47 protein-coding genes and 1 pseudogene (2 of these 48 cut by a window edge) are annotated in these 56524 nt (G+C 69.5%); 27 read left to right on the top strand and 21 right to left on the bottom strand.

The genetic code is table 11. From position 1 onward, the window contains the following. Window positions 1–429 carry the 5' portion of a fumarylacetoacetate hydrolase family protein gene (locus tag M5C98_RS23275; RefSeq protein WP_272549884.1) on the bottom strand. Its footprint begins 270 nt before the window's first position, so only the first 429 of its 699 coding nucleotides appear in the window; its start codon is at window positions 427–429; the stop codon falls past the left edge of the window. 73 nt (window positions 430–502) lie between these two features. Next, the gene (gene gtdA, locus M5C98_RS23280) at window positions 503–1573 is read right to left on the bottom strand and encodes a gentisate 1,2-dioxygenase (RefSeq protein ID WP_272549885.1); all 1071 of its coding nucleotides are present in this window, start codon (window positions 1571–1573) and stop codon (window positions 503–505) included. Window positions 1574–1736: 163 nt separating this feature from the next. Here gtdA and M5C98_RS23285 point away from each other — a divergent pair, with 163 nt between their 5' ends. The 3 genes from M5C98_RS23285 to M5C98_RS23295 all read left to right on the top strand — a co-directional run bounded on the left by M5C98_RS23285 (window position 1737) and on the right by M5C98_RS23295 (window position 8431). Next, window positions 1737–2657, top strand: coding sequence for a LysR family transcriptional regulator (locus tag M5C98_RS23285; RefSeq protein WP_272549886.1), 921 nt, complete (start codon window positions 1737–1739; stop codon window positions 2655–2657). An 87-nt stretch (window positions 2658–2744) separates the two neighbouring features. Beyond that, window positions 2745–4412 (top strand): acyl-CoA dehydrogenase family protein, encoded by a 1668-nt coding sequence (locus tag M5C98_RS23290; protein ID WP_272549887.1) that lies wholly within the window; start codon window positions 2745–2747, stop codon window positions 4410–4412. Window positions 4413–4717: 305 nt separating this feature from the next. Then, window positions 4718–8431, top strand: a complete 3714-nt coding sequence (locus tag M5C98_RS23295) for a hypothetical protein (RefSeq protein ID WP_272549889.1) — start codon at window positions 4718–4720, stop codon at window positions 8429–8431. Window positions 8432–8600: 169 nt separating this feature from the next. Here M5C98_RS23295 and M5C98_RS23300 read toward each other — a convergent pair whose 3' ends face one another. Beyond that, entirely contained in the window at window positions 8601–10409 is a 1809-nt protein-coding gene (locus tag M5C98_RS23300) for an NEL-type E3 ubiquitin ligase domain-containing protein (protein WP_272549891.1), read from the bottom strand. Between the two features lie 166 nt (window positions 10410–10575). On the opposite strand from M5C98_RS23300, the gene M5C98_RS23305 reads away from it, so the two are divergent. The 8 genes from M5C98_RS23305 (at window position 10576) to M5C98_RS23340 (ending at window position 24587) form a co-directional block, all read left to right on the top strand. Further along, on the top strand, window positions 10576–11775 hold the full coding sequence (locus M5C98_RS23305; RefSeq protein WP_272549892.1) for a threonine ammonia-lyase: 1200 nt from the start codon (window positions 10576–10578) through the stop codon (window positions 11773–11775). Between the two features lie 129 nt (window positions 11776–11904). Then, a complete protein-coding gene (locus M5C98_RS23310; protein WP_272549894.1) occupies window positions 11905–13506 on the top strand; it encodes a glucan biosynthesis protein in 1602 nt (533 codons plus the stop codon). Window positions 13507–13587: 81 nt separating this feature from the next. Beyond that, window positions 13588–13743 (top strand): hypothetical protein, encoded by a 156-nt coding sequence (locus tag M5C98_RS23315; protein ID WP_272549895.1) that lies wholly within the window; start codon window positions 13588–13590, stop codon window positions 13741–13743. Between the two features lie 75 nt (window positions 13744–13818). Continuing rightward, the gene (queC, locus tag M5C98_RS23320) at window positions 13819–14526 is read left to right on the top strand and encodes a 7-cyano-7-deazaguanine synthase QueC (protein ID WP_272549896.1); all 708 of its coding nucleotides are present in this window, start codon (window positions 13819–13821) and stop codon (window positions 14524–14526) included. 246 nt (window positions 14527–14772) lie between these two features. Further along, a complete protein-coding gene (locus tag M5C98_RS23325) occupies window positions 14773–16635 on the top strand; it encodes a phosphoenolpyruvate carboxykinase (GTP) (protein WP_272549898.1) in 1863 nt (620 codons plus the stop codon). A 329-nt stretch (window positions 16636–16964) separates the two neighbouring features. Further along, a complete protein-coding gene (locus tag M5C98_RS23330) occupies window positions 16965–18260 on the top strand; it encodes an efflux RND transporter periplasmic adaptor subunit (RefSeq protein ID WP_272549900.1) in 1296 nt (431 codons plus the stop codon). 52 nt (window positions 18261–18312) lie between these two features. Beyond that, a complete protein-coding gene (locus tag M5C98_RS23335; RefSeq protein WP_272549902.1) occupies window positions 18313–21465 on the top strand; it encodes an efflux RND transporter permease subunit in 3153 nt (1050 codons plus the stop codon). After that, window positions 21462–24587, top strand: a complete 3126-nt coding sequence (locus tag M5C98_RS23340; RefSeq protein ID WP_272549903.1) for an efflux RND transporter permease subunit — start codon at window positions 21462–21464, stop codon at window positions 24585–24587. The genes M5C98_RS23335 and M5C98_RS23340 overlap by 4 nt, the downstream gene beginning before the upstream one ends. Window positions 24588–24650: 63 nt before the next feature. On the opposite strand, the gene M5C98_RS23345 is transcribed toward M5C98_RS23340, so the two are convergent. Next, window positions 24651–25091 (bottom strand): hypothetical protein, encoded by a 441-nt coding sequence (locus tag M5C98_RS23345; protein WP_272549904.1) that lies wholly within the window; start codon window positions 25089–25091, stop codon window positions 24651–24653. Between the two features lie 126 nt (window positions 25092–25217). Between M5C98_RS23345 and M5C98_RS23350 the strand changes: the two genes are divergently transcribed. The 3 genes from M5C98_RS23350 (at window position 25218) to M5C98_RS23360 (ending at window position 27613) form a co-directional block, all read left to right on the top strand. After that, window positions 25218–26186 carry a LysR family transcriptional regulator gene (locus M5C98_RS23350; protein ID WP_272549905.1) on the top strand — a complete coding sequence of 323 codons (969 nt, stop codon included), beginning with the start codon at window positions 25218–25220 and terminating at the stop codon, window positions 26184–26186. A gap of 33 nt (window positions 26187–26219) precedes the next feature. Beyond that, complete coding sequence (locus tag M5C98_RS23355) at window positions 26220–27065, top strand: metallophosphoesterase (RefSeq protein WP_272549906.1); 846 nt, start codon at window positions 26220–26222, stop codon at window positions 27063–27065. Between the two features lie 125 nt (window positions 27066–27190). Next, complete coding sequence (locus M5C98_RS23360) at window positions 27191–27613, top strand: universal stress protein (protein WP_272549907.1); 423 nt, start codon at window positions 27191–27193, stop codon at window positions 27611–27613. On the opposite strand, the gene M5C98_RS23365 is transcribed toward M5C98_RS23360, so the two are convergent. Together M5C98_RS23365 and M5C98_RS23370 are read right to left on the bottom strand one after the other, a co-directional pair. After that, entirely contained in the window at window positions 27561–28229 is a 669-nt protein-coding gene (locus tag M5C98_RS23365) for a TetR/AcrR family transcriptional regulator (RefSeq protein ID WP_272549908.1), read from the bottom strand. The two genes, M5C98_RS23360 and M5C98_RS23365, sit on opposite strands and share 53 nt — an antisense overlap. Window positions 28230–28287: 58 nt before the next feature. Continuing rightward, window positions 28288–29199: a LysR family transcriptional regulator ArgP gene (locus tag M5C98_RS23370; protein ID WP_272549909.1), complete on the bottom strand. Its 912-nt coding sequence runs from the start codon at window positions 29197–29199 to the stop codon at window positions 28288–28290. An 88-nt stretch (window positions 29200–29287) separates the two neighbouring features. On the opposite strand from M5C98_RS23370, the gene M5C98_RS23375 reads away from it, so the two are divergent. Together M5C98_RS23375 and M5C98_RS23380 are read left to right on the top strand one after the other, a co-directional pair. Then, complete coding sequence (locus M5C98_RS23375) at window positions 29288–30631, top strand: D-amino acid dehydrogenase (protein ID WP_272549910.1); 1344 nt, start codon at window positions 29288–29290, stop codon at window positions 30629–30631. Window positions 30632–30667: 36 nt separating this feature from the next. Next, the gene (locus M5C98_RS23380; protein WP_272549911.1) at window positions 30668–31228 is read left to right on the top strand and encodes an NAD(P)H-dependent oxidoreductase; all 561 of its coding nucleotides are present in this window, start codon (window positions 30668–30670) and stop codon (window positions 31226–31228) included. 26 nt (window positions 31229–31254) lie between these two features. Here M5C98_RS23380 and M5C98_RS23385 read toward each other — a convergent pair whose 3' ends face one another. Together M5C98_RS23385 and M5C98_RS23390 are read right to left on the bottom strand one after the other, a co-directional pair. Beyond that, a complete protein-coding gene (locus M5C98_RS23385; protein WP_272549912.1) occupies window positions 31255–32433 on the bottom strand; it encodes a M14 family zinc carboxypeptidase in 1179 nt (392 codons plus the stop codon). After that, window positions 32430–33212, bottom strand: a complete 783-nt coding sequence (locus M5C98_RS23390; RefSeq protein WP_272549913.1) for an alpha/beta fold hydrolase — start codon at window positions 33210–33212, stop codon at window positions 32430–32432. Before M5C98_RS23390 ends, M5C98_RS23385 begins: the two co-directional genes overlap by 4 nt. Before the next feature lie 101 nt (window positions 33213–33313). Between M5C98_RS23390 and M5C98_RS23395 the strand changes: the two genes are divergently transcribed. After that, window positions 33314–33871, top strand: a complete 558-nt coding sequence (locus M5C98_RS23395; RefSeq protein WP_272549914.1) for a flavin reductase family protein — start codon at window positions 33314–33316, stop codon at window positions 33869–33871. 63 nt (window positions 33872–33934) lie between these two features. Here the strand turns inward: M5C98_RS23395 and minE are convergent, their stop codons facing one another. From minE to M5C98_RS23430, 7 genes and pseudogenes are all read right to left on the bottom strand, one after another. Next, entirely contained in the window at window positions 33935–34198 is a 264-nt protein-coding gene (minE, locus tag M5C98_RS23400; protein WP_092744488.1) for a cell division topological specificity factor MinE, read from the bottom strand. A gap of 3 nt (window positions 34199–34201) precedes the next feature. Continuing rightward, window positions 34202–35017, bottom strand: coding sequence for a septum site-determining protein MinD (gene minD, locus M5C98_RS23405; protein WP_272549915.1), 816 nt, complete (start codon window positions 35015–35017; stop codon window positions 34202–34204). A gap of 57 nt (window positions 35018–35074) precedes the next feature. Continuing rightward, the gene (minC, locus tag M5C98_RS23410; protein ID WP_272549917.1) at window positions 35075–35857 is read right to left on the bottom strand and encodes a septum site-determining protein MinC; all 783 of its coding nucleotides are present in this window, start codon (window positions 35855–35857) and stop codon (window positions 35075–35077) included. Between the two features lie 294 nt (window positions 35858–36151). Further along, a pseudogene (locus M5C98_RS23415) lies at window positions 36152–36232 on the bottom strand (CDP-diacylglycerol--serine O-phosphatidyltransferase); the annotation flags it as partial. A gap of 63 nt (window positions 36233–36295) precedes the next feature. Beyond that, complete coding sequence (locus M5C98_RS23420) at window positions 36296–37573, bottom strand: S1 family peptidase (RefSeq protein WP_272549919.1); 1278 nt, start codon at window positions 37571–37573, stop codon at window positions 36296–36298. A 122-nt stretch (window positions 37574–37695) separates the two neighbouring features. After that, window positions 37696–38319 carry a CDP-diacylglycerol--serine O-phosphatidyltransferase gene (gene pssA, locus M5C98_RS23425; RefSeq protein ID WP_272549920.1) on the bottom strand — a complete coding sequence of 208 codons (624 nt, stop codon included), beginning with the start codon at window positions 38317–38319 and terminating at the stop codon, window positions 37696–37698. Window positions 38320–38435: 116 nt separating this feature from the next. Next, window positions 38436–38900: an Lrp/AsnC family transcriptional regulator gene (locus tag M5C98_RS23430; protein ID WP_272549921.1), complete on the bottom strand. Its 465-nt coding sequence runs from the start codon at window positions 38898–38900 to the stop codon at window positions 38436–38438. Between the two features lie 151 nt (window positions 38901–39051). Between M5C98_RS23430 and M5C98_RS23435 the strand changes: the two genes are divergently transcribed. Together M5C98_RS23435 and rocF are read left to right on the top strand one after the other, a co-directional pair. Next, window positions 39052–40197, top strand: a complete 1146-nt coding sequence (locus tag M5C98_RS23435) for an ornithine cyclodeaminase (protein ID WP_272549922.1) — start codon at window positions 39052–39054, stop codon at window positions 40195–40197. 160 nt (window positions 40198–40357) lie between these two features. Continuing rightward, a complete protein-coding gene (gene rocF / locus M5C98_RS23440; RefSeq protein ID WP_272549923.1) occupies window positions 40358–41329 on the top strand; it encodes an arginase in 972 nt (323 codons plus the stop codon). A 4-nt stretch (window positions 41330–41333) separates the two neighbouring features. On the opposite strand, the gene M5C98_RS23445 is transcribed toward rocF, so the two are convergent. The 4 genes from M5C98_RS23445 to M5C98_RS23460 form a co-directional block, all read right to left on the bottom strand. Continuing rightward, window positions 41334–43454: an acetoacetate--CoA ligase gene (locus M5C98_RS23445; protein WP_272549924.1), complete on the bottom strand. Its 2121-nt coding sequence runs from the start codon at window positions 43452–43454 to the stop codon at window positions 41334–41336. Window positions 43455–43585: 131 nt separating this feature from the next. Then, entirely contained in the window at window positions 43586–43822 is a 237-nt protein-coding gene (locus M5C98_RS23450; RefSeq protein WP_272549925.1) for a DUF6139 family protein, read from the bottom strand. 186 nt (window positions 43823–44008) lie between these two features. Beyond that, window positions 44009–44839 (bottom strand): M48 family metallopeptidase, encoded by an 831-nt coding sequence (locus tag M5C98_RS23455; RefSeq protein ID WP_272549927.1) that lies wholly within the window; start codon window positions 44837–44839, stop codon window positions 44009–44011. 314 nt (window positions 44840–45153) lie between these two features. Beyond that, window positions 45154–46776 carry an IclR family transcriptional regulator domain-containing protein gene (locus M5C98_RS23460; protein ID WP_272549928.1) on the bottom strand — a complete coding sequence of 541 codons (1623 nt, stop codon included), beginning with the start codon at window positions 46774–46776 and terminating at the stop codon, window positions 45154–45156. 185 nt (window positions 46777–46961) lie between these two features. Here M5C98_RS23460 and M5C98_RS23465 point away from each other — a divergent pair, with 185 nt between their 5' ends. After that, a complete protein-coding gene (locus tag M5C98_RS23465) occupies window positions 46962–48446 on the top strand; it encodes an aldehyde dehydrogenase (NADP(+)) (protein WP_272549929.1) in 1485 nt (494 codons plus the stop codon). 48 nt (window positions 48447–48494) lie between these two features. On the opposite strand, the gene M5C98_RS23470 is transcribed toward M5C98_RS23465, so the two are convergent. Beyond that, window positions 48495–48950 carry a winged helix-turn-helix transcriptional regulator gene (locus tag M5C98_RS23470; protein WP_272549931.1) on the bottom strand — a complete coding sequence of 152 codons (456 nt, stop codon included), beginning with the start codon at window positions 48948–48950 and terminating at the stop codon, window positions 48495–48497. Between the two features lie 108 nt (window positions 48951–49058). Here M5C98_RS23470 and M5C98_RS23475 point away from each other — a divergent pair, with 108 nt between their 5' ends. The 6 genes from M5C98_RS23475 (at window position 49059) to M5C98_RS23500 (ending at window position 54982) form a co-directional block, all read left to right on the top strand. After that, a complete protein-coding gene (locus M5C98_RS23475; protein WP_272549932.1) occupies window positions 49059–50303 on the top strand; it encodes an MFS transporter in 1245 nt (414 codons plus the stop codon). 60 nt (window positions 50304–50363) lie between these two features. Continuing rightward, complete coding sequence (locus tag M5C98_RS23480; protein WP_272549933.1) at window positions 50364–50975, top strand: helix-turn-helix domain-containing protein; 612 nt, start codon at window positions 50364–50366, stop codon at window positions 50973–50975. A gap of 20 nt (window positions 50976–50995) precedes the next feature. Then, on the top strand, window positions 50996–51550 hold the full coding sequence (locus M5C98_RS23485) for a GNAT family N-acetyltransferase (RefSeq protein ID WP_272553380.1): 555 nt from the start codon (window positions 50996–50998) through the stop codon (window positions 51548–51550). A gap of 224 nt (window positions 51551–51774) precedes the next feature. Beyond that, window positions 51775–53082, top strand: coding sequence for a 5-demethoxyubiquinol-8 5-hydroxylase UbiM (ubiM, locus tag M5C98_RS23490; RefSeq protein WP_272549934.1), 1308 nt, complete (start codon window positions 51775–51777; stop codon window positions 53080–53082). Between the two features lie 26 nt (window positions 53083–53108). Beyond that, window positions 53109–54377: a PDDEXK-like family protein gene (locus M5C98_RS23495; protein WP_272549935.1), complete on the top strand. Its 1269-nt coding sequence runs from the start codon at window positions 53109–53111 to the stop codon at window positions 54375–54377. A gap of 41 nt (window positions 54378–54418) precedes the next feature. After that, complete coding sequence (locus tag M5C98_RS23500; RefSeq protein WP_272549936.1) at window positions 54419–54982, top strand: gamma carbonic anhydrase family protein; 564 nt, start codon at window positions 54419–54421, stop codon at window positions 54980–54982. 33 nt (window positions 54983–55015) lie between these two features. On the opposite strand, the gene M5C98_RS23505 is transcribed toward M5C98_RS23500, so the two are convergent. Then, window positions 55016–56053 (bottom strand): MBL fold metallo-hydrolase, encoded by a 1038-nt coding sequence (locus M5C98_RS23505; RefSeq protein ID WP_272549937.1) that lies wholly within the window; start codon window positions 56051–56053, stop codon window positions 55016–55018. 147 nt (window positions 56054–56200) lie between these two features. Between M5C98_RS23505 and M5C98_RS23510 the strand changes: the two genes are divergently transcribed. Further along, window positions 56201–56524, top strand: partial view of a TetR/AcrR family transcriptional regulator gene (locus M5C98_RS23510; RefSeq protein ID WP_272549938.1) — the 5' portion only. The gene runs 330 nt beyond the window's last position; only the first 324 of its 654 coding nucleotides appear in the window; it begins with the start codon at window positions 56201–56203; its stop codon lies beyond the right edge, outside the window.

The raw sequence follows: 56524 nt of genomic DNA on the forward strand, positions 1-56524 counted from the left end.
GATGGGTGCGGAGGCATCGAAGGCCTTGCCGATCTCCCAGGGCCGGCCCATCTGGCGCATTTCCATTTGCCGGTCGCGGCGGGTCATGTCCAGGCCCACGGCGTAACCCCAGGCGTGCTGCAGCGCGTTCTCGCGGGCGATGTCGCTGCCGGCCTGGCCGATGGCCACGACCAGTTCCGCCTCGTAGTGGAAGTTGTCGGTGCGCGAGGGGTACGGCAAGCGCAGGGTCTCGCCATGGGCCACGGGAATGACGGCATCGGCCGGCTTGCAGAAGAAGAAGGGCGGCTCGCGGTCGGGATCGAACCCCATCTCGCGGGCGTGGGCCGCGTAATTGCGGCCCACGCAGTAGACGCGGCGCACGGCGAAGGCATCGCTGCTGCCCGCAACGGGCACGGCGACGGTGGGAGGGGCGGGGAACACGAAGGCCATGGGATCGTCTTTCTTGGAAGCAGGGGAAAAAGAAAAGGGGCGCGCTGTCCGCCCGGGCGGGCGGGCGGCGGGATCAAAGGCGCTCTTCGCGCAGCAGGCTCAGGGCGGACTGCACCGGGCGGTCGGAATAGCTGAACAGCACCGCGTCCTGCGTCGCGGCCAGTTGCACGGGCGCCCACGAGGGGGCGACGAAGGTGTCGCGCGGGCCGAACTGGAAGGTGCGCTCGCCGATGCGCGCCGTGCCCTGGCCCTCGACCACGCTGAACACGGTCGCGTCGGTGGCGCGGTAGGTGCGGCCCTGGAAGCCCGCCGGCAGGAACTGCATGAACGTGGCCATGGTGGGCATGGGCCACCCCCCAGTGGCGGGGTTCACGTAGCGCAGCTTGACGCCGTCCCAGGCGTCCAGCTCGCCCTGGCGGAACAGCCGGTCCAGCGCCTCGCGGCTGCGCTCGTAGGGGTAGCTGAAGAGGGGCGAAGTGGAGCCCTGCGCCGCACGGTGGCGCACCGGCACCATGTTGTGGCCGAAGGCGGCGAAGCTGTGCCCCTCGGCCCGGCTCACGGGCTGCACCGCCTCGGGATAGTTTTCCGCAAAGCCCGCATCCAGGTGGCCGATGAGGGGAATGTCGAGCCCGTCGAGCCAGACCACGGGCTCGCCGCCGTCCTCCACCGCCGGGTTGCCGTGGTCGTGCCAAGTCCACGAGGGGGTGATGATGAAGTCGCCCGGGTGCATGGTGGTCCGCTCGCCGTTGACGGCCGTGTAGGCACCCTGCCCTTCCACGATGAAGCGCAGCGCCGACTGCGTGTGGCGGTGGCTGGGCGCGACCTCGCCGGGCAGGATGAGCTGCAGCCCCGCATACAGCGTGGAGGTGATGCTGGCGCGGCCGGGCAGGCCGGGGTTTTCCAGGATGAGCACGCGGCGCACCGCCTCCTCGGCGCTGATGACGTCGCCGGCCTGCATGACGAGCGGGCGCACGTCCTCGTATTTCCAGAAGGCGGGCACGGCCCGCGGGCGGGGTTCGCGCGGCACCAGGCTGTGCAGCGATTCCCAGAGCGGGGCCATGCCGTGGCGGGCGATGTGGTCGTAGTAGACCTGCCGGTCGGCGGATGCGGCGGCAGGCGGCGATGCCAGGGTGGGCGTATCCATGCGTTGTCTCCTGTGTCTGCGGCCAGCCATGCCAAAGCGCTCGAATGCGCGCTGCCAGCCGGTCCATGGGGCGGATTATTCGAACCCGTCGATAGTCCGTAAAATCATTTATTGGTCTTATCCATAATTTTTTGGATATACCTTCAACCCACCCACCGACCCCATGGACTGGACCCACCGCCTGCGCCTGCGACAGCTTCAAATGCTTTTGAGCCTGGCGCAGACCGGCAACATGAGCCAGTCGGCGCAGTTGCTCCACACCGCGCAGCCCGCGCTCTCCAAGTGGCTCAAGGAGCTGGAGGAGGACCTGGGCATGGTGCTGTTCGAGCGCCATGCGCGCGGGCTCAAGCCCACGCCCCAGGGCGAGGCACTGATCGCCCATGCCCGGCGCATCGAGGCCCACCTGGACAGCGCCCGCGACGACATGCAGGCCCTGCGCGACGGCGGCAGCGGGCTGGTGGCGGTGGGCACCTCGGGCGCGTCGGCGTCCGACGTGGTGCCCATGGCCGTGCTGCGCCTGCTGGAGTGGCTGCCGCGCGCACAGATCCGGCTGGCCGAAAGCACCATGAACGTGCTCATGCAGCAGCTGGCCCATGGCGAGCTGGACGTGGTCGTGGGCCGCTCCGCACCCGAACTGCACGACACGCACATCCACACCGAGATGCTGTACATGGAGCCCATCCACCTGGTGGCACGCCCGCAGCACCCGCTGCTGCGGCAGGAGCGCGCGCTGGAATGGGGCGATCTCATGGCCTACCGCTGGCTCGTCTGGCCGCGCGGCACGCCGATCCGCAACGCGCTGGAGGGCGCGCTGGCGGCCGCCGGGCATGCGCTGCCGCAGGGCAGCGTGGAGTCCAACTCCGTCACGCTCAACCTCACGCTGCTGGGCCACAGCGACATGATCGGCATGGCCTCGCACCGCGCGGCGCTGCGGTTTTCGCACCTGGGCGCGCTGCGCGTGCTGCCGGTGCGGCTGTCGGGCTTCGGCTCGGTGTCGATGTACTGGCGCGAGAACACCACCGACCGTGCGGCAGTGGCCAGCATGCTGCGCGCCCTGCGCGAGGCCGCCGCACCCGCCTCCTGACCGCACGCCAGGGCGTGCAGGCCGGCGCCAATGGGGGCACCATGGCGGCCTGGGCGCACGGTGCGCCCCATGTGCAGGAGACGACCCATGGCCCAGGCCACCCACGCAGTTTTCAACCAGTTTTCCGAACGCACCGACTACGACCTGCTCGCCACCGATGCCGCGCTGCAGGACGGGCTGCATCGCACGGGTGCGCAAGGCGCCCTGCCCACACTGGGCGCCTACGCACGGCAGCTCGGCACGGCCGCGACATGGGCCCTGGCCGAACAGGCCAACCGCCACACGCCGCAACTGCACCGCTTCGACAACCGGGGCCGGCGCATCGACCGGGTCGAGTTCCACCCCGCGTGGGACGCGCTCATGGCGATGTACCGCGCGCAGGGCCTGGTCTCCATGCCCTTCGACAGCGACCGGCCCGGCCGATGGGCCGCCTGGGCCGCGGGCTTTTACCTGCATGGCCAGGTCGAGCAGGGCACCCTGTGCCCCGCCACCATGACGCAGGCCGCGATCCCGCTGCTGCGCAAGGAGCCCGCGCTCTGGGCGCAGCTGGCGGACAAGCTCCACAGCCGCACCCACGACCCGCGCGACCGGCCCGCGCACGAGAAAGCCAGCGTCTGGCTGGGCATGGGCATGACCGAAAAGCAGGGCGGCTCCGACGTGCGCGCCAACACCACCGTGGCCACGCCCGTCGGCGCGGGCGGGCGCGGCGGCGAATACCGGCTGCACGGCCACAAGTGGTTCTTCTCCACCCCGCAGAGCGACGCGCACCTGGTGGTGGCGCGCACCGGCGAGGGTGGCCCCTTCGCCTGCTTCTACGTGCCGCGCTGGCGGCCCGACGGCACGCTCAACGCGGTGCACGTGCATCGCCTGAAGGACAAGGTGGGCAACCGCAGCAACGCCAGCGGCGAGGTGGAATTCGACGGCGCCTGGGGGCTGCTGATGGGCGAGGAAGGCCGCGGCATCCCCACGATCATCGAGATGGCGACCACCACGCGCCTGAGCTGCGTGGCCGGCAGCGCCGCCATCGTGCGCCAGGCCACGGTGCAGGCCATCGCGTATGCCCGCCAGCGCCATGCCTTCGGCCGGGCCCTGGCCGAACAGCCGCTGATGCGCGCCGTGCTGGCCGACCTGGCGCTGGAGAGCGAGGCGGCGCTGGCGCTGCTGATGCGCCTGACCGAGGCTTTCGAGCGCGACGACGACGGCACCGCCAGCGCGGCCGACCGCGCCTGGAAGCGCGTGATGACGCCTGCCGCCAAGTTCTGGGTCTGCAAGCGCGGCGTGGGGCTGGCCGGCGAGGCCATGGAGGTCTTCGGCGGCAACGGCTACGTGCAGGACGGCGTGATGGCGCGCCTCTTTCTCGAATCGCCCGTCAACTCGATCTGGGAAGGCTCGGGCAACGTGATGTGCCTGGACGTGCTGCGCGCCCTGGCGCGCGAGCCCGAGGCCGCGTCGGCGCTGCTGCAGGACTTCGCCGACGCCGCGGCCGGCGAGCCGCGCATCCTCGACGCGCTCCGGCCGCTCGAAGGCCTGCTGGCCCTGCCGCCCGACCAGTTGGAGTCCCTGGGCCGCCAGCTCGTGCAGCGCCTGGTGCTGGTGGCGCAAGCCTGCCTGCTGCGCCGCCATGCGCCGCAGGCGGTGGCGGATGCGTTCATTGCCACCCGGCTGGAGGACAGCGGCGCAGGCCGCGTCGTGGGCGCCATCGACAGCCGCGCGGTGGACACCGGCACGATTCTGGAACGGGCGTTTCCGGCGTAAGTTTCCGGCGTGATCCGCCCCGCGGCGCCCTTCGCGCCATGGCGCGCGGCTTCGCGCGGCCGCCCGGCGCGCGGCCAGCGCTGCCGCACCATGCGGCGGCATCCGCCACGGCCAGCCGTTGGCCCCTGCGCCACCCGTCCGCAAAGCGTCCCATGCATCCCATCCCCACACGCCCGTCTTCCCCGTCAGCGCGACCGAACGTTTCCGGCGAACCTGCAGCACCCGAGGCTCCGGGCCACGCGCCTTCGCGCTCGCCATCGCCCCGCCTGCGACACGGCACCCTGTCCTCCCGTCCAGGCACGCCCGTGTCGCCGGGCACGCCGATGGCGCCGCGGCCCACCGCGCTCGTCGCCTCCAGCTCCAGCGAGCGGCTGCAAGCCTTGATGCGCCACCAGGCCGAAGAAGCGGTCGGCAATGCAGACATCGAGATGGATTCGGATTGGGACTCGGATTCCGACTCCGAGGCGAGCTTCGACATCATCGTGGACGACAGCGCGATCCAGGCCGCGCGCCAGGCCCGAACCGCCGAACTCACGCAGGCCCTGGCACAGGCACGCACGCCCGAGGCTTTGAACGCCATGGTGGCGCAAGCCGTACAGACGGCGTGGCAAGCGGCGCAAAGCAGCCCGCTGCCCACTGGCGAGGACATCTCCAAGGCCCTCCGGCCCACTTACGACCATCGAACCAACGGCTTCATGGAGGCCAAGCAGGCCATCCTGCGCCTGGAGACGGCCGCGAACGCCTGGGATGCCGCAGTGGAGCACCACCAGGCCGCGCTGTCTGCCCGAGACCTGCTGCTGCCGCACGCAGGCCCGGACCTGCTCGACGACCAGCTGTTGCAGCTGCAGGCGGTGGCCTACCGGGTGCGCGCGCAGGAAAAGACCCTGCGCGGTCTCCTGCTGCTGCGGCAATTTCCCTACGCTGGAGCCGCTGGCAAGTCGCGCCACCACAACGAGGCCGCGGACCGCCTTCGCGAGGCTTGCGCCCTGCGCGAGCACGAACCCCTGGGCGCCCTGCACCCCGGTATGGCAGACATCGATGCCGCGCTCCGCCAGGCATTGGCGGGCATCGGTCCGTCGATGAAAGGCCTCCTGAACGAGATCGCCCCCAGCGGCAAGCTGGAGGGCACGCCCTCCCAATTCGCACCGCCGGGCAGCCAGGCCAGCCAGCCCGAAGCCATCGAAGAGGCCTGGCTGACGCAGTACGTGCAGTCCTGCGCCAAGCTGGAAGAAGCCGCGCGGGCCTTGCTGGCGGCCTGGGCCCACCCTGCCGATGGATCGACCGCCGAAGCGGCCGAGATGGCCAAAGCCTTGGCCAGCCCCCAGGCCCAGGAAAGCCGGGCCGTCCTCCGGCGGGAAGCCGCGCTGCACCAAACCCTGAGCCTCTGGCTGGCTGATGTGCAAGGGCTGCAAGACAGCGCCACGGCACGGCAGGACACCGCGCCACAGGCGCCTTGGCAACACCCGTTGGAGGTGTTCAGCGACCTGAACCTCGCCCTGCAACGCGCGGACGACGCCGGCCGCATGCTCCAGAGCCATGCCGCGCAGTGGAGCCCTGAACAACGCGAAGCATCGCGGGGTGCGCTCGATGCCCTGCAGGCCCGTATCACCACCGCTCAGGGCCAGGCATCGGAACAGGGCCGCGCAGCCCTGCACCAGTCGCTCGACCACCTGGTCCAGGAAGGCATCGGCATGCTGCAAAGGGCGCGCAGCGAGGTCGGTGACGACCAAGCCGCAGCCCGGGCGGCGTTGCCCGGCTTGGCCAGGCAAGCGCAGCGTGCGCTGGCAGGGCTGCAGCAATCGGGGGTCCACCCCGGCCTCGCTCCCTTGTCGCTGGAACAGTGCACCCGCGTATGCACTGCCGTCGCCCAGGCTTGCGACGAGATGGCCGAGGGGCCCGAGACGCTGGCCGAGACGCAGCAACACGCAGCACGCCTGCAGGTGGCCGAGCAACGGGCGCGGCAGGCGGCCCAAGGGGAACTGGCTCCCGCCATGCACCAGTTGGCAGACCTCTGCGGCGCTGCCTGCACGAACGCGCTGAGCGCCGCCACCGCCATGGAGGCGCATGCCGCCGGCCAGCTGCGCACGCAGCGTGAAGGTGCGCTGCAAGCGGCCATGGTGCCGGGGCTCATGGCATTGGACCAACGGCCACCGTCTCCTGCCGATGCGCAGGCCTTGCCAAAACACGCATGGCAGCGCCATGGCGAGGTTTTCGAGCAGTTGAACCGGGGCCTTCGCGCCGCACGGGACGCACAGGCCACGCTCGACAGGCACATCGCCCCATGGAGCGACGTGCAGCGCCAGGAATCGAGCGAGGCCATCGTTGCGCTGCAAGCACGCATCGCCGCTGGCGGCTCGGCCGCGCTCGAGACCGCCTTCTCCGCCGTGTACCAGGCCTTCCAAGAGATCTGGCGGGCCGGGGCGGCGATGCCGTCGGAAGCGCCTGCGGACGGGCCGGAACATTCCGCCGCGCAGGCCCTGGCCCACCAGGCCTTGGCCGCGGCCCGGGACTTCCATGGCGCACTCCAAGCCCCCGTCGCGGGGGCACCCATGCCGGCACACGAGGGCCTCGCACTCTTTGCCAAGGCCTTCGAACCCCTGTCCACGGCCGGGGAAGGGCTGCGCATGCCGCTGGGCACCCCGGACGAGGCCCTGGCACGCGCCGCCGTGCTGGAAACCGCAGCCCATCAGGCGCGGGCCGCCGCGCGCTCCGGCTTGAAGGCCCCCCTGGAGAAATGGGCGCTCTGGTGCGAAGGCCTGCGCACGGATGCCATCGGCGCCGCGGTGCTCCACGACATGAAAGCGATCGACGCCCTGTGCGAAGCCAGCGACGAGGCCCTTTCCGCCGCAGTGTGGCAACTCAGCGATCAACTGCTCGCGACGCATGAACTGGTTTTCGACCTGCCTTTCCAGGTCACTGCCGAGGGCTTGCTGACTGTGGCGGCTCCCGCGGCGCCGCCCGCCCTGCCGACGCCCCAGGAAGACCTGGCCATGGCGAAGAACGCAGCCGCCATCGCGCAGCGTGCCGCCGAACTGCGCGCCAACCTGCTGACGGTGCCGCCCGGTGCGCTGCCGGAGATGGTGCGGGACCATCAGGCCTCCCGCAACCGGCTCAGCGAGATGGCCTATGCGGCCCGGGTGGCCTCCGGTTTGCTGCCGCTCTTTCATGAGGCATCGCAAGCCATCGACCAGGCCTCCGTGGCCGAACGGCCCCGCGTGGCCAGGCAGTTCGCCAAAGCCGCGCTGTCCTACCACCAGGATGCGACCGACGCCCTGAGCGACTACCTGGAGGCCAGCATGCGCCTGCAATCGCGCAGCGACCGCGAGTCGGCCGCCATCGACGGCGCGAATGTGCGCCAGAGCGAACGGCTGGTCACGCTGATGCAGCGCAGCCTGGAGGGTCTGGGCCATCTCCTGGAGTGTCGGAAGATGGCGATCGACATCCATGCCCGGAGGGCCAGCAGGCACCGCGACGTCAGGGATGGCCTGATGACCATCACCGACCGGTATGAACGGGCGACCCAGAAAATCGACGACAGCATGGAGCACATGGCGCAGCGGCTGGACGTGGAAAGCCGACTCCCGGACTATGCCGACATCGCGAACGCCGAAAAGGCCAATGTCATGGGCGCGTTCGGCATGCTGATATGGCGGGGCAAATTCGAAAGCAGCATCGTCCAGGCCCAGCTGGCGTCCGATTGGCTGGCGAGGTTCCTGGGGCCGGACCAGCCGCCGCGCACGGCCTCGGACCTGACCGGCTGCACCGAGTTGATCAACTTGCTCCACCGCAGGCTGTCCGAGCAGAACACCTTCGCCCTCAAGCAGGTGCGAGATGACAGCAACACGCATCTGGTTCGGCAGATGCTCAAGGTCTCGCTGGATTGCATGCAGCGGCTCAAGGCCTTCGAAGCCCGGATCGGCGTTCTAAAACAGGCGCTGGACACGGCCACCGCCAACGCGTCTTCCCGCACCGCGCCAACCACCGCACCGCAGAAGGCACGCCACCGCCACAGACGATGACGGGGACCGGCTGGCGACCCGGCTGGCGTTGCCTTCGCATGCCATGAATTGCTATAAATTCAATAGCAATACAGACATGTAATACCCCGGCATACCGCTGTTTTCGCTTGAAACCGGCTCAGGCGGCCCTTCCACAAGGGACGAGGGCGCGCCGGCAGTCGTTTCGGCACTACCGCCGGGGAGAGGGTTCACCCCCGCGCACCCCCCACTGCTGCAGCAGCAGCGCGTCCTCCGCAGCCCGCTGGCGTTGCATGAACTCGGCGGCGGCCTCGTTGTAGGCCACGCGCTCCTCCACGTGGGCGTCGCCATCGCGCGGAAGGTCGCGGTCATGGAAGGGGTCTTCCTCGAAAGCCGCTTCGAGCCGGGCGAACGGCTCGCGATGCAAGTGCCGCATGCCGACGCGCCAGGTTTCGTTGGACAGCAGGTAGGCCGTGAACTGCCGGTCGTCGCCTTCGGCGTCCATCACCCCCGCCGCCAGGGCCGACAGGTCGCCGGGCGTCAGGACGCTTTGCGCGGCATAGGTCATCTCGGAGGGCACGCTGTCCGGCAGCACCAGCAGGGCCTTCAGGCTGACCTTGGCGTGCAGCATGGTTTCCAGGGGTTCCCTGCGCAGTTGCCGCTCCATCTCCTCGGGAACGCCGGGCGTTTCCAGCGCCTGCCGGATGAAGTGGTGCACGGCCGTCTCCAGCGCTCCCAGCCGGAACTGCTGCCGCGCCCAGCCGTCCAGCCCCGCCGCGTCGATGCGGCCCTCGCGCACCGCCTCGGCCATGTGGTGGTTGCGCACCGTGAGGACGATGGCGGAAAAGCCTTCGGCCACGTTGTCGCCGCACGATCCGAGCGCGTTCTCGGCCATGGCCAGAACCCGCGCCCGCAGCCCGCCGTCGCGGGCGATGGCCCGGATCACCTGCGCGCCTTCCTGCAGGAGGGTGGCGCCCGGCCCGTGGGCTTTCTCCAGCGACGGGGTGGAAGGCAGCCTTCGCTCCAGCAAATGGGCGAACGCGGGCGCGTTTTCCTCCCCATCGAAAGCCTCCTGGGCTTCCAGCCAGAGCGAGAAAGGTTCGCGCACTTGCGATGGAAGGTGGGGTGGCATGGCTTTGTGCAGGGCCCCGGCACCGATCGCCTGGTAGCCCCGCTCCGCGAGGGCCACGATGCCCTCGCGGGACAGCCGTTCGGCATGGTCCGGCGTGAGCGTCGCTCCGTTCTCGCGATGGGCCTGCAAGGCACGTTCGGCCGCATCGCGCAGGGGCTGCGCGAGCGATTCGTCACCGATCACCCGCAGGAGGTGGTTGAACGCCGCGCGGTATTCCGGCCCCCGCATGCGGCCCTCTCCGTCGCGGACCGCCACCCCGCCATCGAGCGGCGCGCAGGCCCGCAGCACGGACAGGACCTGCTGGCCGGCTTGGGCCAGGCGCCCGGCATCGTGGCGGGTCTCGCGGCGGGCCCGCAGTTGCGCCTTCAAAACCGACATCCACAGGTTCATCTCCGGGGAGGTCGCCTGCATTTCGGGATGCTTTCGCCAGCGCGCCTCCAGGGTTTGCGCGAGAAGCGCGCGCTGCGCGGGGGCCAGTGCCTTGGCGTGCAGATACTGGGCGGAGGCAGGCGCTTGCAGCCAGTCCGCCCATGCCGGCAAGGGCACGGCAGGCGCCTCGGCCGCTGGGCCCGGGGCGGACGCTGCGGCCGGCACGGGCGTGGCTGGCGCGCCGTGCGCGGCCCCGCCTGCGGCGGGCGGGGGCGGGATTCCCAGCAACTCCCCCAGCGTGCGGCGCACGGGGGGCGTGGGCATCGGCGCGGCGGCGGTGGCGGTGGCCCCTGGTGCCGAAGGGGGCCGCGCCGCCATGGCCCCCAGGGGCATTCCCAACAGCGATCCGAGCGTGTGCCTCTCCGGCGGGGCGACCGGCGCGGTCGCGTGATCGGCCGGCCTCTGCGGTGGCGGCGCGGCAGGCACGGACAGCGCACGGGAAGGGCCGGACAGGGGCATGGCGCGACGCGGAGTGAAGAACGCCGAGATGCTGCCCCGGGCCCGAACCCAGGGTCGCCCACACTCCGAAGGGGGTGCGCTGGAGGCGAACCGGCGGGCCGGCGCCGCCGGTGGGTTGGCGTTGTCATGGCCGGTGCGCGGTCCGGCACGCGCCACAATGGCGGCCATGCTCACGCTCCAAACCATCCAGGATGCCGCCGCCCGCCTGCGCGGCCATGTGCTCGACACGCCGTGCGTGGAATCCAAGACGCTCTCGCAGATCGTGGGCGCCCAGGTGTTCCTCAAGTTCGAGAACCTGCAGTTCACCGCATCTTTCAAGGAACGGGGGGCCTGCAACAAGCTCAGCCAGCTGTCGCCCGAGGAACAGCAGCGCGGCGTGATCGCGATGAGCGCCGGCAACCACGCCCAGGGCGTGGCCTACCACGCGCAGCGCCTGGGGCTGCGCGCCGTGATCGTGATGCCGCGCTTCACGCCGGGCGTGAAGGTGGAACGCACGCGCGGCTTCGGCGCCGAGGTGGTTCTGCACGGCGACACGCTGGAAGAATCCCGCGCCCATGCCTACGCCATGGCCGAAGAACGGGGCTTGACCTTCGTGCACCCCTACGACGACGAAGCCGTGGCCGCGGGCCAGGGCACGCTGGGCCTGGAGATGCTGCAGGCCGTGCCCGACCTGGACACCCTGGTCATCGCGGTGGGCGGCGGCGGACTGATCTCCGGCGTGGCGACGGCCGCCAAGGCGATCCGCCCCGGCATCGAGGTCGTGGGCGTGCAGACCGCGCGTTTCCCGGCCATGGTCAATGCCATCAAGGGCACGCAGCACCCGCAGGGCACCTCCACCATCGCCGAAGGCATTGCGGTGGGCACCCCGGGCACGCTCACGCGCGAGGTGATCGCGCGGCTGGTGGACGACCTGGTGCTGGTGCAGGAGGGCGACATCGAGCAGGCCGTGCTCATGCTGCTGGAGATCGAAAAGACGCTGGTCGAGGGCGCGGGCGCGGCAGGACTGGCGGCGCTCGTGCGCTACCCGGAGCGCTTCAAGGGCAAGAAGGTGGGCCTGGTGCTGTGCGGGGGCAACATCGACCCGCTGCTGCTGGCGGCCATCATCGAGCGCGGCATGGTGCGCTCCGGGCGGCTGGCCCGCATCAAGGTCAGCGCGCGCGACATCCCGGGCGTGCTGGCGCGCATCACCGCCACCGTGGCCGAAGCCGGCGCCAACATCGAGGAAGTGCACCACCAGCGGGCCTTCACCATGCTGGCGGCCCAGAACGTGGAGATCGAACTGGTGCTGCAGACGCGCGGCAAGGTCCACGTGCAGCAGGTGCTGGAGCAATTGCGCGCAGCCCACATGGAGGCGGACCTCATCTGAGGCGCCGAAAAGGCCTCTGCTCCGGGCCGCCGGTTTTTTGTAGGAGAAACGCGGTTTTTTGCCGAAATTCCCCGCCAAATACACGGCGTTGCATGGGAGGGCGCACGGTTTTCGGCACACTGCTGGCCCATGCAGCAACCAAAACGACGCCACTTCCTGCGCACCCTCGGCCAAGGCGCCGCCCTGGCCTCGGCCGGGACCCTCGGCCTGAACTGGACGCAGGCCTTCGCCACGCTCAAGCCCCTGGGCAAGCCGCAGCCCTTCGATTTCGCCGCGCTCAAGGGCCAGGCCCGCGCCCTCGCCGCCAAGGCCTACGCACCGTACCAGGGCACCCTGCCTCCCTCGGTCACGTCGCTCGACTGGGACCAGTACCAGTCCATGCAGTTCCGGCCAGACCACTCCCTGTGGGCCGACGAGAAGCTGCGCTTCCAGGCCAAATTCTTCCACCTGGGCCTGTTTTTCAAGAAGCCCGTGCACATGTACGAACTGGCCAACGGCCAGGCGCAGGAACTGGCCTATGACCCGGCCATGTTCGACTACGGCAAGAGCGGCCTCAAGGCCGGCGACCTGCCCGCCGACCTGGGCTTTGCGGGCTTTCGCCTGAACTTCCACACCGACCCCGTGCGCGACGTGGCGGCCTTCCTGGGCGCCAGCTACTTCCGCGCCGTGGGCGGCGAGTGGCAGTACGGCCTGTCGGCCCGGGGCCTGGCCATCGACACCGGCATGCAGCGGCCGGAAGAGTTTCCCGACTTCACCGCGTTCTACCTGGAGCGGCCGGCCCCGGGCTCCAACACCGTGGTCGTGCTCGCCCTGCTCGATTCCCCCAGCGTGGCCGGCGCCTACCGCTTCGCGATCACGCCGGGCGACACGCAGGTGATGGAGATCGACGCCGCGCTGTACCCGCGCAAGGAAATCGAGCGCATCGGCATCGCACCCTGCACCAGCATGTTCCAGCACGGCGAGAACGACCGCCGCATGGCCAATGACTGGCGGGCGGAAATCCACGACTCCGACGGCCTGTCCATGTGGCGCGGCAACGGCGAATGGGTGTGGCGCCCGCTCACCAATCCGCCGAACCTGCAGTTCAACGCCTTTGCCGACCAGAACCCGCGCGGGTTCGGCCTGCTGCAGCGCGACCGCAACTTCGACCACTACCAGGACGACGGCGTGTTCTACGAGCGCCGGCCCTCGCTGTGGGTGGAGCCCAAGGCCGACTGGGGCGCGGGTTCGATCCAGCTGGTGGAGATTCCGACCATCGACGAGACCTTCGACAACATCGTGGCCTTCTGGAACCCCGAGCGCAAGCCGAAGGCGGGCGAAGAGCTGCTGGTGGGCTACCGCCTGTACTGGGGCGCGCACCCACCGGCCAAGCCCGCGCTGGCCAGCTGCGTGGCCACGCGCACGGGCCTGGGCGGCGTGGTGGGCCAGCCGCGCAAGTACTTTTCGTGGCGTTTCGCGGTCGATTTCGCGGGCGAGAACCTCGTGGCGCTCGGCCGGGACGCCAAGGTGGAGCCCGTGATCACGGTGAGCCGTGGCAAGGTCGAGATCACGTCCGCCCGCCCGCTGGACGCCGTGAACGGCTGGCGCGCGATGTTCGACATCCGGCCCGAGGACGACAGCACCGAGCCCATCACCATCCGCCTGTTCCTGCGCGTGGGCAAGGAGCCGATCACCGAAACCTGGCTCTACCAGTGGGTGCCGCCGGCCCCTGCGGACCGCAAGCTGGTGTGACACCCGTCGAAACCCTGTGGCGGCCGCCCGGCGGCTGCCGCTAGAATTTCATCACTTTTCAGGCAGCCACCAGGAGACCCCATGGCCCACGACACGACCACCACCCCGCACGTTGGCGAACACCACCATGCCCCCGATGGCGTCGAGGCCGTGGTGCCGCTGATGCCCATCGTGCTGCCCGTGGTGGGCGGTGTGCTGATGTTCCTGCTGGCCTTCATCGCCATCTACATGGCCTGAGCGCCCCGACTCCCCTCACGCAGAGCCCCGCGCCGCGGGGCTTTTTTACGCCCACGTCCTTCAAAGGAACGCACCATGAGAGCCGGCCACGCACTGGTCCTTTTTTCCGGTGGACAAGACTCCACCACCTGCCTGGCCTGGGCACTGACGCACTTCGAGCGGGTGGAAACCATCGGCTTCGACTACGGCCAGCGGCACCATGTGGAGTTGCAGGCGCGCCAGGAGGTACTGACCAGCCTGCGCGCCGAATTTCCGCAATGGGCCGGCCGCATGGGGGAGGACCACATGGTCGATCTCGCGGTGCTGGGCCAGATCAGCGACACCGCGCTGACGCGGGACACCGCCATCCAGATGACCGAAGCGGGGCTGCCCAACACGTTCGTGCCCGGCCGCAATCTGCTGTTCTTCCAGCTCGCTGCCGCGGTGGGCTACCGGCGCGGGTTGCATACCCTGGTGGGCGGCATGTGCGAGACCGACTTTTCCGGCTACCCCGACTGCCGGGACGACACGCTCAAGGCATTGCAGGTGGCGGTATCGCTGGGCATGGGACAGCGCTTCACCTTCGAGACGCCGCTCATGTGGATCGACAAGGCCGACACCTGGGAGATGGCTCGCCAGTTGGGCGGAGATGCGCTGGTGGACCTGATCGTGCAGCGCTCGCACACCTGCTACCACGGGGTGCGCGAGACGCTGCACGCCTGGGGCTACGGTTGCGGCACCTGCCCCGCCTGCGAGTTGCGGCGGACGGGGTTCGAGCGCTGGGCAGCAGCACGCATCGCATAATCCCATGCTTTTTTTGCATGGATTTACCCGTTGTCTGACAGACACGGGCGGGCGGGATTCATAAAATCGTCATCCCAGCCGACCCGCGGACCCTGCAGCTTTCGCCGCACTCCCCGCCCGCCGACTGAGCATCCAGCCGTTTTTTCAAAGGCAGCGCTCAGAAGACCCATGCGCAGGCCCCCGCGTTGCGCCGCTTGTCGGCAGCTTCCTTTGAAAAGACCGTTTTTCAACTTCAGGAAGCTCCCCATGAACGCACCCACCATGCAAGGCCTGGATCTCCAAGCCCCCGCATACGTCAAAAACGCCCGCCTGCTCGCCTGGGTCGCCGACATGGCGGTCCTCTGCAAGCCCGACGCCATCTACTGGTGCGACGGCTCCCAGGAAGAGTACGACCGCCTGTGCCAGCAACTGGTCGATGCCGGCACCTTCCAGAAGCTCAACCCTGCCAAGCGCCCCGGCAGCTACCTCGCCTGGTCCGACCCGAGCGACGTCGCCCGTGTGGAAGACCGCACCTACATCTGCTCCGCCCAGAAGGAAGACGCTGGCCCCACCAACAACTGGATGGCCCCAGCCGAGATGCGCGCCACGCTGCAGCCCCTGTTCGACGGTTGCATGAAGGGCCGCACCATGTACGTGGTGCCGTTCAGCATGGGCCCGCTGGGCTCGCCCATCGCCCACATCGGCATCGAACTGTCCGACAGCCCCTACGTCGCCGTGAACATGAAGATCATGACCCGCATGGGCCGTGCCGTGTACGACGTGCTGGGTGTGGAAGGCGACTTCGTTCCCTGCGTGCACACCGTGGGCGCTCCGCTGGAAGCCGGCCAGAAGGACGTGTCCTGGCCTTGCAACAAGACCAAGTACATCGTGCACTACCCCGAAACGCGCGAGATCTGGTCGTATGGCTCGGGCTACGGCGGCAACGCGCTGCTGGGCAAGAAGTGCTTCGCACTGCGCATCGCCTCCACCATGGGCCGTGACCAGGGCTGGCTGGCCGAGCACATGCTGATCCTGGGCGTGTCCAACCCCGAAGGCAAGAAGTACCACGTGGCCGCTGCCTTCCCGAGCGCCTGCGGCAAGACCAACTTCTCGATGCTGGTGCCGCCCAAGGCCTTCGAGGGCTGGAAGGTCACCACCATCGGCGACGACATCGCCTGGATCAAGCCCCAGGCCGACGGCAGCCTGCGCGCCATCAACCCCGAGGCCGGCTATTTCGGCGTGGCCCCGGGCACGAACTATCACACCAACCCCAACTGCATGGCCAGCCTGGACAAGAACGTGATCTTCACGAACGTCGCGCTGACCGACGACGGCGACGTTTGGTGGGAAGGCATGGAAAAGGACACCGGCAAGCTGCCCGACCACCTGATCGACTGGCAAGGCAAGGACTGGACGCCCCAGATCGCCAAGGAAACCGGCGCCAAGGCCGCCCATCCCAACGCGCGCTTCACCGTGGCCGCCACCAACAACCCCGCGCTGGACGAAGCCTGGGACGACCCCAAGGGCGTGAAGATCGACGCGTTCATCTTCGGCGGCCGCCGCTCCACCACCGTGCCGCTGGTGACCGAAGCCCGCAACTGGACGGAAGGCGTGTACATGGCGGCCACCATGGGCTCCGAGACCACTGCCGCCGCTGCCGGCCAGCAGGGCGTGGTGCGCCGCGACCCGTTCGCCATGCTGCCCTTCATGGGCTACAACATGAGCGACTACTTCCAGCACTGGCTGAACATGGGCGAGAAGATCGCCGCCGCCGGCGCACAACAACCGAAAATCTACACCACCAACTGGTTCCGCAAGGGCGACGATGGCAAGTTCGTCTGGCCCGGCTACGGTGACAACATGCGCGTGCTCAAGTGGATGATCGACCGCATCGAAGGCCAGGCCAGCGGCCAGGACACGCCGATCGGCACCGCGCCCCAGTACGGCGAGATCAACTGGTCGGGCATCGAATTCACGCCGGCCCAGTTCGACACCGTTACCCGCATCGACTCCGCCGCCTGGGCGGACGAGCTGAAGCTGCACACGGCGCACTTCGACCAACTGGCCTATCACCTGCCTGCCGCGTTGCTGGACACCAAGGCCGCGCTGGAAAAGCGCCTGGCTGGCTGATCCCTTCAAGCACGGGCACGCACGGGGTTCGGTGGCGCCATGCCACCGAATGCGCCGTTCGACCCCAAGCGCCCAGTCCGCACGGCGGCCTGGGCGCTTTTTCGTGGTGTCGCAGATCACCTTCCAATTAAAAGTCATTATCATTTAGCCCGTTCTTTCGGCTAAATTCGCAGGCGGCCAACCCTGACCGGGCGCCGCCCAGCACACGGCCCCACCGCCCCGTCTTCGCATGGGGCCGACAATGCCGCTGCACCGTCCGGTTCGCCGGGTGGCGCACCGGCTTCCTGCGCCCGCGGCGCTGGCACTCTTCTCCCCTCGACGGGCCCGACATGGTTGAAATGGTTTCTGAGCGGATGCCGGCGGCATCCACACGCCGTCTCTGGCTGCGGCTGCTGGGCTGCGTGCTGCTGGTATTGCTGGCCTGGGTGGCGTGGTACCTCGTGTGGCGCCAGCCTGCGCTGCAGGAAACGGGGCCCAGTCCCTGGAGCGGCCCCATTCCAGTGCGCCTCGTGGGTGTGCAGCGGCAGGCCATGGACGAGCAGATCAAGGCCATCGGCACCGTGACCGCCCTGCAAAGCGTGACCGTGCGCAGCCGCGTGGACGGCCAGCTGGCGCGCGTGCTGTTCCAGGAAGGCCAGGAGGTGCGGCGGGGCCAGGTGCTGGCCGAGATCGACGCCGCGCCCTTTCGCGTGAAGCTGGCACAGGCCGAAGGCCTGCAGCAGCAGATGCAGGCCCAACTGCAAAGCGCGGAGCGCGACGTGGCGCGCTACCGCACGCTGCTGCAGCAGGACTCCATCGCGCGGCAGCAGCTGGAAACACAGGAAGCCCTGGTGGCCCAACTGCGCGGCAGCCTGGCGAACGTGCGCGCCCAGGTGCAGGAAGCCCAGTTGCAGCTGTCGTACACGCGGATCGAGGCCCCGGTGGCCGGCCGCCTGGGCATGCGGCGGGTCGATGCGGGCAATCTGGTCGCGACGGCCGATGCCCAGGGCCTGGTGTCCATCACCCAGACGCACCCCATCACGGTGCTGTTCGCCATTCCCGAAACCCAGCTGCCGGCCGTGCGCGCCGGCGCACGCGGCGCCCGGCCCCTGGTCGTGCAGGCCTGGGACCGCGCCGAAGCCGCCCTGCTGGCAACCGGCCGGCTGACCACGCTGGACAACCAGATCGACACCGCCACCGGCACCTTGCGACTCAAGGCCCAGTTCGACAATGCCGACGACGCGCTCTTTCCCAACCAGTTCGTCAACGTGCGGCTGAAGGTGCGCACGCTGGAGAACGCCCTCGTCGTGCCGGCCGATGCGGTTCAGCACGGCAGCCAGGGTCCCTACGTGTACACGGTGCGGGACGGCAAGGCCGTGCTGCGCCGCGTGGCCCTGGGTACCAGCGACGGCGAGCGCCTGGTGGTGACGCAAGGCCTGGCCGAAGGCGAATCGGTCGTGCTGGAGGGGCTGGACCGCCTTCGCGATGGCATCGATGTGGCGCAGGTGGTGGATGGCGAGCCTCCGCAAACCGCGCAGCAGTTGCAGCAACGCGCGAAAGCGCAGGCCGGGGCGGCCTCCAGCGCCGGGCGAGCCGCGTCTGCCGCATCCGCCACCGCTTCCACAGCAGCGAGCGCGGCGCGCTGATGGCGATAGCCCGCAACGCCCACCCGACCGCCGCCCTGGTGCCGCCGCTGCCATGAATCTCTCGCGCCCGTTCATCCTGCGGCCGGTGGCGACGCTGCTGCTCATGCTGGCGCTGCTCATCGCGGGGGCGATCGCCTGGCGCCTGCTGCCGGTGGCGGCGCTGCCGCAGGTGGACTACCCCGTCATCCAGGTGTTCACCTTCCAGCCCGGCGCCAGCCCGGATGTCACGGCCCGCGCCATCACCGCACCGCTGGAGCGCCGGCTCGGGCAGATCCCGGGCCTGCGGCAGATGTCGTCCACCAGCTCCAGCGGCGCCTCGGTCATCACGCTGCAGTTCATGCTGGACGCGGACCTGGCCGTGGGCGAGCAGAACGTGCAGTCCGCGCTCAATACCGCGGCCAGCCTGCTGCCCGCCGACCTGCCCGCACCGCCGATCTACCGGAAGGTGAACCCGGCCGACGCGCCCATCCTCACGCTGGCCATCACCTCGACGAGCCTGCCGCTGCACGAAGTGCACGATCTCGTGGAAACGCGCATGGCGCAAAAGCTCGCGCAGCTGTCGGGCGTGGGTCTGGTGAGCCTGGCAGGCGGTCAGCGCCCGGCCCTGCGCGTGCGGGTGAACCCCACGGCGCTGGCGGCGCAGCAACTGGGCATGGAAGACGTGCGCCGGGCGATCGCGGGCGCCAATGCCAACCAGCCCAAGGGCAGCTTCGACGGCCCCTACCGCACCACCTTGCTGGATGCGAACGACCAGATCACCTCGCCGGACGCCTACCGCCGGCTCATCGTCGCCTGGCGCACCCCTACCGGGACGGTGGCGTCCACCCCGACCGTCGCCGGCACAGGCACCGCCCCGCCGGGCGCCCCGATCCGCCTGGGCGACGTGGCCACCGTCGAATCCGGCCCGGAAGATCGCTTTCTGGCCGCATGGGCCGATCGACAGCCGGCCGTGCTGCTCAACGTGCAGCGGCAACCGGGTGCCAACGTGATCGACGTCGCCGACCGGGTGCGCGCCCTGCTGCCCCAACTCACCGCCACCCTGCCCGCCGCCGTGGACGTGGCACTGCTCACCGACCGCACGCAGAGCATCCGCGCCTCGGTGCGCGACGTGCAACTCGAGCTGGTGTTCGCGGTGGGTCTGGTCGTGCTGGTGACCTTCCTGTTCCTGCGCAGCGCCACGGCCACTTTCATTCCGGGCGTGGTGGTGCCGCTGTCGCTGGTGGGCACCTTCGGCGTGATGTATCTGCTGGGCTTTTCGGTCAACAACCTGAGTCTGATGGCGCTCACCATCGCCACGGGCTTCGTGGTGGACGATGCCATCGTCATGCTGGAGAACATCGCGCGCCACCGAGAGCAGGGCCTGCCGCCGCTTCAGGCAGCGCTCAAGGGCGCGTCGGAGATCGGGTTCACCCTGGTCTCGCTCACCGTGTCGCTGGTGGCCGTGCTGATTCCGCTGCTGTTCATGCGCGACGTGGTCGGGCGGCTGTTCCACGAGTTCGCGCTCACGCTGGCCGTGGCCATCGGGATCTCGCTGCTGGTATCGCTCACGCTCACGCCGATGATGAGCGCTCGGCTGCTCAAGGCCCCCCTGCACGCGCCGCCCGGCGAGGGCAAGGGCACGGGCTTCATGGACCGCGTGCTCGAACGCTATGGCCGCGCGATCGATGCGGTGCTCGCGCACCAGGGCCTGACGATGCTGGCCACGTTGGTCCTCACCGTCCTGCTCTACCTGGCCGTGTCCAAGGGATTCTTTCCGGTGCAGGACAGCGGGGTGGTCCAGGTGGTGACCGAGGTGGCGCCCGACAGCTCGTTCACCGTGGTGTCGCAGCGCCAGCAGGCGCTGGCCGACGCACTGCTGCAGGAGCCGGATGTGGCGAGCCTTTCGTCCTTCGTGGGGGTGGACGGCAGCAATGCCTCGCTCTCCAACGGGCGCATGCTCATCAACCTGCGCGCCCATGGAGAACGGCAGGCCAGTGCCCGCGCCATCCTGGACAGCCTGCGCGCCCGCGCGCGCCAGGTGGGCGGCATCACAGCCTGGTTCCAGCCGGTGCAGGAACTCTCCATCGAAGACCGCGTGAGCCGCACGCAGTACCTGTTCACCCTCACCACGCCGGACCCGTCATTGCTCGACACCTGGGTGCCACGTCTGGTGGAGCGGTTGCGCGCCCGCGCCGAACTGGCGGATGTGGCCAGCGATCTGCAACAACAGGGCCGGCAGGCGCATGTGGAGGTGGACCGCGACGCCGCTGCGCGCCTGGGCCTCACCGTGGCCGACATCGCCACCGCCTTGCAGAACGCCTATGCGCAGCGGCAGATCGCCACGCTGTTCACCCAGGCCAGCCAGTACAGAGTGGTGCTGGAGGTCGATCCGCGCCACGCACGCGGGCTGGATGCGTTGCAGACCACGTTCGTGTCCACGCCGTCCGGGCGCAGCGTGCCGCTGGCGGCCGTGGCGCGCATCACCCAGCAGCCCGCGCCGCTGCAGGTCCTGCAGCAGGGCCAGTTTCCGGCGGCCACGGTGTCGTTCAACCTGGGCGCGGGCCACTCGCTCGGGGCGGCCGTGGCGGCCATCGAACGGGAGCTTGCGGCCACCGGCCTGCCGCCCCAGATCGAGACGCGCTTTCAGGGCGCGGCCGAGGCGTTCCGCGCATCGCTGTCCAACACGCTGTGGCTGGTGTTGGCCGCGGTGGTCACCATGTACATCGTGCTCGGGGTGCTCTACGAAAGCACCATCCACCCCATCACCATCCTCTCCACGCTGCCCTCGGCCACCGTCGGCGCGCTGCTGGCGCTGCTCGTCAGCGGCCGCCCGCTGGACCTGATCGCGGTGATCGGCATCGTGCTGCTCATCGGCCTGGTGAAGAAGAACGGGATCATGATGGTGGACTTCGCTCTGGATGCGCAGCGCCGCCTCGGGCTGCCCGCGCACGAGGCCATCCGGCGTGCCGCGCTGCTGCGCCTGCGCCCCATCCTCATGACGACGCTGGCCGCCCTGGTGGGCGCGTTGCCCCTTATGCTCGCACGGGGCTCGGGCGCGGAGTTGCGCCAGCCGCTGGGCATCGTGATGGTGGGCGGGCTGGTGGTCAGCCAGGTGCTCACGCTCTTCACCACCCCCGTGGTGTATCTGTATTTCGACCGGCTGGGCCAGCGGCTTTCGCGCCGCCGTGCGGCCTGGCAGGACGGCACGGCGGGCAGCGGGCCATGAACCTGGCGCGCCTGTGCATCCGCCGCCCGGTGGCCACCTCGCTGCTGTCGCTGGCGCTGGTGCTGATGGGCCTGCTGGCCTGGCGGCTGCTGCCGGTGGCGGCGCTGCCGCAGGTGGACTACCCCGTCATCCGCGTGAGCGCCAGCCTGCCCGGCGGCAGCCCCGAAAGCATGGCCGCCACCGTGGCCGCCCCGCTGGAGCGCGCCCTCGGTGCGATTGCCGGCGTGGCGGCCATCTCGTCCAGCAGCAACCAGGGCACGACGGAAGTGAAGCTCGAGTTCGTGCTGGGCCGCGACCTGGATGCGGCCGCGCGCGACGTACAGGCGGCGATCAACGCAGTGCGCAGCCAGTTGCCTGCGGGCATGAAGGGCAACCCGACCTTCCGCAAGATCCAGTCGTCCCAGCGTCCCATCGTGGTGCTGGCGCTGTCGTCGCCGGACCTGGCGCCCTCGGCGCTGTACGACGCCGCCTCCACGATCCTGGCGCAGAAGATCGCGCAGGTGCCGGGTGTGTCCGATGTCTCGGTCGGGGGCGCCTCGCTGCCGGCGGTGCGGGTGCAACTCGATCCGGGCGCCCTGGCGCACCAGGGGCTGTCGCTGGACGAGGTGCGGTCGGCCATCGTGCGGGCCGGCTCGGTGCAGCCCCTGGGCGCGGTGGAAGAAGGCGCCCGCCACTGGCCCCTGGCGCTGGATGGCGCACCGGCCCGCGCGGCCGACTACGAGTCGCTCGTGGTGCGCTGGGCCGAGAACGCCCCGGTGCGCCTGTCCGACGTGGCGCGGGTGACCGACTCCACCGAGAACCGCTACAGCAGCGGCTTCCACAACGAGCGCGATGCCGTCATCCTGCAGGTGCGGCGCCAGCCCGGCGCCAATACGGTGGCGACCGTAGACGCGATCCGAGCGCAGTTGCCCTACCTGCGCACGCTGGTGCCTGCGAGAGCGCGGCTGGACATCGTCGTCGAGCGTTCGCAGGGCATCCGGGCCACGCTGCGCGAGGCGCATCTCACGCTCGCTCTGTCGGTGGCGCTGGTGGTGGCCGTGGTGGCGGCCTTTCTCGGGCGGCTGCGTACGGCGCTCATTCCCACCGTGGCGATCCCGGTGTCGCTCATCGGCACGTTCACGGTGATGTACCTGGCGGGCTTTTCGCTCAACAACCTGTCGCTCATGGCCCTCATCGTGGCGGCCGGCCTGGTGGTGGACGACGCGATCGTGGTGCTGGAGAACGTGGAGCGCTACATCGAACGCGGCATGACGCCGTTGCGCGCCGCGCTGCGCGGCGCGGGCGAGGTGGGTTTCACGCTGGTGGCGATGACCCTCGCCCTCGTGGTGGTCTTCGTCTCGATCCTGTTCATGGGCGGCGTGGTGCAGCGGCTGTTCCGCGAGTTCTCCATCACGCTGGCGGCGGCGGTGGTGATCTCGCTGGTGGTGTCCCTGACGCTCACGCCCGTGCTGTGCGCCTATGGCCTGCGCGGGCAGCGCAGCGCACGCCAGGCACAGGCGCGGCATGCCTGGACCGCTCGCGTGGGGGCCGCCAGCGCCGCGATGCTGGCCGACCTGCGCCACGGCTACGACCGCAGCCTGGGCTGGGCGCTGCGCCACGGCGGCGTGGTGCTGCTCGCCTTCCTGGCCGTGGTGGGCGTGAACGTGTGGCTCTACCAGTCGCTGCCCAAGATCATGATGCCGCGTCAGGACACCGGCATCGTCCACGCTTTCATCCGCGGCGACGATGGCTTTTCGTTCCAGGTCATGCAGCCCAAGATCGAGGCCTACCGCCGCCTGCTGCTGGCCGACCCGGCCGTGGCCCACGTGGCCGGCACCAGCGGCGGCAGCGGCAGCATCGCCAACAGCTTCTTCATCGTCAGCCTCAAACCCCTGGCGGAGCGTGGCGGCGAGCCGACGCAGGCCGTGGTCAACCGGCTTCGCGAGAAGGCGCCGGCCGTGCCGGGCGGGGTACTGAGCCCCAGCATCGAGCAGGACATCCAGATCGGCGGCGTGTCGTTCGGCGAGGCCGATACGGCGGTCATCCTGCGCTCGGGCGAGGTCCGGGCGCTGCGCACCTGGGCCCGCAAGGTGTCGCTGGCGATGGGCGAGGCACCGGAGTTCACCGACGTGCAGGCCGTGAGCGACGGCGGCGCGCAACAGGTGGTGGTGGACATCGACCGCGAGGCCGCGCAGCGCCTGGGGGTGGATATGCAAGCCGTGGCGTCCGTGCTGAACAACTCCTACGCCCAGCGCCAGGTGACCACGCTGTACGACCGGCTCAACCAGTACCGCGTGGTGATGGAGGTGGACCCGCGCTTCACGTCGCAGCCGCAATCGCTGGCGCAGATGCAGGTGCTCACGCCGAGCGGATCGCGCGTGCCGCTCACCGCCTTTGCCACGTGGCGCTACGGGCTGGCGGAGGACCAGGTGTGGCACGACGCGCTGTTCGCGTCGATGTACATCGGCTACAGCCTGGCCCCCGGCGTGACGCAGGAGCAGGGACAGCGCGCCCTCAACGCCGTGATGGCGCGCGTCATGCTGCCCGCCTCGGTGCACCTGGCGCCGTCCGGTGAAGACGCGGCACGGGCCAGCGCGGTGCGCTCGCAGCCCTGGCTCATCCTGGGCGTGGTGCTGGCCGTGTACCTGGTGCTGGGCGTGCTGTACGAGAGCCTGGTGCACCCGCTCACGATCCTCTCCACCGTCCCGCCCGCAGGCGTGGGCGCGCTCCTGGCGTTGTGGCTGACCAACACCCCGTTCAGCCTCATGGCGCTGCTGGGGCTGTTCCTGCTCATTGGCGTGGTCATGAAGAACGCCATCCTGATGATCGACTTCGCGCTCGACGCCCAGCGCCGCGAAGGGCTCACGCCGCAGCAGGCGATCCGCCGCGCGGCGGCGCTGCGGCTGCGCCCGATCCTGATGACCAACCTCGCCGGCCTGCTCGGCGCGCTGCCCCTGGTGCTCGGCACAGGCGAAGGCTCCGAGCTGCGGCGGCCGCTGGGCCTGGCCATCATGGGGGGGCTGGCGGTCAGCCAGTTGCTCACGCTGTACACCACCCCCGTCATCTACTACGGACTGGAACGCTGGCGCCAGCGGTGGCTGGCAAGGGGCGAGCGCGCGCACCCGCGCTTTGAAGCGCCATGAAAAAAGGGCGCCTGGTGAGGCGCCCTTGATGGGGAGACTTTGCGGCCGGTCCGGCCGCCGATCTCAGTAGTAGCGGCGGATGTTGTCCACTGCGATGCCGTTCATGGCACGGCTCAGGTCGGCCATGATGCGGGCGTCGTACAGTGCAGCGTTCCAGGTCTTTTCGTCTTCGGCTTCGCGGCGGCGGGCTTCGGTCCAGGCCTTGTAGCCGGAGCGCAACACGGCGCTGGTGCGGCGGGCAGGGCCGGCCAGCAGGGCCAGCGCGGCGAAGGCGATCACCCACATGACCATCCAGGCGGCGAGCATGTGGCCTTCAGCGCGGCTGTCGACCACTTGGTTGGCGACCACCAGCACGGCGGCCACGACGGCGGCCAGCAGGAGGGAGGATGCGCCCCGTGCGCCGTCCAGGCTGGCGGCAGCGCCCTTCAGGGAAGCGGCGAAGCGCTCTGCGCGCTGCACGCCGGGATGTTCGGTGCGGTATTCGATGTGTACAAAATTTGCCATGATGAGGACCCTTTTCAGACGCTTTTGGCGAAATTGCCGGGCGAATGAACGAATCTTAGGGTTTACCCCATGGCTGTTCCACTTTATATTTTGAATCTCAGTCATTCATTGAAGTGATGGTTCAACATGCAGCCCCTCAATTTCCGCTCGCTCGACCTGAACCTGCTGCGCGTGTTCGATGAGGTGATGACCGAACGCAATCTCACCCGCGCCGCCTACAAGCTGTCGCTCACCCAGCCCGCCGTGAGCAACGCGCTGCGGCGCCTGCGCGAAGTGCTGGGCGACGATCTGGTGGTGCGCAGCGGGCAGGGCGTGCAACCCACGCCGCGGGCCCTCACGCTGTGGCCGCCGGTGCGGCAGGCCTTGGCGCAATTGCAACAGTCGCTGGCGCCGGGCGATTTCGACCCGGCCACCGCCAGCTCCACGTTCGTGCTGGCCATGGCCGACGCCACGGGCGCCACGCTGATCCCGCCGCTGGTGGAGATCATCGAGCGCGAAGCGCCCGGGGTGTCGGTGCGCGTGGTGCCGCTCACCACGCGCGACCCGCGCAGCATGCTGGACGACGAATCCGCCGACATGGCCGTGGGCTACTTCCCCGCGGTGATGGCCGACCTGACCGCCCGCGCCCAGACCGACAGCGTGGTGGCCTTCGAAAGCGTGCGCCTGTACGACGGCGAGTACGTGTGCGTGATGCGCCACGGCCACCCGCTCGCCCAGGTGCCGATGACGCTCGATCTGTACTGCAACGCGCGCCACCTGCTGGTGAGCTTTTCCGGCAAGCCCTACGGCTTCATCGACGAGGCGCTCACCGCGCTGGGCCGCGAGCGGCGCATCGTGCTCACGGTGAACCAGTTCTTCACCGCCGGCCGCGTGGTGACCACCACCGACCTGCTCACCGTGCTGCCGCGCCATTTCGTGGGGGTGGCCAGCATCGCCGGCGAACTGGTGTGGCGCCCGCTGCCCATGCCGCTGCCCACGGTGCACGTCGATGCGCTGTGGCACCGCCGCCGCCTGCACGACGCGGCCCACCGCTGGCTGCGGGGCGCGATGGTGCGCTCGGCCCTGCCCACGGCCCGGCGCCCGCCCGTGGCCTGACGGCGGCCCGCGCCAGCCTCCACAATCGGCGGCATGAAGATTCAACTGCTGTCCGACCTGCACCTGGAAGCCCACCCCGCCTTCGCCCCCAGCCCCGCCCCGGGCGCCGACGTGCTCGTGCTGGCCGGGGACATCGGCTCCTACCAATCCGGCTCGCAGCTGGCCGATGACGACTTCGGGCTGGCGCGCTTTTCCCCGCTGCCGCAGTTCGCCGGCTGGCCGACGCCGGTGCTGTTCGTGCCCGGCAACCATGAATACGACATGCAGGACTTCGACGCCGCCCAGCAGCGCCTGCGCCAGGTGTGCGACCGCCTGGGCCTGATCTGGCTGGAGCGCGAAAGCGTGGTGCTGGAGGGCGTGCGCTTCGTCGGCACCACGCTCTGGAGCGACTTCGATGCGCTCGCCGAGGACGAGGGCAGCACCGACCTCGCACGCCGCCTGCGCCAGCGCGAGAAGGCCTTTCGCGCCGCCAACTTCTACCTGCGCAAGACCGGCGGCACCCGCAGCGGCGAGCCCTTCCTGGCCGAGCCGATGCGGGAGCAGTCCCTGGCCTGCCAGGCCTGGCTGCGCGATGCGCTCGCGCGCCCGTTCGACGGCCCCACCGTGGCCGTGACGCACTTCGCCCCGAGCCTGAAAAGCGCCGACCCGCGCTACGGGTTGATTCCCGGCACCGCGGGGTTCTGCAATGCGCTGGACGACCTGCTGCCCCATGCCCGACTGTGGATGCACGGCCACCTGCATTCGCCGAGCGACTACACGGTGCAGGGCGCGCGGGCCGATGGCACGCCCTGGCGCTGCCGCGTGGTGGCCAACCCGCTGGGCTATGCCCGCAAGGGCGAGCAGGACACCTTCTCGCCGCATTTCACCGCCACCGTATGATCGTGCGCAGGTGCCGGCCTCCACGCCGGCGCTCTCGCCGCGCAGGGCATACAAAGATGACGCAGGTCAAGACAACAGGCGCACGCGCAGATTAGTCTGGTCCCTCCTCTTTCGGAGACGTCTTCATGAAAATCCTCCTCGCTGTCGACGGCAGCCCGTACACCAAGAAAATGCTCGCCTACCTCGCCACCCACGAGGAACTGCTGGCCGGCACGCACGACTACACCGTGGTCACCGTGCAGCCTTCCCTGCCGCCCCGCGCGCGGGCCGCACTGGGCAAGGAAACGGTCGAAAAGTACCACGCCGAAGAGGCCGAGAAAATCATCGGCCCGGTGGTCAAGTTCCTCGCGCGCCACGGCGTGGCTGCGCAGCGCATCGTGAAGACCGGCCCCATCGGCGAAACCCTCGGCAAGGTGGCGGACACCGGCAAGTTCGATCTGCTCGTGATGGGCTCGCACGGCCACGGGGCGCTCGGCAAGCTGGTGATGGGCTCGGTCAGTACCCAGGTGCTGGCGAACAGCCAGGTGCCCGTGCTGCTGGTGCGCTGATCGCTTGCGCGGCCAAGCCGCCGAAGCAGGTTTCCACCGCCCAGTCGAGGATGCGCGCATCGCTGTACTGGCCGGTGGCCCGCAGCATGGCGGGCAGCGGGTCGGCCGAACGGGCCAGCAGCGCCCACAGCACCACGTCCGGCGGCCATTGGGCGTTCAGCTGGCCGGCCTCCTGGGCTTCCACGATCCAGGTGGTGATCAGCGCGCTGGCGGTCTGCAGCGACGCCTGATAGCGCGCGCAGTCGCGCAGCGGCCCGGCCAGGCCGGAGTTGCGGCTCAGCAGCAGGGGCATCTCGTCGCTCAGTTGCAGCGACAGCATCCAGCGCAGCAGCGCCTGCAGCCGTTCGATGGCGGATTGGCCGGGCGGCACGTTCTGCAAAAACCCTTGCAGCCGGTCCACGGCATACACCATGGCGGCAGCGCACAGGTCGTCCTTGCCGGCGAAGTGCTTGTACAGGCTGGCCTTGGCCACGCCGACTTCAGCGGCCACGTCGTCCAGCGTCATGGCCTCGAAGCCTTTTTCACCGAGCAGGCGGCCCGCAGCCGCCACGATGGCCTCTTCCCGTGCCTGGTGCATTTGCGCCTTGAAGGAGGGGCGGGGCGGGGGCGTATTCATTCGGCGCATCTTAGCGACCGGCCGTGGCGGCCGATACCGGGTCGGGCCCGGGGGATATCTACACCGCCAGCATGCGGGCCGCGGTGCGGGTCAGCGCCTCGGACAGCGCATCCAGCACTTCGGATTCGAGGTTCCAGCAATGCCAGTACAGCTGGATCGGCAGCGAATGGCCGGGCGCCAGGTCCACCAGGCTGCCATCGGCCAGCGCGCTGCGCACCAGCAGCTCGGGCACCACGCCCGCGCCCCAGCCGGCGGTGGCGGCGCGCACCTGGCCTTCGGAGCTGGGCACGAACAGGTGGTGCAGCGCCACGCGCTTGAGGCCGAAGGCGCGCATCACGAACTCGGCCTGCATGTCGTCCTTGCGGTTGAACGACAGGAACGGCACGTCGCGGAAGTTGTGCGGCGTGAGCCCGTGCGGCAGGTAGCGCGCCGCGAGCGCCGGCGAGGCCACCGCCACGTAGTGCATGGCCCCGAGCGGCACGACCTTGCAGCCGCGCAGCGCCTGCTTGAGCGTGGTCACGCAGCCCAGCACCTGGCCCGAGCGCAGCCATTCCTGCGTGAAATCCTGGTCGTCCACGATGATCTCCACCGGCAGGCGCTGGCGCACCAGATCGTGCAGCGCCTCCAGCGCCCAGGTGGCGATGCTGTCGGCGTTGATGGCGATCGAGATGCGCTCGTCCTCGCGCGCGCCGCCGGGGGCGCTCGGGGCCAGCTCCTGCAGGTCGCGTTCCAGGTCGGCGCGCAGCAGGCGCAACTGCTTGGTGTGCTTGAGCAGCAACTGGCCGGCGGTGGTGGGCTTGAGCGGCCGGCTGCGCACGATGAGCACCGAGCCCACCTGCGCCTCCAGGGCGCGCAGCCGCTGCGAGACAGCCGACTGCGTGACGTTCAGGCGCTGGGCGGCGCGCTCGAAACCGCCCTCCTCCACGATGGCGGCCAGGCATTCCAGTGCGGCGGGATCGAAGCTGCTCATGGGCGTGCGTGCATTAGAGGTTCTGATGAATTTGGATGAAGTTTAATTTTGCTTTTAATTCGCCGCAACGCGATCCACACTCCGGCCCATGAAAACCATCGTCTTGGGTGCCGGCATCATCGGCATCAGCACCGCCTGGCATCTGCTCGAGCGCGGCCATGAAGTCACCGTCGTGGACCGCCAGCCCGGCGCGGCGCTGGAGACGAGCTTCGCCAACGCGGGCCAGATCTCGGTGAGCTACTGCGAGCCCTGGGCCAACCGCGATGCGCCGCTCAAGGCGCTCAAGTGGATGTTCGACAAGGAGGCGCCGCTGCTGTTTCGCCCGCAGCTCGACTGGGACCAGTGGCGCTGGGGCCTGAAATTCCTGGCGCAGTGCAACGATGCGGCGTTCGAGCGCAACGTGCAGCAGATCGTGGCCCTGGGCGCCTACAGCCATGCCGCCCTGAAGGACGTGGTGCGTGCCACCGGCATCGAATACCACCGGCTGGAGCGCGGCATCGCCCACTTCTACACCGACCAGAAATCGTTCGACGCCGCCGGCCACGCGGTCGAGGTGATGCGCCGGCACGGCGTGCAGCGCCGCCTGGTCAGCCGCGACGAGCTGCTGCAGATCGAGCCGGCCTTCCGCGCCTATGGCGACCACATCACCGGCGGCACCTACACCAGCACCGACGAAAGCGGCGACGCCCGCCTGTTCACGCAGGAACTCGCGCGCCGCTGCGCCGAGCGCGGCGTGCAGTTCCTCTACGGCCACGACGTGGTGCGCCTGAACCAGGCCGGTGGCGCTATCGAATCCGTAGCCGTCCGCGCAAGAAACACTAGCGCTGGAGGCCAAAAAGACCAAAACCTCACCGCCGATGCGATCGTCGTCGCCTGCGGCACCTACAGCGCCCCGCTGCTGCGCACCGTGGGCGTGGACCTGCCGATCTACCCCGGCAAGGGCTACAGCGCGACCTTCCCGCTGCTGCGGCCCGAGGGCGCGCCGCTGGTCTCGACCATCGACGACGGCAAGAAGATCGCCATGAGCCGCCTGGGCAACGTGCTGCGCGTGGCCGGCACCATCGAGCTGGGCGGCTACGACCTGTCGCTGGACAGCCCCCTGGCCCGCGCGCGCTGCCACATGCTGTCGCGCCGCATCGAGGCCATCCTGCCCGGCGTGTGCGACACCCGCACGCCCGAGGAAGGCGGCAATCCGCAGTATTGGACCGGCCTGCGCCCGGCCACGCCCACCAACATTCCGTTCATCGGCCGCACGCGCGTGGGCAAGCTGTGGGTCAACGCGGGCCACGGCACATTGGGCTGGACGCACGGCGCCGGCTCCGGCAAGGCGGTGGCCGAGCTGATCAGCGGCGAGCGGCCGGCCATGGCCTTCGGTTTCCTGGGCCAGGGCACGGCGGCGGACGCCACCGCAGCCGCTCCAGCCGCCGCCTGACGGGGCGGGCCGGTGCAAGGCGCTGCCGGCGCTACCATGCCGGGCATGCCTTCCCACACCCTGTTCCTCACGACCTCCACCCGCGAGCCCGGCCATGTCGGCAACACCGAATGGCTGGCGCGGCAGGCCGCTGCGGCCCTGCCGGCGGACGCCGTTCAGACCTGGCTGAACCTCGCGTGGATGGAGCTGCCGCCCTTCGTGGACCGGCGCCACACCACCGGCGAGTACCCCGCCCCCACCGGCGACATGAAGACGCTGCTGGAGGCCACGCTCGCCGCGACCGACATCGTGTTCGTCGCGCCGGTGTACTGGTACAGCATTCCCTCGCCGCTCAAGACCTATCTGGACCACTGGAGCGGCTGGATGCGCATTCCGGGCCAGCCGTTCAAGGAGCCCATGGCGGCCAAGACGCTGCGGCTCGTCACCACCAGCGGCGACCGCGCCAAGGCGCAGCCCATGATCGATTCGGTGCGGCTGTGCGCGCAGTTCCTGGCCATGCCCTGGGGCGGCGCCCTGTGGGGCCAGGGCGGGCCGCCCGGCGCCGTGCAGTCCGATGCGCAGGCCCTCGAATCGGCCGCTACATTTTTAATAGCATAACGCCCTAGTCGAATCTGCGCTGGAGGCTATTTTTGCGGTGATGCCTGGCCATCCACCACGGTCAGGTGGTCGTCCATCCAGCGCAGCAGGTCGCGCCACATCACGCGCACCTCGTCGTCCTGCGGCATGCGCAGCTCGTGCTGCAGTTCGATGGTGACCACGGGCAGCCCCAGGTGCACGCTGCCGTAGTTCCCGAGCGACCCCGGGAAGATGCCCAGCTGGTCCAGCCGCAGGCGGCCCAGCCGGCTGGGCGGCGGCTGCGGGCCGTCGAAGTCGAGCACGCCGTAGGGCGCATGGATGCTGACCACCAGATCGGGCTCGAACTGCGCCATCTGCGTGTGCAGGAACTGCGATTCGGGCTCGGACAGCGCGGTCGGACCGGGCCAGCGGCGGGGGTCCCGGCGGGTGCGTTTTTCCCAGTAGATGGGGGCGTCGCGCTCCCAGTTGGGCGTGGGAAAGTTGCGGTTCAGGTCCACGCCGCGCGCGTTCACCCGGGTGGCGGGCTTGGCGAGCATGCCGTCCGGGTTCAGCGCGGGGATGAACCGCCAGTGCACCGGCCGCCGCGTGGGCAGCAGGCGCGATTCGGCGAACCCGATCCAGCGCAGCGCGAGCGACGCGGCCGTGGGCTCGTCGCCGTGCATGGCGCCCACCACCAGCACCCGCAGCGGCACCGTGCCCGGGGCCATGCCGGCCGGCGGCACGTCGCGCCAGTACAGGGGGATGCCATTGCGCGACAGCGCGCCGCTGGGCACCAGCTGCGCGGACTGGCACTGGGCCTTGGAGATGCCGGGCAGGCGCGGCAGGAGCAACGGGCAGGCGGTGTCCGGCTGCGCACTGGCGGTGCCCGGGGCGGCAGTGCCGGGCGTCGATGGCGCCGGGGCCGATGCCTGTGCCGCCTTGGGCGGCGCGCCCGTGCCGGCACTGGCCGGGGCCACGCCCCGCTCCGGCTTGCGGGCCTGCGGCAAGGGCGCCTCGGGAGAACGGGGCTGCACGATCACGGCCGACTGGATGCCGGACATGCGGGCAGGCACCGTCACCTGGGCGGTCGCCGGCCCCTCGCCGAGCGGCACGCGCGCGCCGCCCACCAAGTCCGGGTTCCAGATGCGGGTGCCCATCAGCGCCAGGGCCAGCGCCGCGCCCAGGGGCAGCAGCCAGGGCAGGGCGGCCGCGGAGGCACCGCGCGGCGTGCGGTCGGCGGCGCTCAATGCAGCACCCGCTCGGAAGAGGCCAGGAACGCCAGCAGCGCGCCGTCGAAGCCGTCGGGGTCTTCCAGCTGCGGCCAGTGGCCGACGTGGGGCAGGTCCAGGTGGCGCGCATCGGGCAGCACCTGCGCCAGCGCCTGCAGCGCCTCGGGCGGGGTGCAGCGGTCCTGCTCGCCGCCCAGCAGCAAGGTGGGCATGTGCAGGCGCGACAGCTCGGCCGCGCTGCGCGCGAACGTGGGCAGCGCCTCCAGCGCGCGGCGGTAGGCCGAGCGGTGCACTTGGCCCATGGCATGGCCGGCCAGGCGCACGCCCTCGGGCAATGCGCCGGTGCCGATGTGGCGCGGCACCAGGCGCTGGGCGATCTGCTCCATCGACTGGCCGGCGTCCAGCTCGGCCAGGCGCGGCGCCACCCATTCGTCCAGGCTGTGCCCATCCAGGGCCGGGCCGCCGCTGCACAGCACCAGCCGGCGCACCAGCGCGGGCTCGCGCAGCGCCACCTCGATGGCGATCATGGCGCCCAGGCCGTGGCCCACCAGCACGGCGGGGCCGCACTGCAGCGCCTGCAATAGCTGCACGCAGCTGTTGGCCAGGCCCTTGAAGCTGTAGGGCTCGATGGGCGCGCTGCGGCCGTAGCCGGGCATGTCCCAGGCCACGGCGCGGTAGCCGGCCGTCGCCAGGGTCTCGACCTGGGGAGCGAAAGTGAGGTGGTCGCCGTCCGCGTCGTGCAGCATGAGCACGGTGGGTCCGGAGCCGAGGGTCGTGAAAGTGGGTAGAAGGGCCATGAGAAGAACCGCAGGGTGCGGTGGCCGCCGGCAGCAAATCGCCAGGCGCCGGACCATAATAGCCGACCCCCTTCCCTCCGGCCGCCCGCGCCCGCGCCTTCGTGAACAGCCCCCTGCCCCGCCCCATTGCCGCCCGTCCGCCCGGTTTTTCCACACGCGAGTTCCGCGATGCGCTGGGCATGTTCGCCACGGGCGTGACCATCGTCACCGCGCGCGGCGAGGGTGGCGAGCTGATCGGCCTCACAGCCAGTTCCTTCAATTCGGTGTCGCTGCAGCCCCCGCTGGTGCTGTGGAGCCTGGCGCACAAGGCCTCCACGCTGACGGCCCTGTCGGCCGGCTCCCACTACGCGATCAACGTGCTGGCGGCCGACCAGCGCGCGCTGGCCGAGCGCTTCGCCTCGCGCGGCGTGGACCGCTGGGCGGGCGTGGCGCACCAGCCGGGCATCGCCGGCGCCCCGGTGCTGGACGGCGCCGCGGCGGTGTTCGAGTGCTTCAACCGCAGCCAGTACGTGGAGGGCGACCACACGATCTTCGTGGGCGAGGTGGAGCGCTGCAGCCACCGCACGGGCGCCTCGCCGTTGCTCTACCACGGCGGCATGTTCTACACCGAACACCCGCTGGGCGCCGCGCCCGCGCTGCAGGCCGAGATCCGCAAATGACGACGCCGCGGGCCCCCCAGGGAGCACCGCGGCGCGGCGGGGAACGCACGGCCGGGACGGCGGCTATTTCACGCCGTCGGGCAGCTCGATCTTGACTTCCAGCACTTCCAGGTTGTCCTGGCGCTCCAGGTGCACCTTGATGTCGTCGGCGTGGATCGACACGTACTTGGAGATCACCGCCACCAGCTCGCGCTGCAGCGCGGGCAGGTAGTCGGGCGTGGAGGCGTTGCGGCCGTTGCGCTCGTGCGCGAGGATGATCTGCAGGCGCTCCTTGGCGACCGAGGCGGTCTTCTTTTTCTCGCCCAGCAGGAAAGACAACAAAGACATGCGTTACCTCCCTCCGAAGATGCGCTTGAAGAAGCCGGGCTTCTGCGCGTCGATGAACCGCAGGGGCTTGTCCTCGCCGAGGAAGCGGGCCACCAGGTCCTTGTAGGCCTCGGACACGTCGGTGCCCTGCATGTGGATGGCAGGCGTCCCCTGGTTGGAGGCCTGCAGCACGTTCTCGGACTCGGGCACCACGCCGATCAGCTCGATGCGCAGGATGTCCTGAATATCTTCCAGCGACAGCATCTGCCCGTCCTCCACGCGGTTGGGGTTGTAGCGCGTGATGAGCAGGTGCTCCTTGATCGGCTCGCCGCCGGCGATGGCGCGCTTCGTCTTGCTGCCCAGCATGCCCAGGATGCGGTCGGAGTCGCGCACCGAGGACACCTCGGGGTTGGTCACCAGCAGCGCCTCGTCGGCGAAGTGCATCGCCATGAGCGCGCCGCTCTCGATGCCGGCGGGCGAGTCGCAGACGATGTACTCGAAGCCCATGCCGGACAGATCGTTCAGGATCTTCTCCACGCCGTCCTGCGTGAGCGCATCCTTGTCGCGCGTCTGGCTGGCGGCCAGCACGAACAGGTTGTCGCACTGCTTGTCCTTGATGAGGGCCTGGTTCAGGTTGGCCTCGCCCTGGATCACGTTGATGAGGTCATACACCACGCGGCGCTCGCAGCCCATGATGAGGTCCAGGTTGCGCAGGCCGACGTCGAAGTCGATCACTGCGGTCTTGTGGCCACGCAGTGCGAGGCCGGATGCGAAGCTGGCGCTGGTGGTGGTCTTGCCCACGCCACCCTTGCCGGAGGTCACGACGACGATTTTGGCCATGTTGTGAAAATTCCCTGCGTTGGTCCGAATGAAAAAAGAAGGCGGTCAGAACGTGTTCTAGAGCGGCTCGATGAGCAGCTTCTCGCCGTCCAGGCGCACCTGGGCCGGCTTGCCGCGCACGGCGTCCGGCAGCTCGGTCTCGGTGGTGCGGTAGATGCCTGCGATGGACACGAGCTGCGGCTCCAGGCAGGTGCTGAAAATGCGCGCGCTGGTGTCGCCGCGCGCGCCGGCGATGGCCCGCCCGCGCATGGGCGCATAGACGTGGATGTTGCCGTCCGCGATCACCTCGGCGCCGAAGCTCACCACGGCCATCACGACCAGGTCGGCGCCGCGGGCATACACCTGCTGGCCCGAGCGCAGCGGCTTGTCCACCACCACGGTGGTGGGGCCGCCGGCGGGGACCTCGCGCACCACTTCGACCTCGCGGATGACTTCGCGCACCGCCTCGCGCGGGGGCGGGGCCCCGTCGCGGGCAGGCTCGGCCGCCGGAGCATGCACGCGGGCCGGGGGCGCCTCGGGCGCGGCGATCAGGCCGGCGGCGTGTGCCGCCTCCATCTGCGCGGCGCTGCCGCCGCGCACGGCCACGGGCTGGGTGTGGTGGCCACGCAGCGCGGCGCACAGGGCGTCGAAATCGATGGCGTCGCCGGCCTCGCGCACGCCGGCCAGGTCGATCAGCACGGGGTCGTTGTCGAAGAAATCCGGGTCGCTCTCCAGCCGTGCGGCCAGATCGGCGGCGAGCACGCCGACGTCGGTGGTCTTGAGCACGACCGCCACCACGGGCAGCTGTGCGCTCTTGAGGTCAAAGCTGGTGCGGGCCTGGCCCGCCGTGTCAACGGCCATGGAAGGGGGGATGCGAAGTGCGAGGAAAAAGGGGGAGCGAGAAGCCCTGCCCGAAGGCGCGAAGTGTACCGTGGGGGGCCGCCAGAGCCTGTCGCCGGACGTATCCGCGACAGGCGGGCTGCACGGGTCGGGCCCTGTGGCGCAGGCCGGGCCAGAAAGGTCGCTTCCTGCGGGTCGCATGCGGCAGGCGCTGACACCCTGGATCGAATCGGGCCTCAGCGCAATAAAATCAACGGCGCATAGCTATTATTTTAATAGCAAACGCTTTGCCTCCCGGAACCCGTTTGCCAGCTGTCAGAACTTGGGAATGCGGACGCGGCTGATCATGAGCGAGCCCGACAGCGCGAACAGCAGCACCAGCGGGCGCAGTGTGAACCAGTCGGCGAGGTGGAACTCGCGGATCATCGAAAAAATCAAGTGGCCCCAAGGGGCCAAGAATTACTCAGTACGAATCTGTACATTCGAGTAAACAGCAAGATAGGGAGCCAAAGCCTGATAAACCGCATTAGGTTGAGCATCCCCGCCAAAAATCGGACCGCATGTTCCCGCTGGATTTCCACTGGCCACACCTGCAAAGATGCCCAGCGCGTTATCGGTTCCGCTGACTACCGGTCCTCCAGAATCCCCAGCACTGCCGCAAACTGTCGCCTCTGCGAAATAAAGAGTTTTGCCGTTGTAGGTATGCCTAACATTCACGCCCTTTTGAATGCCACATCGCCAACCGTTTACGCCACCATAGCTACAAACGGTGCCACCGATAACCAATGGCGCCAAGGATTTGACACTCTTGTAAATATTAGTGCCGCCCAGAATTTTTCCAGGCTGCTCATGAACAAAATTCGTATTTCCAAAAATAATTGCATCCAAACCAATTGGCCAACCATCTGCGAAATAGTCACCAATAAGGTCCCCCTTGATGGAGCCACTAATCGTCATATTTCCAAGATTGAAATACACCTGATTCAATAGGGTATTAGGTGCATAACAATGAGCAGACGTAATTGTCCCGGGATAAATAGCATCAATGATTACATTGAATCCAGCCGTACACAATGCCCTTCCATTCGATGCATAATTAGACGACATTATTTTTGTACCACCAACCACCACACCTGTCAGTTGAATCTGTCCCTCCTGCACCTCCAGTTTGATCATATTCAGATCAAAGCCAGCATTGCGCAGACGAAACTCAATATACTTTAAATCGGACTCACGTCCGCGTACCAGCAACTTGTTAATCTGATCGTCGATACCGACCGAATAAACAAGTGGCTCACCGTTGCCAACCAGATTTTGAAAATATTCAAATATCTTTTTTTGATTATCCTCCAGGACGGCATAGCTATACTTCACGCTTGCCACCGAATTAATTCCCCCGTCCGCAAGAGATTTGGCTTTCGTGGCATCAACATCACCTGCCACCCCAATGACATGACGTGCTTTATTTTTTTCATCATATTCAATCCACGTCCCAGCATAAGCATTGCCAAAAATTCTCTTGGCCACCTCAATGCGTTTTTCCATCGCATCAAAAACCAATTGATTTTCTTTGGTATTATATTTATCAAGACCTGCCGCACCAAGCGCCTCATCTTTGCTCTCAAAAATCTGTTGATTGGCCCCTTCATTTTGTCTTTGAAAACCAACAGACTGGGCATGCGCAATGACCGACAGCATTAAACCAACAGCCAATGCAATTCTTTTCCCTGAAATCATTTAGAAACTCTCCCAAATTTTAATAAATACATCTTCATCGAAAAAAGCAGAGAAGGTCAACGCCGCTTTGCATATCACCTGCTTATGAAACAAATGCAGGACCTCAACATATAGCAAGCGCTTCAGAACTTGGGAATCCGGATGCGGCTGATCATGAGCGATCCCGACAGCGCGAACAGCAGCACCAGCGGGTGCAGCGTGAACCCGCCCAGCATCACGCTGCCGAACCACAGGTGTTCGCGCACCGCCCCCAGGGAGGCGGCCAGCGCCATGAGGGCCACGAGCATGATGGAGGTCGGGATCGGCGTGCCCTCGAAATACTTCACCTTGCCCGAGCCTTCCGACAGCGTTTCGGCGGTGACGTTGTAGCGCGCCAGGCGCGAGACGCCGCAGGCCACGAAGTACGCCAGCACGATGCGGTCGTACAGGCCCTGCATGCCGCAGGCGTAGGCGATGATGGCCGGCGCCACGCCGAACGAGATCACGTCGGCCAGCGAATCGAGCTCGCGCCCCATGGCCGAGGACTTTTGCCGCCAGCGCGCGATGCGGCCGTCCAGCACGTCGAAAATCAGCGCCGCCAGCACCAGCGCGCAGGCGAAGTACACGTGGCGCACCTCGCCGATCTCCAGGAACGTCATGGACGAGAACAACGCGCCCACGCCGCACACGGCGTTGCCCAGCGTGAACCAGTCGGCGAGGTGGAACTCGCGGATCATCGAAAAGCGCTTGGGGGTGGACTGGGACATGGACTCTCCTGGGTGGGTGGCGGCCGCCGCGCGCCGTGGAAGGCCGCGAGGGCAATGCCTGCCGATTATGGGCGGCGCCCCGGGGGCCGCACCGTCAGGCATATCCTACGGGCCTCCTACGGCCCGGCCGTGCCGCCGCGCCCGCCGGTGGCGATGGGCGCGCGCACGGTCTCCAGGTGGATGCTGGTCTCGGTGTTGCTGATGCCCTTGATGAGGCGGATGCGCTCCAGCGCGTGCGCCAACTCCGCCAGGCTGCCCACCTGCAGCTCGGCCAGCAGGTCCCACCGGCCGTTGGTGCTGTGCAGCGCCAGCACGCTGGGCTCGCCCAGCAGCGAGGCCGTGACCCGGCGCGCGTCGTTGCCCTCGATGGAGATGCTGGTCCAGGCCTGCAGCCCGCCATCCGTCTCGCGCTCGGGCCGCAGCCGCACCGTGTAGCCGACGATCACGCCCGTGTCCTCCAGCCGGCGGATGCGGTTGGTCACGGTGCCGCGCGATACGCCCAGGCGGGTGGCCAGCGTGGCGACGCTGGCGCGGGCGTTGTGGCGCAACTGGGCGATCAACTGCTGGTCGATATTGTCCATTTCGGCAATTCCTTTGAGCAAAAAGCCAGTTATTTGCGCTTATGCGTGCATTTTTGCCGATTTGAATTGCCACGCCCTTGTGGGACGCTCATCGACATGCCGCCGCGCTGCTCCCGTTGCGTGGCGCACCCAACGACCAGGAGCTTTTCCCATGACCCCCGATCAACGCCCTGTCTCCTTCCCCGGCCCCGGCGCCATGTCCACCGAGTTCCTGAGCGCCACGCGCGCCGCGCAGCTGGTCGGCCGCACCGGCGTGGTGGAATGCCTGCGCGGCATGGCGCAGGCCATCGAAGAGGACTACGCCCGGTGGCAGGACTTCGACAAGTCCGCGCGCACCGCCAGCCATTCGCCCAATGGCGTCATCGAACTCATGCCCGTCGCCGACGCCCGCGACTACGCCTTCAAGTACGTGAACGGCCACCCGGTCAACACCCGCCGCGGCCTGCCCACGGTGATGGCCTTCGGCGCGCTGGCCGACGTGGCCACCGGCCACCCCTCCTTCCTGAGCGAACTCACCCTGACCACGGCGCTGCGCACCGCCGCCACGTCGGCCATGGTCGCGCGCCACCTGGCGCGCCCGGACAGCCGCAGCATGGCGCTGATCGGCAACGGCGCGCAGAGCGAATTCCAGGCCCTGGCCTTCGTGGGCCTGCTGGGCATCGGCGAGCTGCGCCTGTACGACATCGACCCGGCCGCCACGGCCAAGCTGGCGGCCAACCTCGCGCCGCTGGTGGCGCGGGGGGAGCTGGAGATGGTGCGCTGCGCCAGCACCGCCGAGGCCGTGCGCGGCGCGGACATCGTCACCACCGTCACCGCCGACAAGGCCTACGCCACCATCCTGCACGGCGACCTGGTCGAGCCCGGCATGCACATCAACGCGGTGGGCGGCGACTGCCCCGGCAAGACCGAACTGGCGGCCGAGGTGCTGCGGGCGGCCAGCGTGTTCGTGGAGTACGAGCCCCAGACCCGCATCGAAGGCGACCTGCAGCAGATGCCCGCCGACTTCCCCGTGACCGAGTTCTGGCGCGTGGTGCGCGGCGAGGCTCCGGCCCGCACCTCGCCCGCGCAGGTCACCGTGTTCGACTCGGTGGGCTTCGCGCTGGAGGACTATTCCGCGCTGCGCTTCATGCGCGCGCTGGGCCGCAGCGCGGGCCTGCTGCAGCGGCTGGAGCTGATCCCGGAGCAGGCCGACCCCAAGGACCTGTACGCACAGCTCCAGCCATGGCTCGCCTTGGGCACGCCCGCCAGCGCGCCCCCGCTGGTGCAGGCCGCCGCCCACCTGGCGCAAGCGTTGTAAGAACGGGTTTTCCACGCCAGGACACGGCCCCTATCGTCATCGCCCGCGTGCACACTGCACGCGCCCCCCATCCCGTTTTCCGCATGCCATCCGACCGCGTGCGGGTGCAAACTTCGGCGCCACGGCGCCCGCACGCCGTGCCTTCCCAGGAGATGAACCCATGACCGCCACCGCCACGCCCACAGCCCCGCACACCCGCGCCACCCTCATCGGCGCGCCCACCGACGCCGGGGCCGCACGCCTGGGCGCGGCCATGGGGCCCGATGCCCTGCGCGTCGCCCAGCTGGGCCCGGCCCTCGCGCGGTTCGGCGTGGACGTGCAAGATGCCGGCAACCTGTTCGGCCCGCCCAACCCGCAAAGCGCGCGGGGCGAGCACGGGCTGCGCAACCTGGCGGAATGCGTGGCGTGGAACCGCGCGGTGCACGACGCCGTGTCCGCGCAGTTCGCCGCTGGCCGCCTGCCCATCCTGCTGGGGGGCGACCACCACCTGGCGGTGGGCTCGATCAGCGCGGTCGCGCGGCACTGCCGCAACGCGGGCAAGCGCCTGCGCGTGCTATGGCTCGATGCCCACGCGGACTGCAACACGCCCGCCATCTCGCCCAGCGGCAACGTGCACGGCATTCCGGTGGCGAGCCTGTACGGCTACGGCCCCGAATCGCTGTCGGCCTTGAGCGGGGCGGTGCCCGCGCTGCAGGCCGCGCAGTTGTGCCAGATCGGCCTGCGCAGCGTGGACGACGAGGAAAAGCGCCTGATCCGCGAGCTGGGCATCGAGGTGTACGACATGCGTTCCATCGACGAGCTGGGCATGCGCGAGGTCATGCGCCGCGCGCTCGACGGGCTGGAGGGCGAAGCTGGCGAAGACGTGCACCTGCACCTGAGCTTCGACGTGGACTTCCTCGACCCCGAGATCGCCCCCGGCACCGGCACCACGGTGCGCGGCGGCCCCAACTACCGCGAGGCGCAGCTGTGCATGGAGATGATCGCGGACACGGGGCGGCTCGCCTCGCTGGACATCGTGGAGCTGAACCCCGCGCTCGACATCCGCAACCAGACGGCCGAGCTGGTGGTGGACCTGGTGGAGAGCCTGTTCGGCAAGAGCACGCTGGTGCGTGCCCGCCCCGCGGCCGCGTGATGCACTAACGCACAGGAGCGGTGGCCGCGCGCTGCTGCGCGAACGCCACGTACCACGGCAGACAGCCCGGGTTGGCCATGGCGTCCTGGTTGACCACCTTCTCCAGCGGCTGGCCCAGCAGCAGCTTCTTGATGGGCAGCTCCTGCTTCTTGCCGCTCAGCGTGCGCGGCACCTCGGCCACCTGCACGATCTCGTCCGGCACGAAGCGCGGCGACAGCGCGGTGCGGATGGCCGCCGCGATGCGCGCGCGAAGGGCGTCGTCCAGCACCACGCCGCCCCGCAGCGCGACGAAGAGCGGCATGTAGCTGTCGCGGCCCAGCGATTCCAGATCGACCACCAGGCTGTCCAGCACCTCGGGCAGGGCCTCGACGGCGCGGTAGATCTCGCTCGTGCCCATGCGCAGGCCGTGGCGGTTGATGGTGGCGTCGCTGCGGCCGTAGATCACGCAGCCGCCGTGGCGGCCGATCTTGATCCAGTCGCCGTGGCGCCAGACCGGGCCCATGTCCAAGGGGCCATCGCCGCCGCCCGGTAGCCGGCCGTGGCCGGGCGGGTACATGTCGAAGTAGCTTGCCAGATAGCGCTTGCCGTTCGGGTCGCCGCCTTGCCCGGCCGGGCCCGGGCCGCCATCGCCCCACAGGTACAGCGGCATGGACGGAATGGGCTGGGTGCACACCAGTTCGCCCACCTCGTCGATCACCGGCTGGCCCTCGGTATTCCACGCCTCGACCGCCGCGCCCAGCATGCGGCATTGCATCTCGCCGGGCACCTGGGGCAGCTCGCGGTGCCCGCCGATGAAGGCGCCGCAAAAATCGGTGCCGCCGGAGATGTTGTTCCACCAGATGTCGCCGTCCGCATGGCCCGACACGCCCAGGGCGCGGAACTGCGCCGTGCCCCAGGCCTGCACCTCGGGCGCGAGCGGCGAGCCGGTGGTGCCCAGCGCCCGCACCCGCGACAGGTCGCCGCAGTCCGCCAGCGACAGGCCCGACTTCATGCAGTTGGCGTAGAAGGCCGCGCCCGCGCCGAAGAACGTCACGCCCGTCTCGGCGGCGAAGCGCCAGAGCGTGCCCCAGTCGGGCCGCTCGCGGCTGCCGCCCGGGTTGCCGTCGTAGATCACGCACGTTGTGCCCGCCAGCAGGCCGCTCACCTGTGCGTTCCACATCACCCAGCCGGTCGAGCTGTACCAGTGGTAGCGCTCGCCGAACGAATTGGGCTCGTAGCTGCAGCCGATGTCGTTGTGCAGCCCCTTGAGCTGCAGCGCCACCAGCACCATGCCGCCGTGGCCGTGCACGATGGGCTTGGGCAGGCCGGTGGTGCCGCTGGAATAGACGATCCACAGCGGATGGTCGAACGGCAGCCACTCGGGCTCGAAGGCCGCGGTTTCGGCATCGTTTTGGCCGCATGCCCTAGAGTAATCTGCCGTGTCTGCTATGGTTTCAGGAGCATGCAGGTGCTGCACCACGACCACGTGCGTGACCGAGGGCAGCGCCGCGCGCAGCTCGGCCAGCACGCCGGTGCGGTCGTGGTCGCGCCCGCCGTAGGTCACGCCGTCCACCGCGATCAGCACCTTGGGCGCGATCTGACGGAAGCGGTCCAGCACGGCGGCCGTGCCCATGTCGGGCGCGCACACGCTCCACACCGCGCCCAGGCTGGCCGTGGCCAGCAGGGCCACCATGGCCTCGGGGATGTTGGGCAGGTAGGCCGCCACCCGGTCGCCGCGCCGCACGCCCTGGCGGTGCAGGTGCAGCGCGAGCGAGGCGACCTGGCGGCGCAGCTCGGGCCAGGACAGCTCGCGGTGCAGGCCGCGCTCGTTGCGGCTCACCACGGCCGGCAGGCCCGCGGCATGCGCCGGGTCCACATGGCGCAGCACCTGGCGCGCGTAGTTGACCTGCGCCCCGGGGAACCACACGGCCCCCGGCATGGCATTGCGCGCCAGCACGGCCGTGTGCGGGGTGGGCGACTGCAGGTCGAAGTAGTCCCAGATGCTCTGCCAGAACGCATCGAGGTCGGTGACCGACCAGCGCCACAGCGCGTCGTAGTCGGCAAACGCCAGGCCGTGGCGGGCCTGCAGCCAGTCCTGGTACAGGCGGATCTGGGGAACGAACGGGGGGGTGTTTTTTGTCTCCATGGCGCCGCAGCGTAGCGTGCGCCACCGGCGCTGTCACCGGGCGGGCGTCCCCGAATGGACAAAGCCGCCGGCCGGGTGGGGCGGGCGGCTTTTCGGCAGGGCGGGCGGCAGAGCCGTGACCGCCCGAAACATCAGTCGGTCAGTTCGCGCACGCTGGTGATGGCATAGCCCTTTTCATCGATCTGCGCGGACGGCTGCGCGATGCCGTAGTCGTCCCAGTGGTCGGCGTTCTCGTCCATCTCCTGGCCGCGGGCTTCGGTCTCCCAGTCCACATTGATCGCCTCCTGCGGGATGGGGCGCCCCTCGGGTACGGCGAGGTGGGAGAACTTGCCATCGGATTCGGCTCGGCGATAGATGTCTACGCGCATGTGGGAGTCCTTTTCGGAAATGAGAAACGAGGCTGTCCACTCTATCGAGCGGTGCCATGCCGGGGCGTAGGAAAAACACCTCTGGCGGCGCGGTGGGCCGGCCGGTGCGCCACCGCCCGCAGCAACGAAAAAGGCGGCCGGGCCTTCGCCCGCCGCCTTTCTGGCTGGCTGACCCCGGCGGGCCGATTACTTCGCCGATGCCAGGTCGCGCATGCGGTCCGCACGGCCGCCTGCGTCCGGGTGGGTGGACAGCATGGCGTCCATGCCGCCGCTCTTGCCGCTCAGCGAGGCGATCTTGCGGAAGGCCGATTCCATGGACTGCACCTTGTACTTGTGCTTCTTCATGAAGGCCAGGCCGTAGTCGTCGGCCTGGGTTTCCTGGCTTTGCGAGAACTGGCTGTTGACCAGCTTCTCGCCCAGGGCGCCCAGGTCGGAGTCGGCCAGGCGGCCCACGCCGCCCGCGGCGGACGCGGCCTTGCGGCCGGCGGAAGCCATGTAGGCCGTGCGCATGGCCGACAGCGAGTGCTGCAGCTTGACGTGGCCGATTTCGTGGCCGATCACGCCCAGCAGTTCCTGGTCGTTCATCATGTCCATGAGGCCGCTGTACACGCGGATGGAGCCGTCGGCCGTGGCGTTGGCGTTCACGTCCTTGCTCAGGTACACCTTGAAGTTCAGCTTCATGCCGTCTTCGTTCACGTGCTTCTTGGTCAGGCGCGCCAGGCGCTGGGCGTACTTGTTGCTGGCGGGCGCGGCGCCTTCGGTGCGGTCTTCGTAGTTGCGGTACTGCAGCGAGACCGTCTTGAGTTCTTCGTCGGACACGGTCACGGCCTTGAACACGTCCAGTGCGGCGCCGGCCTTGTTCTCGGTGCTGCTGGAGGTGGAGCCGCCGGCGGTGGCGGCGCCCAGCACGCTGGAGATGGCAGAGGTGCCGGAGCCGCTCTTGCTGCCGTCACCCGTGGTGGCGCAGCCGGACAACAGCAGGGCGAGCGCGACGGCGCTCAGTGAGAACTTCTTCATGGAAACACTTTCATTGAGGTCTGGAAAAAAGCGCCAATGGGGGGCGACGGATGCAGTGCGCGCAAGGCGTCACTGGCCCCTTCACGACCACTTCGCGGCCGCTGATGGACCGGGCAGGCGGAAATTGTTTCACGGGGCCCTTGAACGTCACCCTGTGTGCCGCCGCGAATGCATCGAGTTGTATCCGCATCTCCACCGCCATTCCGGATGCTTTACAAAGTAACAAAACCCGCTGAGGCGATAGGAACGGCACGCATTCCACAACCTTTTGTTTCAATAAAGACAGTCAAAGTGGGGAACGAAACGACGATTCGCTAAATAGCGACCTCGAACAGCCGGCCCGACAAGGGTGCCTTGGCCAAAACATCCAGCGGCACCGGCTGCCGCGCCGTGGTGATGAACAGCCGCCGCCCATCCGCCCCGCCCAGTTCCACATCGGTGGGGCTTGGCACCGGCAGCGCGACGACGCGGTCCAGGCTGCCGTCAGGCAGAAAGCGCACCACGCTCCAGCCGTCGCGCAGGGCCGTCCACACGCCGCCCTCGGCATCCAGCGCCAGGCCGCTCACCCGGCCCGAGCCCTTGGGCACGGTGACGAGGCGGCGCATGGCGCCGGTTTCGGGCTGCAGCGACAGGATGGCGCCGGTGTCCGGCACGGCGGCCCAGAGCGTGCCGTCCACCGCGCGCCAGCGCAGGCACTGCACTGGCTCAGGCAGACGCCAGCGCACCTCCAGCGCGCCGCCGGGCCGCAGGCAGCCCACGGCGCTGCCGCCCTCGGGCGTTTCGCAGGCCAGCCACAGCTCGCCGTCCGCGCCCCGGCAGACGGCCTGGGCCGGTTGTGCAGGCCAGGCGGCCAGGCGCTGCGCCGGCCCGCCCCGGGGCAGGGCGAAGGCCCCGTGGGCGCACCAGGCGATGGGCGGGGGCGCGATGCGGCCGGGCCCAGCCTCCCCGGCCGCGTTGCCCTCCTGCCCCAGCAGCAGGCCGTGCACGGGGCCTTCGGCCTCGGCCCAGAGCGTGTCGCCTTCGTCCCCCGGGGCCACCGCCCGCAGCGCGGGAGCGAGCGTGTCGGCCCAGAACAGCCGGCCGCTGGCCGCGCACCAGCGCGGGTGGGCGCCGTGGAAGGCCCACGGGCCGGGCACGGGGCGGGCCTCGGCATCGCCCAGGGCTGGGCGCACGCCGTGCAATTGCGCACCCACGCGGCGCGCGGCCTCGGCCACTTCGGGGCCCAGCAGCTCCAGCCGCTCGGGCGTAAGGCGCCACGCGGGCCCGGCCACGCTGAGCGCGCCGCGCACCTGGCCCAGCCCGTCGATGATGGGCGCGCCCACGCAGCGCACGCCGGGCACGATCTCTTCGTCGTCGATGGCGTAGCCGCGCGCGGCGGTCACGCGCAGCTCGGCCAGCAGGCGCCGGCGGTCGGTCAAGGTGCGGAGCGTGACCGGGCGCAGCACCAGCCCGCGCACGAGCGCATCGCGCGCCGCGCTGTCCATGGCCGAAAGGATGGCCTTGCCCTGGCTGGTGCAGTACACCGGCTTGCGCTGGCCCAAAGCGCTGGACGAGCGCTGGCTGTGCGCGCCGTCGCAGCGCTCGAGCGACACCACGTCGCGCCCGTCCAGCGCCGCAAGGTAGGTGGTCTCGCCCGTCAGGTCGCGCAGGGTGCGCAGCTCCATCACGGCCGCTGCGGCCAGGTCGGGCATGGCATGGGCCTGGCGCGCCAGCTCGAAGCAGCGCACGCCCAGGCAGTACACCTTGCGCAGCGGGTCGCGCCGCAGCATGCCGCGCGCCACCAGCGTGGCCAGCAGGCGATAGGCCGTGGTGCGGGGCAGCGCCAGGCGCGACGCCAGGTCGGCGTGGCTCAGGCCTTGGGGCGCGGCGCCCACGGCGTCCAGCACGTCGAGGGCTTTTTCGAGCGCGGCGGTGCCGTCTCCAGGCGATGCAGCCATATTTGTCTCACAGGGTGGAATTCAAAGCCACTCAGCGAAGGAGCGGCAGACGCCAGGCATTCTAGGCGGCTCGCCCTTTCATTACGATGGTGGGCTGCCATCGGCATGCCAGCACCGATCGGCGAACAATTCCATTCAGTGAGACAGCAGGCCACGGCGGTCTGTGCCCTTTTTCAGGAAACCCCATGCCCGACAACACCCTGCAATCCATCGACGCCCGCACGGGCCAGCCCCACGGCGCCGCCTGGGCCGAATCCACCCCGGCCGAGATCGACGCTGCGGTGGCTGCCGCCGCCAGCGCCGCCGATGCCTTCGCCGCCACCCCGGCCGCCGACCGCGCCGCCCTGCTGCGCGCGCTGGCCGAGGCCCTGGAAGCCCAGCGCGAGGCCCTGGTGCCCGTGGCCGACCGCGAAAGCGGCCTGGGTCCGGTGCGCCTGAACGGCGAGCTGGACCGCACGGCCTTCCAGCTGCGCGGCTTTGCCGACGTGCTGGAGCGCGGCACGGCCCACACCGTGCTGGACGACGCCGCCGTGGCCGGCGCGCCGCCCGCCGGCCGCCCGCGCCTGACCCGCGTGCGCGTGCCCGTGGGTCCGGTGGCCATGTTCTCGGCCAGCAACTTTCCGTTCGCGTTCTCGGTGCTGGGCGGCGACACGGCATCCGCCCTGGCGGCCGGCTGCCCGGTGGTGGTGAAGGCGCACCCCGCGCACCCCGAACTGTCGCGCCAGACGGCGGCGCTGGCGCAGTCCGTGGTGGCGGCGCGCGGCCTGCCGGCCGGCGTGTTCCAGCTGGTGCAGGGCGGCTCGATCGAGGCCGGCGTGCGCCTGGTGCAGGCGCCGGCCGTCGCGGCCGTGGCCTTCACCGGCTCGTTCAAGGGCGGCACGGCGCTGGCCAAGGTGGCCGCCGAGCGTCCGCGCCCCATCCCTTTCTATGGCGAGCTGGGCTCGGTGAACCCGCTGGTGGCGCTGCCTTCGGCGCTGCAGGCCAACGGCGCCGCGCTGGCCGAAACGCTGGCCGGCTCCATCTGCCTCGGATCGGGCCAGTTCTGCACCAGCCCCGGCGTGATCGTCGTGCGCAAGGACGCCTCGGGCGATGCCTTCGTGCAGGCGCTGGCCGACAAGCTGCGCCCCCTGGCGCCGCACGCCATGCTCAGCGCCGGCATCCGCGGCGCGTTCGACCGGGGCGTGGCGGCATGGCGCGGCAACGGAAAGCTCAAGGCCCTGGTCAGCGAAACGGCCGAGGCCGGCGCCACGCCCCGCCCGTTCCTGGGCGAAGTGCACGCGGGCGACTTCATCGCCGACCCTGCGCTGCACGAAGAGGTCTTCGGCTCTGCCGCGCTGGTGGTGCGCGTGGCCTCCATCGAAGAAACCGTGGCCGTGCTGCAGGCCATCGGCGGCTCGCTCACCGTCACCCTGTGGGGTGCCGACGCCGACACGGCCGAGCACCGCGCGCTGGTGCGCGCCGCCACGCAGGTGGCCGGCCGCGTGCTGTTCTCGGGCGTGCCCACGGGCGTGGCCGTGACCGGCGCACAGATGCACGGCGGCCCCTACCCCGCCAGCACCGCGCCGTTCACCACGTCCGTCGGCTATGCGGCGCTGGACCGCTTCCTGCGCCCCGTGGCGCTGCAGGACGCACCCGCCTGGCTGATCGAGCGCAACGGCGTGCCCTGCTGAGAGCGCAGCGGCCGGGGCGAAGCCAGCGCACGGCAACCAACGCACGGGTCAGGGCCGCGCGCGCACCTTCTTGACGAGGGTGTCCGCCGGCTGCACGACCCGGCCATCCTCCAGCCGCAGCAGGGCTTTCGGCAGCGGCTTGCCCGTGGCGCGATCGACCAGCACGGAATGCTTCTCGCCCCGGGCGTACAGGTGCGCCTCGCCCCACTGGCGCAGGGCCACGACCACCGGGAACAACGTCTGACCCTTGGCGGTCAGCACGTATTCCTGGTAGGCGCTGCCATCGGAGGCGGGCGCGATCTCCAGCACGCCCTCTTCCACCAGCGTGCGCAGGCGGTCGCTGAGGATGTTGCGCGCCGCGCCCAGGCTGGCCTGGAACTCGCCGAAGCGCCGCAACCCGTCGAACGCATCCCGCACGATCAGCATCGACCAGCGGTCGCCCACCACATCGAGCGACCGGGCCACCGGACAGGGCGAATCCGCAAGACTTTTTCTTCTGGCCATGGCCACTCCTTGGGGCATCGGTGGCAGAGCCGCACCGAATGTAGTTTTATTTTAAAACGACATGGGGCTACACTCAATCCAGTTTCAATAAGCAACTGGATGGAGCCCATGGCCGCTGAATGCCCGCAACCCCTGGCCGCAGCCGCTTCGCCCGCACGCGATAGCGCGCCCGGAGAGCGCCTGCCAGCGGCCCTGGTGCGCCTGCTGGCCGTGTGCTGCGGCGTGAGCGTCGCCAACGTCTATTACGCCCAACCCCTGCTGGATGCCGTCGCGCGGGATTTCGGCATCCACCCCATGGCGGTGGGCGGCGTGATCACGGCCACGCAGGTGGGCTGCGCCATCGCCTTGCTGTTCGTGGTGGCGCTGGGCGATCGGGTGAACCGCAAGCGCCTGCTGTGCGGGCAACTGGCGCTGCTGGCGCTGGCGCTGCTGGGCGTGGCCTCGGCCCCCACGCCGCTGTGGCTGCTCGCGGGAATGGGGGCCATCGGGCTGCTGGGGACCGCCATGACGCAAGGGCTGATCGCCTATGCCGCCACGCTGGCCCGGCCCGCCGAGCGCGGCCGCGTGGTCGGCGCCGTGCAGGGCGGGGTCGTCATCGGCCTGCTGCTGGCCCGCACGCTGGCCGGCGCGGTCACGGACCTGGCGGGCTGGCGCGCGGTCTATGTCACCTCCTGCGTGCTGTCGGTGGTGATGCTGGCGCTGCTGTGCAAGGCCTTGCCACCGGCCCGTGTGCCACCGGCGGCGATGGGCTACGGCGCGCTGCTGCGCTCGATGTTCACGCTGCTGGCCACCGAGCGGGTGCTGCAGGTGCGCGGCACCATCGGGCTGCTGATGTTCGCGGCGTTCAGCGTGTTCTGGAGCGCGCTCGTGCTGCCGCTGAGCGCGCCGCCCCATGCCCTGTCGCACACGGCCATCGGCGCCTTCGGGCTGGTCGGCGTGGCGGGCGCCCTGGCCGCCGCGCGGGCCGGCCATCTCGCGGACCGGGGCCTGGGGCAGCGGACCACCGGCATCGCGCTGGCCTGCCTGCTGGTGTCATGGGTGCCCATCGCGTGCGCGGTGCACACGCTGTGGGCGCTGGCGCTCGGCATCATCCTGCTCGACCTGGGCGGCCAGGCCGTTCACGTGGTCAACCAGAGCATGATCTTCAGCATCCGGCCCGAGGCGCACAGTCGCCTGGTGGGCTGCTACATGCTGTTCTATGCCGTGGGCAGCGGCCTGGGGGCGATGGCATCGACCGTGGTGTACGGGCTTGCCGGCTGGCCCGGTGTGTGCGCGCTGGGCTTGGGGCTCAGCCTGGCGGCGCTGCTCTTTTGGGCGGCAACGCTTCGGGCGATGCCTGCGCAGCGGGCCTGATCCGGCCTTACCTTGCCATTGCTTCCATTTTTCTGGAAACAATTCCATTAAACTGGAGGCATGGACATCAATACCCGCCTGGCGCGCCGCGTGCGCGAACTGCGCGATGCGCGCAGCCTCTCGCTCGACGCGCTGGCCGAACGCAGCGGCGTGAGCCGCTCCAACATCTCGCTCATCGAGCGCGGAGAAAGCAGCCCCACCGCCACCGTGCTGGACAAGCTGGCCACCGGCCTGGGCGTGGCGCTGGCCTCGTTGTTCGATGCGCCCCAGGCCGAAGGCGATGAAGGCCGCGCTGCGCCCTCGCCCGTGGCCCGCGTGGCCCAGCAGCCCGTGTGGACCGACCCCGCCTCCGGCTACCTGAGGCGCAACGTGTCGCCCACGGTGCCGTCGCCGCTGCAACTCGTGGATGTGGTCTTCCCGCCGGGCCAGCGCGTGGCCTACGAGCGGGCCGACCGCGGCGCGGAGATCCACCAGCAGATCTGGATGATCGACGGCCGCATGGACATCGCGCTGGACGGAACGGTCTGGCGGCTGGAAGCCGGCGACTGCCTGGCCCACCGGCTGGAAGGCGCCGTCGAGTACCGCAATCCCACGCGCAGCCCCGCGCGCTATCTGGTGGCCCTGGCCACCCTGCCCACCGCCCCACCCCACCCGGCCCGGAGCCCGATATGACCGCCACCCCCTCATTCGCCATGCCCTCTGCCGAAGTCCCCGCCGGCGCCCCCGCGGTGACCGTGCGCCGCCTGGGCGTGAACGAAGCCGCCGCCTGCGTGCCGGCGCTGGCCGAGGTGCTGATCGACTGCGTGGCCGGTGGCGCCTCGGTGAGCTTCATGCACCCGCTGGCGCACGACAGGGCCGTGGCGTTCTGGCGCGGCGTGGCCGAGGGCGTGGCCCGCGGCGAACGGGCGCTGCTCATCGCCGAAGCGGTGGGCAGCGGCGCGGTGCTGGGCACCGTGCAGCTCGTGCTGGCGCAGCCCGAGAACCAGCCGCACCGGGCCGACGTGGCCAAGATGCTGGTGCACCGCCGCGCTCGCCGCCAGGGCGTGGCCCGGCAGTTGCTGGACGCCGTGGACGCCGTCGCCCGGCAGGAGGGCAAGACCCTGATGGTGCTGGACACAGTGACCGGCGGCGACGCCGAGCGGCTCTACGCCCGCGCCGGCTGGCAGCGCGTGGGCGAGGTGCCGGGCTATGCCCTGATGCCCGACGGCGCGCCGTGCGGCACCACGTTCTTCTACCGGGCGGTGTGACGCGGGCGACGGCACCGCAGCCACACCAGGGCGCCGCCGCGAGGCATTGGGGTCTTTTCGGCCTCCACCGCAATGGATACTAGGGCATATAGCTATTAAATCAATAGCAAAACAATCTGCCCCGGCCGGCCACGCTCCCTTGACCCAATGCAAGACCGGAGCGCGGCCGGACCCGCACAATGGCCGTCAGGCGCTCCGCTCTCCGTTCCTTCTCCCTTCATCCCATGCCCCAGCAGCATTGCGACGTTCTCATCGTCGGCGCGGGCCCGTCCGGCCTGTCGCTGGCCATCGCCCTGTGCCAGGCCGGTTTCACCAGCACGGTGCTGGACCGGCTGCCCGCCACCGCGCTCGCCGATCCCGCGCCCGATGGCCGCGAGATCGCGCTCACCCACTCAAGCGGCGACACGCTGCGCCGCCTGGGCACTTGGGCGCTGCTGGCCCCGCACGAGATCGGCCGCATCGCCGAGGCCCGGGTGCACGACGGCCCGGTGGGACGGCACGCACCGCTGCGGCTGCACCCGGGCCTGGCCGCGGGCCAGGCCGCGGACCAGGCGGCCGCGCACCTGGGCTGGATCGTGCCCAACCACGCGCTGCGCCGCACCGCCTGCGCCGTGGCGTCGCAGCGGCCGGGCGTGCGCATCCTGGCCGGCGCGCAGGTGGCGCAGGTGTCCGTGGCGGCCGACCACGCCGTGGTGGAAACCATGCAGGCCGCGGGCGATGCAGGCGATCCGGCCGCGCCCCGCACGCGCCTGCAGGCCCGGCTGGTCGTGGCGGCCGACAGCCGGTTTTCCGCCGTGCGACGGCAACTGGGCATCGGCGCGCGCATGGCGGACTTCGGGCGCACCGTCATCGTCTGCCGCATGCGCCACGAAGCGCCCCACCACGGCATCGCGCACGAGGCCTTCGGCTACGACCGCACCCTGGCCGTGCTGCCGCTGCCGGACGACCCGGCGGACGGCGCGCCGCAGTGCTCCGTGGTCGTCACCACCGGCGCGGCCGAGGCGGCGGCCCTGATGGACCAGAACGCGGACACCTTCGCCGCGCAGGTGCAGGCCCAGTTCGCGGGCCGGCTGGGCACGATGGCGCTGGTGGGCGAGCGCCACGCCTACCCGCTGGTCGCCACCTATGCGGACCGCTTCGCCGGCCACCGCTGCGCGCTGCTGGGCGATGCCGCCGTGGGCATGCACCCGGTGACCGCCCATGGCTACAACCTGGGTCTGGCCGGCGTGGAGGGCCTGGCGCGCGCCATTGCCAACGCCCGGCAGCGCGGCCAGGACATCGGCAGCGCCGATGCGCTGCGGCCCTATGCCCGCGAACACCACCGCCGCGCCTGGCCGATCTACGAAGGCACCAACGCCATCGTGCGGCTGTACACCGACGCGCGCCCCCTGCCCCGCGCCGTGCGGCAGCTGGTGCTGCAGGGCGCCCGTCGGCTGGCACCGCTCAAGGCGGCCATCGTGGGGGAGTTGACGGGGCGCAGTCCGTGGCGGTCCGGTACGCTCGGGACCGATACCCAAACGCCGCTGCGATGACGCAGCGAACCCATGACCCCCGCCGCATGAACCCAGCCCATCGCAACGAATACGCGCTGCTGCAGCAAGTGCAGGTGCGGCAGCAGGCCCGCCGCATCGCCGCCCAGCAATTCGCCAGGCAACTGGCCCCGGACTTCTCCTTGCTGGAATACCTGCGCAGGAACGAGATGGCGATTTCGGAGTACCTGGCGCTGCTGCTCGATCCAGCGGGCAGCCACGGGCAGGGGCCTTTGTTCCTGCACCGCTTTCTGCAGGTGCTCTCGACGGGGCACCCGGACGCCGCCTGGGCGATGGGCAGCCAGTTCCGCCGAATTCAGCGGGAGAAGTCGATCGAAGGCGGGCGCATGGACATCCATCTGGAGCTGGACCGCGGCTGCATCTGCATCGAGAACAAGCCGTGGGCCGCCGACCAGATCGGGCAGTTGCGCAACTATGCGCGCCACCTGGAACAGTCCGCGCAAGGAAAGTTCTGGATGCTGGTGTACCTGTGCGATGCCAGCCCCAGCGCCGTCAGCATCGACGAGAAACAGCTCCTTGCGCTGGAAGGTGAAGGCCACTTCATCTGGCTCCAGTGGCCCGCCATCGTCACTTGGCTGGGGGACTGCGCACTGCACGTCCAGGCGCCTGCCGTGCGCCTGTTCGTGGATGCCCTGGTTCAATTCGTCCGACAGAAAATCATCCGGGAGCCGTCGATGGAAGACACGCAGGAAATCGTCACCTCCATGATCGCGACGCCAGCGAACGTGGAGTCGTCCATCCGCATCGCCCAGGCAGTGCAGCACATGAAGCGGGAGTTGCTCCGCAAGACCCAGGAGCAGATGCAGAAGATGGCTGCAGCCCCGGGGGACTTGGTGGCCCACTGGGATGCCGATTGGCAAAAGTCACGCAGATGGATCGGCTTTGAATTCGATCTTGGCTTGCGTGACCTGCGCCTCCGATACGAGGTGAAGGACCTCACGGAGGCCAACTATTTTTACTGGGGCATCCGCACCAGCGGCCAGCTCACGGAACCGGACGCGGTCGTATGGCCCGAGATCCAGCGACTGATGGAGTCGCACCATGCCGAGGGGCAAGTGGAATCGCCCCACTGGCCTTGGTGGCAGAACCTGGAAGACGATGCGGCCTATGAAGGGCAAGAGCCGGCGATCAAAGCAATGCAACCGTGGGTCTCCATGGCCCAGCCATCCGGGGCCCAGGATTTCGCAAGTACCGCGATGCGCCGCGCGAAGGACGTGAAAGCGCTGCTGCATGCCAGCGCCGCCCTTGGCTCGCTGCTCGCCGGGGCTGCTGCATAAGATCCCCTGCCAATGCCCCACATTCCTCTGGACCGATCCCCATGCCCCTCGCCCCCTACCTCGACACCGCCCCCACGCTGGACACCGGCGTTTATCTCCACCCTTCGGCCCAGGTCATCGGCGATGTGCACCTGGGGCGCGACAGCTCGGTGTGGTGCAACGCGGTGCTGCGCGGCGACGTGAACCGCATCGTGGTGGGCGAATGCTCCAACGTGCAGGACCTGGCCATGGGCCATGTGTCGCACCGCCATCCGGGCAAGCCGCAGGGCTCGCCGCTCGTGATCGGCAGCCACGTCACGCTGGGCCATTCGGTGATCCTGCACGGCTGCACCATCGGGGACGAGTGCCTGATCGGCATGGGCAGCATCGTGATGGACGACGCGGTGGTCGGCGACCGCGTGATGCTCGGCGCCGGCAGCCTGGTCACGCCCGGCAAGGCGCTGGAGAGCGGCTACCTCTATACGGGCCGCCCGGCCGTGCGGCAGCGGGCGCTGACGCCGCAGGAAATCGCATACCTGCGGTATTCGGCCGAGCACTACGTGCGCGTGAAGAACAACTACCTCGCGGCGGCGCCGCCGCCGCAGGCAGGCGCGACGGCTACTTGAAGCTGAAGCCCTGAACCACGCGGCGCCGTGCCTTCAGCGTGCGGCGGGCGCCGCTGCTTCGCGCCACCACTGGCGGGACAGCGCCGGGGCGCGGATGTCCAGCCGCTCGCCCATCGCCGGCGCCACCAGCGGCACGCCGGCCGCGGCGGCCAGCGCGGTGATGCGCTCGAAGGGCTCGGTCCACGGGTGCAGCGACAGGTCGAACGTGCCGTTGTGGATGGGCATCATGTGGCGCCCCTTCACGTCCCGATGGGCCTGCAGGCTCTGCTCGGGCTGCATGTGCACGTCGGGCCAGTCGGCGTTGTAGGCGCCGGTTTCCACCAGCGTGAGATCGAACGGGCCGAAGCGCTCGCCGATGGCCTGGAAGCCGTCGAAGTAGCCCGTGTCGCCGGTGAAGAAGATGCGGGTGTCGGCCGTCATCAGCACCCACGACGCCCACAGCGTGCGGTTGCCGTCCGACAGGCTGCGCCCCGAAAAATGCTGCGCCGGCGTGGCCACCAGGCGCAGCCCGCCGAGGGTGGTGCCCTGCCACCAGTCGAACTGCTGCACCTTGGCCGCCGGCACGCCCCAGGCGATGAGCCGGTCGCCCACGCCCAGCGGCGCGACGAAGTGCTCCACCTTGGGCGCCAGCTTCAGGATCGCCGCGTGGTCCAGGTGGTCGTAATGGTCGTGCGAGAGGATCACGCCCGCGATGGGCGGCAGGTCTTCGATGGCCAGCGGCGGCGCATGAAAGCGCTTGGGACCGAGAAACTGCACCGGCGAGGCGCGCTCGGAAAACACCGGGTCGGTGAGCCAGAACCGGCCGTCGAGCTTGAGCAGCAGGGTCGAATGCCCCAGCCGCCACAGGCTGTCGTCCGGCGCCTGCAGCAGCGCGGCGGTGGTCAGGGGCTGCACGGCGATGGGCCGGTCCGGCACCGTGTCCGCGGGCTTGCCGAGGGCGAAGCGCCACAGCACGCCGAGCATCTTGAGCGTGCCCAGGCGGTGCCGGGGCGCCGCGTTGCGAAAGCGCCCGTCGGCGAACTGGGGCGACTGGCCGTACGAAGCGGCCGGCGATTCGGAACAGGAGGACATGCGGTAAGCCATGGCGATGAAGGGAGTGAAGCAGCCGGGAAATCCGGAACATGCGGCGAGGCAGGGAGCAAAGCCTTCGCAAAAACTGCACTGCACAGTGTAGTGTTCCGATCAAAAAAGTAAACTGCCCAGTGTAAAATTTTGCCTATGACCGCCACCGCCCCGCCGCCCTCCCGCCTGACCGACCGCAAGCGCCATGCCATCGTCCAGGCGGCGATCGGCGAGTTCCGCGAGCACGGCTTTGCCGGCACCAGCATGGACCGGGTAGCCGCCGTCGCCGCGGTCTCCAAGCGCACGGTCTACAACCATTTCCCCAGCAAGGACGACCTGTTCGCCGCCATCCTCGGGCAACTGTGGGACCGCAGCCAGTCGCTGGCGGCCCCGGGGCACGATCCGAAGCGGCCCCTGCGCGCGCAGTTGCTGGAGCTGCTGGAGCGCAAGATGGCACTGCTGGGCGATGCGGCGTTCATG

It is taken from the genome of Acidovorax sp. NCPPB 3576 (assembly GCF_028473605.1).
GTDB lineage: Bacteria > Pseudomonadota > Gammaproteobacteria > Burkholderiales > Burkholderiaceae_C > Paracidovorax.

Excerpts from the sequence above, each read along its gene's own strand:
- M5C98_RS23370 (WP_272549909.1), bottom strand. The coding sequence starts at position 29,199 with ATGAGCAGCTTCGATCCCGCCGCACTGGAATGCCTGGCCGCCATCGTG.
- M5C98_RS23315 (WP_272549895.1), top strand. The coding sequence starts at position 13,588 with ATGGCCCACGACACGACCACCACCCCGCACGTTGGCGAACACCACCAT.
- M5C98_RS23460 (WP_272549928.1), bottom strand. The coding sequence starts at position 46,776 with ATGGCTGCATCGCCTGGAGACGGCACCGCCGCGCTCGAAAAAGCCCTC.
- M5C98_RS23350 (WP_272549905.1), top strand. The coding sequence starts at position 25,218 with ATGCAGCCCCTCAATTTCCGCTCGCTCGACCTGAACCTGCTGCGCGTG.
- M5C98_RS23290 (WP_272549887.1), top strand. The coding sequence starts at position 2,745 with ATGGCCCAGGCCACCCACGCAGTTTTCAACCAGTTTTCCGAACGCACC.
- M5C98_RS23310 (WP_272549894.1), top strand. The coding sequence starts at position 11,905 with ATGCAGCAACCAAAACGACGCCACTTCCTGCGCACCCTCGGCCAAGGC.
- M5C98_RS23495 (WP_272549935.1), top strand. The coding sequence starts at position 53,109 with ATGAACCCAGCCCATCGCAACGAATACGCGCTGCTGCAGCAAGTGCAG.
- M5C98_RS23325 (WP_272549898.1), top strand. The coding sequence starts at position 14,773 with ATGAACGCACCCACCATGCAAGGCCTGGATCTCCAAGCCCCCGCATAC.
- pssA (WP_272549920.1), bottom strand. The coding sequence starts at position 38,319 with ATGTCCCAGTCCACCCCCAAGCGCTTTTCGATGATCCGCGAGTTCCAC.
- M5C98_RS23390 (WP_272549913.1), bottom strand. The coding sequence starts at position 33,212 with ATGGCCCTTCTACCCACTTTCACGACCCTCGGCTCCGGACCCACCGTG.
- M5C98_RS23345 (WP_272549904.1), bottom strand. The coding sequence starts at position 25,091 with ATGGCAAATTTTGTACACATCGAATACCGCACCGAACATCCCGGCGTG.
- M5C98_RS23340 (WP_272549903.1), top strand. The coding sequence starts at position 21,462 with ATGAACCTGGCGCGCCTGTGCATCCGCCGCCCGGTGGCCACCTCGCTG.
- M5C98_RS23465 (WP_272549929.1), top strand. The coding sequence starts at position 46,962 with ATGCCCGACAACACCCTGCAATCCATCGACGCCCGCACGGGCCAGCCC.
- M5C98_RS23505 (WP_272549937.1), bottom strand. The coding sequence starts at position 56,053 with ATGTCCTCCTGTTCCGAATCGCCGGCCGCTTCGTACGGCCAGTCGCCC.
- minE (WP_092744488.1), bottom strand. The coding sequence starts at position 34,198 with ATGTCTTTGTTGTCTTTCCTGCTGGGCGAGAAAAAGAAGACCGCCTCG.
- M5C98_RS23420 (WP_272549919.1), bottom strand. The coding sequence starts at position 37,573 with ATGATTTCAGGGAAAAGAATTGCATTGGCTGTTGGTTTAATGCTGTCG.
- gtdA (WP_272549885.1), bottom strand. The coding sequence starts at position 1,573 with ATGGATACGCCCACCCTGGCATCGCCGCCTGCCGCCGCATCCGCCGAC.
- M5C98_RS23365 (WP_272549908.1), bottom strand. The coding sequence starts at position 28,229 with ATGAATACGCCCCCGCCCCGCCCCTCCTTCAAGGCGCAAATGCACCAG.
- M5C98_RS23335 (WP_272549902.1), top strand. The coding sequence starts at position 18,313 with ATGAATCTCTCGCGCCCGTTCATCCTGCGGCCGGTGGCGACGCTGCTG.
- M5C98_RS23500 (WP_272549936.1), top strand. The coding sequence starts at position 54,419 with ATGCCCCTCGCCCCCTACCTCGACACCGCCCCCACGCTGGACACCGGC.
- M5C98_RS23380 (WP_272549911.1), top strand. The coding sequence starts at position 30,668 with ATGCCGGGCATGCCTTCCCACACCCTGTTCCTCACGACCTCCACCCGC.
- M5C98_RS23330 (WP_272549900.1), top strand. The coding sequence starts at position 16,965 with ATGGTTGAAATGGTTTCTGAGCGGATGCCGGCGGCATCCACACGCCGT.
- M5C98_RS23355 (WP_272549906.1), top strand. The coding sequence starts at position 26,220 with ATGAAGATTCAACTGCTGTCCGACCTGCACCTGGAAGCCCACCCCGCC.
- queC (WP_272549896.1), top strand. The coding sequence starts at position 13,819 with ATGAGAGCCGGCCACGCACTGGTCCTTTTTTCCGGTGGACAAGACTCC.
- M5C98_RS23430 (WP_272549921.1), bottom strand. The coding sequence starts at position 38,900 with ATGGACAATATCGACCAGCAGTTGATCGCCCAGTTGCGCCACAACGCC.
- M5C98_RS23445 (WP_272549924.1), bottom strand. The coding sequence starts at position 43,454 with ATGGAGACAAAAAACACCCCCCCGTTCGTTCCCCAGATCCGCCTGTAC.
- M5C98_RS23285 (WP_272549886.1), top strand. The coding sequence starts at position 1,737 with ATGGACTGGACCCACCGCCTGCGCCTGCGACAGCTTCAAATGCTTTTG.
- minC (WP_272549917.1), bottom strand. The coding sequence starts at position 35,857 with ATGGCCGTTGACACGGCGGGCCAGGCCCGCACCAGCTTTGACCTCAAG.
- M5C98_RS23475 (WP_272549932.1), top strand. The coding sequence starts at position 49,059 with ATGGCCGCTGAATGCCCGCAACCCCTGGCCGCAGCCGCTTCGCCCGCA.
- ubiM (WP_272549934.1), top strand. The coding sequence starts at position 51,775 with ATGCCCCAGCAGCATTGCGACGTTCTCATCGTCGGCGCGGGCCCGTCC.
- M5C98_RS23375 (WP_272549910.1), top strand. The coding sequence starts at position 29,288 with ATGAAAACCATCGTCTTGGGTGCCGGCATCATCGGCATCAGCACCGCC.
- M5C98_RS23455 (WP_272549927.1), bottom strand. The coding sequence starts at position 44,839 with ATGAAGAAGTTCTCACTGAGCGCCGTCGCGCTCGCCCTGCTGTTGTCC.
- M5C98_RS23480 (WP_272549933.1), top strand. The coding sequence starts at position 50,364 with ATGGACATCAATACCCGCCTGGCGCGCCGCGTGCGCGAACTGCGCGAT.
- M5C98_RS23305 (WP_272549892.1), top strand. The coding sequence starts at position 10,576 with ATGCTCACGCTCCAAACCATCCAGGATGCCGCCGCCCGCCTGCGCGGC.
- M5C98_RS23485 (WP_272553380.1), top strand. The coding sequence starts at position 50,996 with ATGCCCTCTGCCGAAGTCCCCGCCGGCGCCCCCGCGGTGACCGTGCGC.
- minD (WP_272549915.1), bottom strand. The coding sequence starts at position 35,017 with ATGGCCAAAATCGTCGTCGTGACCTCCGGCAAGGGTGGCGTGGGCAAG.
- M5C98_RS23360 (WP_272549907.1), top strand. The coding sequence starts at position 27,191 with ATGAAAATCCTCCTCGCTGTCGACGGCAGCCCGTACACCAAGAAAATG.
- rocF (WP_272549923.1), top strand. The coding sequence starts at position 40,358 with ATGACCGCCACCGCCACGCCCACAGCCCCGCACACCCGCGCCACCCTC.
- M5C98_RS23470 (WP_272549931.1), bottom strand. The coding sequence starts at position 48,950 with ATGGCCAGAAGAAAAAGTCTTGCGGATTCGCCCTGTCCGGTGGCCCGG.
- M5C98_RS23450 (WP_272549925.1), bottom strand. The coding sequence starts at position 43,822 with ATGCGCGTAGACATCTATCGCCGAGCCGAATCCGATGGCAAGTTCTCC.
- M5C98_RS23300 (WP_272549891.1), bottom strand. The coding sequence starts at position 10,409 with ATGCCCCTGTCCGGCCCTTCCCGTGCGCTGTCCGTGCCTGCCGCGCCG.
- M5C98_RS23435 (WP_272549922.1), top strand. The coding sequence starts at position 39,052 with ATGACCCCCGATCAACGCCCTGTCTCCTTCCCCGGCCCCGGCGCCATG.